51 protein-coding genes and 1 other RNA gene (1 of these 52 running past the window's edge) are annotated in these 57,671 nt (G+C 38.7%); 30 read left to right on the top strand and 22 right to left on the bottom strand.

The genetic code is table 11. The features are described 5' to 3' along the window. The first annotated feature begins 165 nt into the window (after positions 1 to 165). From K1X82_01310 to K1X82_01325, 4 genes are all read left to right on the top strand, one after another. Positions 166 to 1,572, top strand: a complete 1,407-nt coding sequence (locus K1X82_01310) for a CocE/NonD family hydrolase (GenBank protein MBX7180720.1) — start codon at positions 166 to 168, stop codon at positions 1,570 to 1,572. A 156-nt stretch (positions 1,573 to 1,728) separates the two neighbouring features. Further along, positions 1,729 to 2,967 carry a NupC/NupG family nucleoside CNT transporter gene (locus K1X82_01315; protein MBX7180721.1) on the top strand — a complete coding sequence of 413 codons (1,239 nt, stop codon included), beginning with the start codon at positions 1,729 to 1,731 and terminating at the stop codon, positions 2,965 to 2,967. Positions 2,968 to 2,974: 7 nt separating this feature from the next. Then, a complete protein-coding gene (locus K1X82_01320; protein MBX7180722.1) occupies positions 2,975 to 3,799 on the top strand; it encodes a T9SS type A sorting domain-containing protein in 825 nt (274 codons plus the stop codon). Beyond that, positions 3,796 to 4,638, top strand: coding sequence for a T9SS type A sorting domain-containing protein (locus K1X82_01325; protein ID MBX7180723.1), 843 nt, complete (start codon positions 3,796 to 3,798; stop codon positions 4,636 to 4,638). Before K1X82_01320 ends, K1X82_01325 begins: the two co-directional genes overlap by 4 nt. Before the next feature lie 37 nt (positions 4,639 to 4,675). Here K1X82_01325 and K1X82_01330 read toward each other — a convergent pair whose 3' ends face one another. From K1X82_01330 to K1X82_01340, 3 genes are all read right to left on the bottom strand, one after another. After that, on the bottom strand, positions 4,676 to 5,050 hold the full coding sequence (locus K1X82_01330; GenBank protein MBX7180724.1) for a holo-ACP synthase: 375 nt from the start codon (positions 5,048 to 5,050) through the stop codon (positions 4,676 to 4,678). 80 nt (positions 5,051 to 5,130) lie between these two features. Next, the gene (locus tag K1X82_01335) at positions 5,131 to 6,483 is read right to left on the bottom strand and encodes a hypothetical protein (GenBank protein MBX7180725.1); all 1,353 of its coding nucleotides are present in this window, start codon (positions 6,481 to 6,483) and stop codon (positions 5,131 to 5,133) included. A 72-nt stretch (positions 6,484 to 6,555) separates the two neighbouring features. Continuing rightward, positions 6,556 to 7,092, bottom strand: coding sequence for a lysozyme (locus tag K1X82_01340; protein MBX7180726.1), 537 nt, complete (start codon positions 7,090 to 7,092; stop codon positions 6,556 to 6,558). Between the two features lie 372 nt (positions 7,093 to 7,464). On the opposite strand from K1X82_01340, the gene K1X82_01345 reads away from it, so the two are divergent. Together K1X82_01345 and K1X82_01350 are read left to right on the top strand one after the other, a co-directional pair. Beyond that, a complete protein-coding gene (locus tag K1X82_01345) occupies positions 7,465 to 10,209 on the top strand; it encodes a S8 family peptidase (protein MBX7180727.1) in 2,745 nt (914 codons plus the stop codon). 350 nt (positions 10,210 to 10,559) lie between these two features. Continuing rightward, a complete protein-coding gene (locus tag K1X82_01350; protein ID MBX7180728.1) occupies positions 10,560 to 11,489 on the top strand; it encodes a hypothetical protein in 930 nt (309 codons plus the stop codon). Here the strand turns inward: K1X82_01350 and K1X82_01355 are convergent. The 3 genes from K1X82_01355 to K1X82_01365 all read right to left on the bottom strand — a co-directional run bounded on the left by K1X82_01355 (position 11,486) and on the right by K1X82_01365 (position 14,720). Next, entirely contained in the window at positions 11,486 to 11,713 is a 228-nt protein-coding gene (locus tag K1X82_01355; GenBank protein ID MBX7180729.1) for a hypothetical protein, read from the bottom strand. The two genes, K1X82_01350 and K1X82_01355, sit on opposite strands and share 4 nt — an antisense overlap. Positions 11,714 to 11,957: 244 nt before the next feature. Continuing rightward, positions 11,958 to 13,352 (bottom strand): class II fumarate hydratase, encoded by a 1,395-nt coding sequence (fumC, locus tag K1X82_01360; protein ID MBX7180730.1) that lies wholly within the window; start codon positions 13,350 to 13,352, stop codon positions 11,958 to 11,960. A gap of 117 nt (positions 13,353 to 13,469) precedes the next feature. Then, a complete protein-coding gene (locus tag K1X82_01365; GenBank protein ID MBX7180731.1) occupies positions 13,470 to 14,720 on the bottom strand; it encodes a carboxypeptidase-like regulatory domain-containing protein in 1,251 nt (416 codons plus the stop codon). 300 nt (positions 14,721 to 15,020) lie between these two features. Between K1X82_01365 and ffs the strand changes: the two genes are divergently transcribed. Further along, an RNA gene (gene ffs / locus K1X82_01370) (signal recognition particle sRNA small type) lies at positions 15,021 to 15,120 on the top strand. Between the two features lies 1 nt (position 15,121). Here ffs and K1X82_01375 read toward each other — a convergent pair. From K1X82_01375 to K1X82_01390, 4 genes are all read right to left on the bottom strand, one after another. Next, positions 15,122 to 16,066 (bottom strand): hypothetical protein, encoded by a 945-nt coding sequence (locus tag K1X82_01375; protein MBX7180732.1) that lies wholly within the window; start codon positions 16,064 to 16,066, stop codon positions 15,122 to 15,124. Next, complete coding sequence (locus K1X82_01380; protein ID MBX7180733.1) at positions 16,063 to 17,058, bottom strand: hypothetical protein; 996 nt, start codon at positions 17,056 to 17,058, stop codon at positions 16,063 to 16,065. The genes K1X82_01375 and K1X82_01380 overlap by 4 nt, the downstream gene beginning before the upstream one ends. A 92-nt stretch (positions 17,059 to 17,150) precedes the next feature. Next, complete coding sequence (locus K1X82_01385) at positions 17,151 to 18,260, bottom strand: SpoIID/LytB domain-containing protein (GenBank protein ID MBX7180734.1); 1,110 nt, start codon at positions 18,258 to 18,260, stop codon at positions 17,151 to 17,153. Next, positions 18,251 to 18,472, bottom strand: coding sequence for a DUF2905 domain-containing protein (locus K1X82_01390; GenBank protein ID MBX7180735.1), 222 nt, complete (start codon positions 18,470 to 18,472; stop codon positions 18,251 to 18,253). The genes K1X82_01385 and K1X82_01390 overlap by 10 nt, the downstream gene beginning before the upstream one ends. A 39-nt stretch (positions 18,473 to 18,511) precedes the next feature. Between K1X82_01390 and K1X82_01395 the strand changes: the two genes are divergently transcribed. Both K1X82_01395 and K1X82_01400 read left to right on the top strand, forming a co-directional pair. Further along, a complete protein-coding gene (locus K1X82_01395; protein MBX7180736.1) occupies positions 18,512 to 19,813 on the top strand; it encodes a vanadium-dependent haloperoxidase in 1,302 nt (433 codons plus the stop codon). After that, on the top strand, positions 19,810 to 23,043 hold the full coding sequence (locus K1X82_01400; protein ID MBX7180737.1) for a VCBS repeat-containing protein: 3,234 nt from the start codon (positions 19,810 to 19,812) through the stop codon (positions 23,041 to 23,043). Before K1X82_01395 ends, K1X82_01400 begins: the two co-directional genes overlap by 4 nt. 304 nt (positions 23,044 to 23,347) lie before the next feature. Here the strand turns inward: K1X82_01400 and K1X82_01405 are convergent, their stop codons facing one another. From K1X82_01405 to K1X82_01415, 3 genes are all read right to left on the bottom strand, one after another. Beyond that, the gene (locus tag K1X82_01405) at positions 23,348 to 24,688 is read right to left on the bottom strand and encodes a vanadium-dependent haloperoxidase (GenBank protein MBX7180738.1); all 1,341 of its coding nucleotides are present in this window, start codon (positions 24,686 to 24,688) and stop codon (positions 23,348 to 23,350) included. Continuing rightward, positions 24,660 to 28,073: a VCBS repeat-containing protein gene (locus K1X82_01410; protein ID MBX7180739.1), complete on the bottom strand. Its 3,414-nt coding sequence runs from the start codon at positions 28,071 to 28,073 to the stop codon at positions 24,660 to 24,662. Before K1X82_01410 ends, K1X82_01405 begins: the two co-directional genes overlap by 29 nt. A 212-nt stretch (positions 28,074 to 28,285) precedes the next feature. Continuing rightward, positions 28,286 to 30,760: a PKD domain-containing protein gene (locus K1X82_01415; GenBank protein MBX7180740.1), complete on the bottom strand. Its 2,475-nt coding sequence runs from the start codon at positions 30,758 to 30,760 to the stop codon at positions 28,286 to 28,288. A gap of 279 nt (positions 30,761 to 31,039) precedes the next feature. Here K1X82_01415 and K1X82_01420 point away from each other — a divergent pair, with 279 nt between their 5' ends. The 10 genes from K1X82_01420 to K1X82_01465 all read left to right on the top strand — a co-directional run bounded on the left by K1X82_01420 (position 31,040) and on the right by K1X82_01465 (position 40,565). Further along, positions 31,040 to 31,708 carry a DUF4412 domain-containing protein gene (locus K1X82_01420; protein MBX7180741.1) on the top strand — a complete coding sequence of 223 codons (669 nt, stop codon included), beginning with the start codon at positions 31,040 to 31,042 and terminating at the stop codon, positions 31,706 to 31,708. Between the two features lie 116 nt (positions 31,709 to 31,824). Continuing rightward, the gene (locus K1X82_01425; protein ID MBX7180742.1) at positions 31,825 to 33,066 is read left to right on the top strand and encodes an ABC transporter permease; all 1,242 of its coding nucleotides are present in this window, start codon (positions 31,825 to 31,827) and stop codon (positions 33,064 to 33,066) included. Further along, positions 33,066 to 33,950, top strand: a complete 885-nt coding sequence (locus tag K1X82_01430) for an NAD(P)-dependent oxidoreductase (protein MBX7180743.1) — start codon at positions 33,066 to 33,068, stop codon at positions 33,948 to 33,950. Before K1X82_01425 ends, K1X82_01430 begins: the two co-directional genes overlap by 1 nt. Next, positions 33,943 to 34,317 carry a hypothetical protein gene (locus K1X82_01435; GenBank protein MBX7180744.1) on the top strand — a complete coding sequence of 125 codons (375 nt, stop codon included), beginning with the start codon at positions 33,943 to 33,945 and terminating at the stop codon, positions 34,315 to 34,317. Before K1X82_01430 ends, K1X82_01435 begins: the two co-directional genes overlap by 8 nt. After that, entirely contained in the window at positions 34,304 to 34,711 is a 408-nt protein-coding gene (gene arfB, locus K1X82_01440) for an aminoacyl-tRNA hydrolase (protein MBX7180745.1), read from the top strand. The genes K1X82_01435 and arfB overlap by 14 nt, the downstream gene beginning before the upstream one ends. Positions 34,712 to 35,382: 671 nt before the next feature. After that, positions 35,383 to 36,807 carry an MBL fold metallo-hydrolase gene (locus K1X82_01445; GenBank protein MBX7180746.1) on the top strand — a complete coding sequence of 475 codons (1,425 nt, stop codon included), beginning with the start codon at positions 35,383 to 35,385 and terminating at the stop codon, positions 36,805 to 36,807. A gap of 3 nt (positions 36,808 to 36,810) precedes the next feature. After that, complete coding sequence (locus K1X82_01450) at positions 36,811 to 37,008, top strand: hypothetical protein (GenBank protein ID MBX7180747.1); 198 nt, start codon at positions 36,811 to 36,813, stop codon at positions 37,006 to 37,008. Positions 37,009 to 37,293: 285 nt separating this feature from the next. Next, positions 37,294 to 37,797, top strand: a complete 504-nt coding sequence (locus tag K1X82_01455) for a DUF4442 domain-containing protein (protein MBX7180748.1) — start codon at positions 37,294 to 37,296, stop codon at positions 37,795 to 37,797. Then, positions 37,797 to 39,503 (top strand): 1-acyl-sn-glycerol-3-phosphate acyltransferase, encoded by a 1,707-nt coding sequence (locus K1X82_01460; protein ID MBX7180749.1) that lies wholly within the window; start codon positions 37,797 to 37,799, stop codon positions 39,501 to 39,503. Before K1X82_01455 ends, K1X82_01460 begins: the two co-directional genes overlap by 1 nt. 9 nt (positions 39,504 to 39,512) lie before the next feature. After that, the gene (locus K1X82_01465; protein ID MBX7180750.1) at positions 39,513 to 40,565 is read left to right on the top strand and encodes an NAD(P)-dependent glycerol-3-phosphate dehydrogenase; all 1,053 of its coding nucleotides are present in this window, start codon (positions 39,513 to 39,515) and stop codon (positions 40,563 to 40,565) included. Between the two features lie 12 nt (positions 40,566 to 40,577). On the opposite strand, the gene K1X82_01470 is transcribed toward K1X82_01465, so the two are convergent. Next, positions 40,578 to 41,120 carry a C40 family peptidase gene (locus K1X82_01470; protein MBX7180751.1) on the bottom strand — a complete coding sequence of 181 codons (543 nt, stop codon included), beginning with the start codon at positions 41,118 to 41,120 and terminating at the stop codon, positions 40,578 to 40,580. Positions 41,121 to 41,285: 165 nt separating this feature from the next. Between K1X82_01470 and K1X82_01475 the strand changes: the two genes are divergently transcribed. Genes K1X82_01475 through K1X82_01490 form a run of 4 tightly spaced genes read left to right on the top strand, consistent with a single transcriptional unit; the run spans position 41,286 to position 43,873 of the window. Then, positions 41,286 to 41,666 carry a DUF4783 domain-containing protein gene (locus K1X82_01475; GenBank protein ID MBX7180752.1) on the top strand — a complete coding sequence of 127 codons (381 nt, stop codon included), beginning with the start codon at positions 41,286 to 41,288 and terminating at the stop codon, positions 41,664 to 41,666. 8 nt (positions 41,667 to 41,674) lie between these two features. Further along, complete coding sequence (nadC, locus tag K1X82_01480; protein ID MBX7180753.1) at positions 41,675 to 42,529, top strand: carboxylating nicotinate-nucleotide diphosphorylase; 855 nt, start codon at positions 41,675 to 41,677, stop codon at positions 42,527 to 42,529. A 45-nt stretch (positions 42,530 to 42,574) separates the two neighbouring features. Then, a complete protein-coding gene (locus K1X82_01485) occupies positions 42,575 to 42,967 on the top strand; it encodes a hypothetical protein (protein ID MBX7180754.1) in 393 nt (130 codons plus the stop codon). Positions 42,968 to 42,973: 6 nt separating this feature from the next. After that, a complete protein-coding gene (locus K1X82_01490) occupies positions 42,974 to 43,873 on the top strand; it encodes a hypothetical protein (GenBank protein MBX7180755.1) in 900 nt (299 codons plus the stop codon). Between the two features lie 2 nt (positions 43,874 to 43,875). Here K1X82_01490 and K1X82_01495 read toward each other — a convergent pair whose 3' ends face one another. Further along, positions 43,876 to 44,445 carry a hypothetical protein gene (locus K1X82_01495; GenBank protein ID MBX7180756.1) on the bottom strand — a complete coding sequence of 190 codons (570 nt, stop codon included), beginning with the start codon at positions 44,443 to 44,445 and terminating at the stop codon, positions 43,876 to 43,878. Positions 44,446 to 44,499: 54 nt separating this feature from the next. Continuing rightward, positions 44,500 to 45,060: a DUF922 domain-containing protein gene (locus tag K1X82_01500; GenBank protein ID MBX7180757.1), complete on the bottom strand. Its 561-nt coding sequence runs from the start codon at positions 45,058 to 45,060 to the stop codon at positions 44,500 to 44,502. Between the two features lie 75 nt (positions 45,061 to 45,135). On the opposite strand from K1X82_01500, the gene K1X82_01505 reads away from it, so the two are divergent. Both K1X82_01505 and K1X82_01510 read left to right on the top strand, forming a co-directional pair. Further along, entirely contained in the window at positions 45,136 to 45,618 is a 483-nt protein-coding gene (locus K1X82_01505) for a transcriptional repressor (GenBank protein MBX7180758.1), read from the top strand. Beyond that, positions 45,618 to 45,968, top strand: a complete 351-nt coding sequence (locus K1X82_01510) for an STAS domain-containing protein (GenBank protein MBX7180759.1) — start codon at positions 45,618 to 45,620, stop codon at positions 45,966 to 45,968. Before K1X82_01505 ends, K1X82_01510 begins: the two co-directional genes overlap by 1 nt. 690 nt (positions 45,969 to 46,658) lie before the next feature. Here K1X82_01510 and K1X82_01515 read toward each other — a convergent pair. Then, positions 46,659 to 47,078 carry a hypothetical protein gene (locus tag K1X82_01515; protein ID MBX7180760.1) on the bottom strand — a complete coding sequence of 140 codons (420 nt, stop codon included), beginning with the start codon at positions 47,076 to 47,078 and terminating at the stop codon, positions 46,659 to 46,661. A gap of 73 nt (positions 47,079 to 47,151) precedes the next feature. Further along, positions 47,152 to 49,464, bottom strand: coding sequence for a TonB-dependent receptor (locus K1X82_01520; GenBank protein ID MBX7180761.1), 2,313 nt, complete (start codon positions 49,462 to 49,464; stop codon positions 47,152 to 47,154). A gap of 112 nt (positions 49,465 to 49,576) precedes the next feature. On the opposite strand from K1X82_01520, the gene K1X82_01525 reads away from it, so the two are divergent. After that, complete coding sequence (locus K1X82_01525; protein MBX7180762.1) at positions 49,577 to 49,717, top strand: hypothetical protein; 141 nt, start codon at positions 49,577 to 49,579, stop codon at positions 49,715 to 49,717. 31 nt (positions 49,718 to 49,748) lie between these two features. On the opposite strand, the gene rsmA is transcribed toward K1X82_01525, so the two are convergent. The 3 genes from rsmA to K1X82_01540 all read right to left on the bottom strand — a co-directional run bounded on the left by rsmA (position 49,749) and on the right by K1X82_01540 (position 53,173). Then, positions 49,749 to 50,588, bottom strand: a complete 840-nt coding sequence (rsmA, locus tag K1X82_01530; GenBank protein ID MBX7180763.1) for a 16S rRNA (adenine(1518)-N(6)/adenine(1519)-N(6))-dimethyltransferase RsmA — start codon at positions 50,586 to 50,588, stop codon at positions 49,749 to 49,751. Next, positions 50,578 to 52,011 (bottom strand): glycosyltransferase family 39 protein, encoded by a 1,434-nt coding sequence (locus K1X82_01535; GenBank protein ID MBX7180764.1) that lies wholly within the window; start codon positions 52,009 to 52,011, stop codon positions 50,578 to 50,580. Before K1X82_01535 ends, rsmA begins: the two co-directional genes overlap by 11 nt. Before the next feature lie 115 nt (positions 52,012 to 52,126). Beyond that, complete coding sequence (locus K1X82_01540) at positions 52,127 to 53,173, bottom strand: T9SS type A sorting domain-containing protein (GenBank protein ID MBX7180765.1); 1,047 nt, start codon at positions 53,171 to 53,173, stop codon at positions 52,127 to 52,129. Positions 53,174 to 53,329: 156 nt separating this feature from the next. Here K1X82_01540 and K1X82_01545 point away from each other — a divergent pair, with 156 nt between their 5' ends. The 4 genes from K1X82_01545 to K1X82_01560 all read left to right on the top strand — a co-directional run bounded on the left by K1X82_01545 (position 53,330) and on the right by K1X82_01560 (position 57,287). Further along, entirely contained in the window at positions 53,330 to 55,291 is a 1,962-nt protein-coding gene (locus K1X82_01545; GenBank protein ID MBX7180766.1) for an HDIG domain-containing protein, read from the top strand. A 6-nt stretch (positions 55,292 to 55,297) separates the two neighbouring features. Then, a complete protein-coding gene (gene ribH / locus K1X82_01550; protein MBX7180767.1) occupies positions 55,298 to 55,795 on the top strand; it encodes a 6,7-dimethyl-8-ribityllumazine synthase in 498 nt (165 codons plus the stop codon). A 65-nt stretch (positions 55,796 to 55,860) separates the two neighbouring features. Then, the gene (locus tag K1X82_01555) at positions 55,861 to 56,730 is read left to right on the top strand and encodes an endonuclease/exonuclease/phosphatase family protein (GenBank protein MBX7180768.1); all 870 of its coding nucleotides are present in this window, start codon (positions 55,861 to 55,863) and stop codon (positions 56,728 to 56,730) included. Positions 56,731 to 56,771: 41 nt separating this feature from the next. Then, positions 56,772 to 57,287: a tetratricopeptide repeat protein gene (locus tag K1X82_01560; GenBank protein MBX7180769.1), complete on the top strand. Its 516-nt coding sequence runs from the start codon at positions 56,772 to 56,774 to the stop codon at positions 57,285 to 57,287. 159 nt (positions 57,288 to 57,446) lie between these two features. Here the strand turns inward: K1X82_01560 and K1X82_01565 are convergent, their stop codons facing one another. After that, a protein-coding gene (locus tag K1X82_01565) for an OmpA family protein (GenBank protein ID MBX7180770.1) crosses the window boundary here: on the bottom strand, positions 57,447 to 57,671 show its final stretch. It continues 999 nt past the right edge of the window; 225 of the gene's 1,224 nt are visible here — the last part of the coding sequence; its start codon lies off the right edge, out of view; it ends in the stop codon at positions 57,447 to 57,449.

The following is a 57,671-nucleotide window of genomic DNA, read 5'->3' on the forward strand; positions in this document are numbered from 1 at the left end:
ATTGTTTGTTATCGTTACAACTTAATTTACCTATATAAGTATTATTTGAGACAGACATAAGCTGTAATACCTCCTTCAAAAAGCTGGACCAATGTTACAGATAACATTGCCATAAAAACAGATATTCGAATTCCAGCCAATGAGGTTAAATTAACTTACAGACAATTGCTTGCTCTTTTAAATGGTACTGGAGGTGTTCCGGGGGTGTCGGTTGAAATTCGTAATATTATTCCTTTTACTAATGATACATCCTACAATTCTGTAACCTTTGATGTTCCGGCTTTTGGAACACCCTTGGTGAAAGGTTTAGATAATTTTGAAATTGATTCTATTCCTTTTCGTGACTTTTTGAATGAGTATGATATTCCTAATGTTAGGTTTTATGTAGTTGGTCCTAATGGAGATGGGGTTGCAGAAAACCAAGGAATGGGCAATTACTGGCTTGGTACCGATACTTTTCCATTGCAATCGCCTTGGGTAACTAATGTTAAGTGCTACTTGCATCCGGATGGTTCATTCGATTTACCTTCTCAAGTGAATCCACCTAGCAATGTTGAAGATCAGTTTAATATTTATGTACATGATCCGGATGATCCTTTGAGAACTTGTGGAGGCGGAAATATGATTGAGCAAACCCCGGATGGAACCAGGGATAGCCAAGGTCAAATGGATTTTACTTCCGATCAAAATAGACCTTTTTGTTTAGATCGTCCTGGAATTTTGGCGTATACTTCACCTGAAGTGCAAGATTCATTGTGTATTATAGGTTTTCCAACCGCGACTATTTATGCAAAATCCAACCCTGGAGGGGCAAATACCGGCGACCCAACTGATACCGATTTCTTCGTTCGAGTTTTGGATGTTTATCCGGATGGAAGAGAGTTTTTTGTTGCAGAAGGTGGCGTAAATGCCCGTGCCAGAGAATATGTAAGAGGATTGGTTGAACATCCTGAATGGGATCAAGAAATTCCTTACCCTATCGATACCATACCATTTTCTAATATTGAAACAGGAAAAATTTACGAATACAAATTCAAAATGCTTCCACTTGGTTATACCTGGGGAAAAGGGCATAAGATGAAAATACTTATCAGCAGTAGCAATTTTGACCGTTTCCAAGTTAATCCTAACATACCGATGAATGATGGAGAGTTTTTCCGTCGCAAACCGGGTGATGGACAAACTTATACTTACCAAGGGGTGGAATATTCGCCAAGAGTAGCTGTACAACGAATTGCATTTTCTGCAGAACATCCTTGTAACATCGAATTTCCGGTTTATACCCAACAATATGTTAATGTACCTGATCTTTCTAATAACCACAATACCGGATTGGATGCCTTGGTATATCCAAACCCTACTGCAGGTGATTTGAGTATTTTTCCTACAAAACCGGGAAAATATCAGGTAACTATTCTCTCCATTACAGGGACAGTAGTTGCTAAGCTCGATAATCAAACGGAAGAAACTATTCGTTTAGATGCATCTAAGCTTGGAGCAGGAATTTATTTGATTGAAATTGCCAATCAAGTAAATGGGGAAAGAATCGTTAAAAAGTTTACTAAAGAATAATGTAAATGAAAAACTAAGAAAGGGTCATCTTATGATGGCCTTTTCTTGTTTTATGAAGGTTGGGTCAGTAGAAATATAGTGGAAAATAAAATGAACTATTCCTTGTTCACCCATTAAATTTAGGTTATTTTGGCAGCCTAAACACCATCAATACTTATGGATAAATTTACAGGAATAATTGGAGTAGTTTTAATTCTTGGAATTGCATTTGCCCTTTCCAATAACAAAACAAAAATTAATTACCGATTGGTTCTTTCCGGTTTATTAATTCAAGTGGTTTTAGCCATTTTTATTTTAAAAGTGCCAATAGGAAAAGAGATTTTTGGATGGATAGGAAAGGCAGTTACTAAATTGTTAGCCTTTTCTGATAAAGGTGCCGATTTTGTTTTTGGGGCTTTGGTAAATCATGATTTTATGGAAAAGGCTTTTGGCCAGGGGAATAGTTTCATTTTCTTCTTTAAAATTATACCAACCATCATTTTTGTGGCTGTTTTGGTTAACATAGCCTATCATATAGGTTTAATGCAAAGAGTCGTAGCAGTTATGGCTAAAGGCGTGCATTTTCTTATGGGTGTGAGTGGTAGTGAAGCTTTGAGCAATGTAGCTTCAGCATTTGTAGGACAGGTGGAAGCCCAAATTATGATTAAGCCTTATTTGAAAGGCATGACCAAAAGTGAACTGTTAGCCAGCATGGCAGGTAGCATGGCCTGTATTGCAGGTGGAGTAATGGCCGTTTATATTTCACTGGGGGTTCCTGCCGAATATCTGCTGGCAGCCAGTTTAATGGCAGCACCCGGTTCTTTGGTAATTTCTAAGATTATTTTTCCTGAAACTGAACAAAGTGAAACCCAAGGTACGGTTCAACTGGAAGTTCAAAAAGCTCACTCCAATTTATTAGATGCTATTTCAGCCGGTGCAAGTGAAGGATTAAAAGTTGGATTGAATGTTATTGCTATGTTAATTGGATTTATTGCCCTAATTGCTTTGGTAGATTATATTTTAGGAATTACGGGTGGATGGATGAATTATCCAAATCTAAGTTTGAAAACAATTTTAGGATTTATTTTTTCCGGGTTTGCCTGGTGTATGGGTGTTCCATACAAAGATATTTTTGCTGCTGGGGAATTGATGGGTACTAAAATGGTAATCAATGAATTCGTAGCCTATATCGATCTTTCCAAAGTGAAAAGCTCCTTAGATTCTAAAACCTTGGTTATTACTAGTTTCGCTTTGTGCGGATTTGCAAATTTTAGTTCCATAGCCATTCAGGTGGGTGGAATTGGTGAATTAGCTCCTTCCAGAAGAAAAGACTTGGCTTCTTTGGGTGTTAAAGCCTTAATTGCCGGTACCTTAGCTTCTTACCTTTCTGCAACCTTGGCCGGTATGTTAATGTAATAATTCCATGCGATTTATTCCACTTGGACTTTGCTTTCTGGCAGTTGTGTTCATTTCATTTACACATCCGCAAGGGAAAAGTACTGGCGCACCGGCCTCTAGCACTGGTGCCCCGGATGAATTTACCTGCAACATCTCCGGTTGTCACGACGATGCCCTTACCAACCAAGGAGATGCTCAGCTGTATTTAACTTGTTCCGACTTTCAACAAGGTTTGATTCCAGGGAAAACCTATTCTATTATCTGTTCAATTTCAAAAAGAAATACACAACGTTTCGGTTTCCAATTAGTAGCTTTGGATGAAGCAGGAAATCAAGCCGGTAAATTTGATTTGCTTGAATCAAATAGAACCCAAATCCTTTACAATGATGCTTCGCTTAAAGACCGACAATATGTAACTTATACCTACCCCGGAACAAAAGCTGTGGCTGAAGATTTAGGTCAGTGGACGGTTTATTGGACCGCTCCTAAACACATTGCCGGGAAAGTAAGTTTTTACTTAGCAGGGGTTGCAGCCAATGACGATGCCAGTGATAAAGGTGATGAGGTTTACACATTTCAAAAACATGTACTTCCTGGTAATTCAATTGAACTGCTTGCTTTCCCAAACCCATTTCGTAATACCTTGACCATTCAGTGGCCCTTTACTCAAATCCAAGCTTCCCTAAAAATATGGAATAAGGAAGGTGTTTTGGTGTTTGAAAAGGAAATCCCAAATGCCTTAGGACAAAGCCAAACCTTGGAAGAAATGAATCAGTTGGCTTCGGGAATCTATTTTCTAGAGTTGAGTTCAGGTTCATTTCAGGCAAGTCAAAAATTGATTAAAGAATGAGAAAGAATTTAAGCTTAGTTTCGGTATGCCTGGTTTTGATTTCAATCGGACTAATGCTTTCTTCCTTTATTCCCAAAACGTCAGGATCTCATATTTCATGTACCGGTGCGCCCGGTGAATTAACTTGTAAACAAGCAGGATGCCATGCAGATGCAACTATTGAAGATGATACTTTAACCAATGAACTAGTCTTTGGAAATCATCAGAATTTCTACATTCCCGGGCAAACTTATTCCATCCAAATAAAGGTTAGGAAGCCCGGACATGATAAGTTTGGATTTCAAATTGTTGCGCTATCTGAACAAGATGAAACAAATGCAGGTACCATTCAGGTTACCGATCCTGTTAGAACTCAGTTGCAAGATAATGCAACTCCTCCCATCGAAGATCGCCGATATTTGACTCATACAGCAAATGGTACCATTGCTTCTCCTGCTGATTCCATTTCCTGGACCTTCGATTGGACGGCTCCAAGCGTTGATGTTGGACCTATTGTATTTTACTATGCCACTAACTGTACCAATCATAACAATCAAAATACGGGTGATGAATTACATCTTTCAACTTATAGAATTACAAGTCAGGGAAGCGGTTTAGATGACTATGCCAATTCCATCAGAACATACTATGACCCCATAAAGAAAATGCTTTTTACTTTCGGATTACCTCCGAGCAATGGTACTGCCACCATTTTTAATTCGGAAGGTCAAACCATAATTCAATTAAGTTTGAAAGGGAGTGCTGATGAAATCTTTCACTTACCTCTACTCAACGGAATTTACTTTATACATTTTAAATGGAATCAAAAGGAAGCGATTAAACGGGTCGTTTCCTTCTGAATTACACCATGGTAGTCTTAGAAAAATAGTTCAGAAACTATTTTTCCAAGACTACCATGGCAATGGCAGTTTCTTTGATATGACTTAAACTTACATGAGTTTTCTGAACTCCCATGGATTCGGCCTTTTTTAGTGTTTCCCCATGAAGGAACAGATGAGGTTTTCCTAATTCATCTAATCGGATTTCAATTTCATGCCAAGCCATTCCTTCTCTCCAACCGGTTCCCAAAGCTTTAAATAAGGCCTCCTTCGCTGCAAACCTGGCTGCAAAACTTTCTGCATAGTTCTTTTGGGAGTTGCAATAAGTAATTTCGCCTGAATGAAAAAAGCGTTGTTGAGTAATTTCGCCTTTGTCAACCAAAGATTTTACTCTTTCCACTTCAATCATGTCTATGCCTGTTCCGAGAATCATGAAAAATATTTCCACAAAGAAAGGAAATTTTAACCTTATACCATTCGGATTAGCATGATAAGCTTGGAGTGATTGGCTTGTTAAACTTTTTCAAGAACCAAATCTTCACCCACCAAATCTTCATCCACCAGGTTAAGTTGTTTTTCTGCTTGAAACCTACCGGAATCCATTAGGTCTATTTCGCTTACAACCTGATATGCCGCACTGGCGATGCCATCAAATTTATAATCTCCTTCAGAATTGGTGTAGGAGGTAAATAGAACCTCTTTGGATGGAAGTTTGACCAATTTTACAACCCCTTTAAGCAAGAAATCCTGTATTTGTCTTCTTTCCAATTCTAAATCCTCTTGAGCTTTGGCAATCAATTCAGGATTTGGTTCTGAAGCGGATTCCAGTTCTGCCAATTTGTTTTCGGCTTCAGTAACTTTAGTAAGGCACTCGTCAGGTAAACTAATTTTTCCGGAGATGCTATAAACCATTTCTTCCTTTTTATCGGTACCAAAAGGCAAGAGGATGTCTTTAATGCGATTTAATAAATCCATCATTCTTCCGCTGAAAAAGCCTAGTAGAAATGAAATAGCAACGGTTGATTCTGTTTTAGCCGTGCTGGCACCGGAGCTTGATTCCGTTAGCATATCATAGCAGAGATAAATTACTACTGCGCAAGGTGGTGAATACAATAACTTGCCCACATGAACATAAATTTCCTTTTTATTGAATTCAGCCTTTCTCAATCGCTCGCTGGTGTTATAAATCAAGTTGCAGAAAACCCCAATTAGACACCAAAAAAAGATTTCCATAAATACCCAATTGCCAAAAAGGTAAAAATTGGAAGTAGTTTTAACCTGGTATTTTGGTAGTAATTTCTTCAATTCAACCGGGTTTGCACTTGACAGGATTTTATTCAAATCCGAATGGAGAAATTCAGGATCAATGTTGGAAAATGTATTGGAATAATAGGCTTGAATGAAATTAATGAAGTCTTCTTTAGATTCTTGGGCATCATCCCTTTTTTCATTCCAATAGATTAGTTGTTTTGCCAAGGCAATGGTATCCTTTTTTACCTTTTCAACATTCCAAGCACGTAACTCGCTATCTAAGGAATCTATTTTATAGTTGGTAAGCCGGTAGGCATTTTCTCTTTCTTCTAACACATCGAGGTAGGAGTTTAATTCGGTAACTTGGCTAACATCCAACTGCACCAACTTTATTTTACCGGTTTCAATTAAAGGTAATACCTTGACACCTCCAATGGTTAAAGGCATTTCCAAGTGCAAAATGCCGTAACAAATTAAGGTTGCTAACAAGCTAAATCCCATATAAACCATCCATTTATAGCCTGCCCTTGCCTGATCTAAGGGTTCTAGTTTGTCAAATAAACTTGGAAATATTCTCTTGGTTTGAGTTTTTCCCGGGTCAGCACTTGTTGCCATAGTTTTATTAAAGGTATTGGTGTTTAGATGAAAGGTTAATTGTTTATTTCAAGAAAAAGGAATACCTGCTTATCACACATTGTAATATTTCAAGGTTCCGGATACCAACAAATCTCGTTCACTCATTCGTCTGTAGGTAAGTCCCTTTAATTCTACCTTAACACCATTTACAGTTCCTTTATTCCATAATAGAAGCTTATCTCCGGCTAATTTAATATCTCCTTTATTGATGGCAACCAAGGCGCTGGAAGATTTGAATGCAGCCACGCCAACATTGTAAGAAAATGCCACCAAGGCACCAATCTGGTCATCGTTTAATGTTCCCGGAACCAATTTCCGAACCTCAATTTCATAGGTTGATAAATCCCTTTTTAGTAAATCTTCTGCTTGCTGTAAGTTAAAATCAGGAAACAATTCCTCTGCTCTTTTTTTGTTTGCAGCTTCTTTCACAAACCTTCCGCTGATTGGGTCAAAAATGGCATGTCCCCAACCAATTGTCCAAATTCCTAATGGGTCCATTTTGGGTTGAATGCCAATTTTGCTGAGGTCTCCATCGTGTAAACTCTCATAATGTTTTATTAAATCGATTGATTTTTGAGAAATAGCCATTGGTTTGAATGTTTGGGTTTGATAGATGTTGAATGGTCAAATATAGTTTTTTACAGTATGTATTATTGTAACAGTATAAATTTTTATCATTAGAAGATTAAATTTTATCCAATTTTTAGTATTAATTGTCTTATAATATTGAAATAGATTAAAGCGAGTTATATTTTTTGAAACAAAAAAGTTGATTCCGGAAGTATTGAATTGAAATTTCAATTTGCATTTTTTCCTCCGCCTAATGAATCAGCAGGAGGATGCTTTATTTCTTGAACCTGGTAATTTCTATACCTTTATTTAACCAAATAAAAATACCCTGTCGTTTATCGAAACCTTATTGTGCTATTGGAGGTACAAGGTGGAAGTTTCCACCAATTTATGAAAAAAATCTACTTCTTGTTTTGCCTGCTTTTTTCATTTCAAATGAGCTTTGCAGGATCAACCGACTTTGTAGCTCAAACAGTAATTGTAAAGGTAAAGCCTTTCTACCGAAAACAATGTAAACCCAATTCGGTTGAGGTGATGCGGGTGAAAAAAGTGTTATCTGAATTGCAGGTTAATCATACCCAATTACTTTTCCCTCAATTAAAAAACGTCGGTAAAGTTGATTTGAGTTTAGTTTATGAACTTCATTATCAAAGTGAACTAGATGCTCAAAAAGCTGCTGAATTGCTCATGCAAACCGGTATTTTCGAGTATGCCGAGCCTCGTTATACTTCCATTCCTTTATATACCCCTAACGATGCCAATATTGCGAATCAAACTCATCATACCATCATTCATTCCTATGAAGGATGGGATTTGGAACAAGGCGATACCAACATTGTAATCGGTATTACCGATACCAGTTTCGATATTCTTCACCCCGATTTGAGTGGTAATATCAAGTACAATTATGCTGACCCTGCCGGAAATGGCGACAACGATGGCGATGGCTATACTGATAATTATTCAGGTTGGGATTTGGCCAACAACGATAATACCATGTACGTGAGTGGAAATTACCATGGAACCGGTGTAGCTACTTTTGCCGGTGCAACTACTAATAATGGAATCGGAGTTGCCGGTACCGGATTTAAATCGAAAGTAATGCTAATTAAAGTGGCTCCGGATGCTAATCAAAATTCCATTACTCATGGCTATGAAGGTATTGTTTATGCCGTAAATCATGGCTGTAAAGTGGTTAATTGCTCCTGGGGTAATACCACCTATAGCCAATTTGCTCAAGATGTAATTAACTATGCTACCTTCGATTTTGATGCCACCATCATCGCCTCTTCCGGTGATTCGGCGGGTGGAGTTACTAAATATTATCCTGCATCCTATGCTCATGTAATAAGTGTGGGTGGTACCGATAACAACGATTGTAATTTTTACCAAAACAACCATGCAGTTGATATCGTTGCTCCTTCGCTTAGCCTTTATGGAACCGCTTCAGTTGCGCCCGGTAATCCGGTTTATACCTCCAGCGGTGGAAACGGAACCTCTTTTTCTGCACCATTGGTTTCAGGTGCAGTAGCCTTGGTTCGTGCCCATTTCCCTGCCATGAATGCTCTTCAAGCCGCAGAACAAGTCATCGTGCATGCCGATAATATTTATGGATTAAGTTGCAACTCTGCTCTTACCGATCGCTTGGGGGTTGGTCGATTGAATATTTACCAAGCTCTCTTGGGTATGAATGAACCCTCGGTTCGTATGACAGATTTTCTTTTAGATGCCTCTAATAACCAGGTTGCCATCGCAGGCCAATCCACTTCAATGGTTTGCGGGTTCACCAATTACCTGGCCAATGCTACCAATGTGGTGGTTACCTTATCTACAACTGCCAGTTATATTTCTATTACACAAGGTGTTGCAGCTTTAGGCGATTTAAATACCTTACAAGCAACCACAAACGCGGCTACTCCGTTTTTGTTTACAGTCGCTGCCAACACTCCGCTCAACCAAAAAGTAGAATTTAAGCTCAGTTTTGTTGGCGATAATGGTTATACTGCTTACCAGTATTTTGAAGTAGATGTAAACCGCGACTACATGAACATAGAAGTCAATAATTTGGCTACAACTGTTTGTACTCGCGGTAAAATTGGTTACAACACCCCTTATCAGCAAAGTGGTTTAGGAATTGCCTATAAGCCTTTGAACGATTCTTCTCAGGTATTTTTGAGCACATTTATGATTGGCAGTGCTGCCGGCAATGTTTCCGATATGGGTTATAGTGCAACTCCACCTGCTCCTGAATTTGATTTTCAGCCTGTTTCAAGAATAGTACGCACTACTACCAATGCCAGTGATTTTGATACTGAGGCCACCTTCAACGACAATGGCGCAGGTGGAAATGCCTTGGGTGTTCAGGTGAAACAAATTAACCACGCCTGGGTAAGTGATCCCAACAAAGATTTTGTAATATGGGAATACCATATCAAAAACAATAGTGCAAATACCCTCAACGATGTTTATGCCGGAATTTTTGCCGACTGGGAAGTTATGGGAACCAACAACAAAGCCGATTTCGATATCAATCGCCAGTTGGCTTATGCTTATAATCCATCAACCCCGGATGTGTATATGGGTATAAAATTGCTGGAGCCTTCAGCCGGTAATTGCTACAATATTGACGCCATTGCGGGCGGTAGCGGAGGCGTGGATATTTCTGATGGTTTTACCGGTGCAGAAAAGTACACCTCGCTTTCTACTTCCAGAAACCAGGCAGGCGGAACTTCAGGAAATGATATTGCCCAGGTAATGAGCGCAGGTCCATTCGACTTAGCTCCCGGCGATTCGGTTAAAGTTTCCTTTGCTATTCTGGGCTCTTTAGATTTGAATTCCTTACAGGTATCGGCCGATCAGGCTCAAACTGCCTACAATGGTATCGGTGTTTCAGCTCCTGTTTCCAAATATTCCAATAGCCTGAAATTGTTTCCAAATCCTGCTCATCAGTATGTAAATGTGTATGGCGATTTATCCGGAAAGGATATTCAGATTTTAGATGCCCTTGGCCGTACTCAGCACCTTGATAAAACTACCATTGGCCCTCAGTTGGTTAAACTTTCTATTGCCGGCTTAACTCCCGGAGTTTATGTAGTTAAAGTCGGAAATGAAGTTCGCCGTTTAATAGTAGAATAAGGGTTTAACACAGGTTTTAAGAGAAATTTCAGTCTCTTTTATATTATTTATGCGGGCCGCTTTCGCCATCGGAGTGATTATTAGACTCAAACAGTTTCAATAGGCGAAATCGCCGGGCTATCCACTTCAAGTCCTCGTCGCCGAAGGCCCCGAAAGTGTTCGGGACCTTCGGCTCCTGTGGGCTTTCCGTTACTATCCCTGCCCGAAGGGCCTGTGCATCCTAGAAGCTTGGTACCTAATCTAAATCAGTCAACTCCTTGTATTTACAAAATTGGTTTTTAAGGCTATGGTAAACTTCGATTAGTTTACAATCCAAGGACTTTAATTGGAAGTAACTGCTATATTTGTGCATGCCCTATCTGAAAGCCATTTTGATGTTTTTTGTCCTATTGCATGGTTTAATACCTGCTAATGCACAAAAGGGGGCGAGCTTATTAGATAAAACTGAACTGGGTTTTCAATTGGTTTATCAAAATAAATTTCGTTCAGCAGATAGTTTGTTGCATCAAAATAAAATGCATCATCCACATCATTACCTCAACCATATTTTAGCCGCAAATATTTACTGGTGGAGGATTTTGTATGGTGAAAAATCCGATAAACTCGATCAATTATTTACTTCCGAAGTTGACAGCGGAATGGCCTTGTTGGAGAAAATCGGAGTAGATCGTATGAACCATGAGCAATTGTTTTTGTATCTGAATTTGTATGGATTTCGTTCCAGGATTTATTTTAGGGAAAGATCCTATTTTAAGGCCATACAAACTTTCAGTGGAATTATGGGTTTGCTTAAAACCACCTTTGGTAAGGAACCTGAATTTGAACGATTTTACTTTACATCCGGCTTGTTTAATTTTTATACCGGTTCAGGAAGAGAGTATTCCAATGTAATTAAAGCTGCATTGTTTGCTTTTCCGCCCAGTGATAAAATGAAAGGAATGGAGTACTTATATCGCCTTATTCATTCAAAGGATGTCATTATGAAGAATGAAAGTCGGTATTTTTTGCTTAAGATAAGTTTGGATCACATGAATAATTTCAAGGAATCGCTTCGGTTGTCTACTATGCTGGCAAAAGAATATCCAACCAATGCCTTGTATCAATATTATGTATTTAAGAACTTGGTAAAACTCAATCGGATGGAAGAAGCCAGAAAGGAATTGGCACATCTGGATTTGATTTTGATGGAGAATCCAAGTATTAAGCCTGATTATATTAAATTTTGGAAAGGGAAAGCACAGGAAACATTGAAAAGGCATTACGAAGCTAGTGCTGATTAGTAACAAGTTCGTTTTGGGATTAACATGGTTTCTTTAAGTGTCTCTAAAGAACCATTTTTCATTTTCATAATTTGGAAAGTATTATAGCCAAACACATTGGGAAAATTGGTCATTGCAAAGTTGTAGGAAGTGGCAGAAATAAAAGATGTTCCAGGTAGGAATGATGTAAATTGCAGGGTAGTATTCGATTTGGAAGTTGAAATACGGAAGGTGGATTGTAGCACATCACTTGGGACGGAGCACCCGGGCAACGATAGAGCGTGATACCCCACAGGACTGTGCAGCGGTAGCGGAGCAGGCCGAGGAGTATTAGCGATAGCGTGACCCGAACGCACCTTATCAATAGTTGGGGGTAAGCAACTAGCTTTGGAGGTGCGGAAGGGGGCCCGCCAACTTTAGAAAAATAGGAATAAAAAAGCCGGATTTATTCTTAGTTAAACCCGGCTTTGGAAGGAAAATGGTCTCCTATTATTTTGGGCCGATCATATCTTCAGGTCTTACCCATTGGGTGAATTGCTCGTCGGTGAGCAAACCCAAGTCGATGGCAGCCTGGCGAAGAGTTTTGTTTTGTTTATGCGCTGTTTTGGCAATTTTAGCGGCATTTTCGTATCCAATATGCGGGTTAAGAGCCGTAACCAACATCAGAGAATTTTCCAAGTGTTTCTTAATAACTTCGTTATTTGCCTCAATTCCAACGGCACATTTATCATTGAATGAAACGCATGCATCGCCTATCAAACGGGCGCTTTGCAGTACATTGGCGGCGATGAGAGGTTTGAAAACGTTTAGTTCAAAATGACCTGTGGCGCCACCTATAGAAACGGCTACATCATTTCCCATTACCTGGGCACAAACCATGGTCATGGCTTCGGGCTGTGTAGGATTTACTTTTCCGGGCATGATAGAGGATCCAGGCTCGTTGTCGGGGATAATAATTTCACCGATTCCGCTGCGTGGGCCTGAGCTTAACATACGGATATCGTTGGCGATTTTCATGAGGGAAACGGCAACTCTTTTCAATGCTCCGCTCAGTTCTACCATGGCATCGTGGGCGGCCAGGGCTTCGAATTTATTTGGGGCAGTAATGAACGGAAGGCCGGTGAATTCAGCGATTTTTTGGGCAACCAAAACATCGTAACCTTTGGGGGCGTTTAGTCCGGTACCTACGGCGGTTCCACCTAGGGCCAGTTCACGAACAGCTTCCAGGGCGTTTTTAAGAGCACGTATACCATTGTTGATTTGTTGTACATATCCTGAAAACTCTTGTCCAAGGGTAAGAGGAGTTGCATCCATAAAATGGGTACGTCCAACTTTTACAATAGGTGCAAAGGCTTTAGCTTTGGCATCGAGGGTGTCGCGCAACAATTCCAAGCCCGGAATAGTAATCTCTACTACTTGTTTGTATGCTGCAATATGCATAGCAGTAGGGTAGGTATCGTTGGAGCTTTGGGCTTTGTTTACATCATCGTTGGGGTGAAGTACTTTTTTATCGTCTAGTAAATTGCCACCTTGTACCACGTGGCCGCGGTTGGCGATTACTTCGTTGACATTCATATTGCTTTGTGTACCCGATCCGGTTTGCCAGATTACCAAAGGAAATTCGCCATCGAGGCTTCCGGTAAGGATTTCGTCGCAGACTTTAGAGATGAGGTCTCTTTTTTCGGCAGGGAGAATTCCAAGTTCGGTGTTTGCGTGGGCGGCCGCTTTTTTAAGGTAAGCAAAGGCGTAAATTACTTCCTTTGGCATGGAAGCTTCCGGACCAATTTTGAAGTTGTTTCGGCTACGTTCGGTTTGGGCTCCCCAGTATTTTTCGGCGGGTACTTTTACCTCGCCCATGGTATCGTGTTCGATTCTGAAACTCATTGATGAAAATTTTGCTCCAAAGGTAGGAGCAATAAATGAATTTCAAAACCTAGTTTAGGGAGATTTGGAAGGAAATTGGGTGATTTTTATCAAGGAAAGTCAATGAAATCTTGATTCTTATCTTTTCACAGTATTCACTTTTCCCCAATCCATACCCGGGTCTGTTTTTACCTGGCCTTCGAAAGGTTTATCCGGATTGTATTGCACGTTTTCAGGAATAGCGGCTGCGTTTTTGGTTTCGATTTGAGAAACTGAGAAAAGCTGTTCAACTTTAAAATTGGCTTCTTCATTGGCGTCGAAGAGGTGCTTTTTGGTTAGTTTGGCAGCTCCATCTACATGAAAATAATCGGGATACCACCGATCATTAATTTCCCTAAAAGAGTATTTTTTTCGGTAATGAGGGTTTTCAACTTCGTAACCAAGGGCAAATAGGATGGGTTTAGCGGTTAACGGAATTACGATGGAGGAATAGTAATCAATACTAACAATGGCGTAGGAATTGTTTTCGAGATAAATGCTGCCTTTTTGTTTTTCATGCTCCACTGTTCGTTTGGCTACAAAGTTTATAACCATAACCTCTTTGCCCTGAAAGGTGGTGGATGGGCCGAATTTGTATTCATATTTTTTAAAGTTATGGCTATCCAGAAACAATTCGGTTTCACGAATAAAATCCATTTGGAGGATGGTTTCCGGACCGCCGAGTTCAAGCATTTCGGCTAATTCTCTGGTATCTACTTCTTTTCCTTTTTTAAGGTCTTTTTTTCGTTGTTTAGCGATGCGTTTATCTATTTTTTTTCGGATAAAACGTAGTTCAGTGATTTTCCCTTTTCGAAAAAGTTCTAGTTGGTGTTGGTTTTTAGACTTCGAGGCATAATTAGGATAATAGCTTTTAAAAACAGCTTCGGCATTATCGATGGGTTCATTGTTTTCCCAGATTTTCTCGTGATAATAGCCTATGCTTTGAAAAGGTTTATTGGGGTAATTGTTTTTGATATTCCGCATTGCCAGCAAGATGTAATGCGTTGGTGGAAGGGGACGGACAACGACCTCCTGAAGGTTAACCGATTGAGCTTCGAGACGGATGATAGTACCTGACTTAAATTTGCCTACCTGTATTTTTTGACTCAGGTAACCCAGGTAATTGAATTGAATAGAATCATTTGCAGAACCTTCGGGCAGAAGGAGTTCAAATTCTCCTTTTTCGTTGGTGGTGGTTCCTATATTTGTTTTTTTAAGGCTAACTGATGCAAAGGCTAAGGAAGTGTTATTTTTTTTATCAACCACTTTGCCTGAAATTTTTATTTGGCCAATGCCTAGCAGGGGGAGCAGGCAGAGTAAAAATAAATAAGTATAGGATTTGGTATTCAAGGGTTGTTCGTATGAAAAGTGCTGATTCTACAAATGTTCACTTTTTTTTGGGAATTGCGATTAAAATTGTCATAAGAAATTTTAAATCTGTCTTTAATAAGTGGTTATAAGGTAGTAGAGCTAATTTTTGATAGCTAACTTTTCTAAAGAGAATCATCCAATTAATTGGTTGATATGATAAGCTTTTTTGAGGGAACTTAAGAATGAACCACAAAGAAGATTGTATTGATACTTAGGCAAATTAAAAAATATTAAGAAGCAGGAATTTGGAAATATGGAATCCACCATTACCTTTGCGCCGGGCAAGTCTTATACGACCAGCTCCTGGTGAACTCCCCCAGGTCAGGAATGAAGCAAGGGTATCCGGTTGTAGCGGTGCGATGTAAGTAGCTTGCCCTTTTTTATTTTATGTTTGGGTCCTTCATTTTCCTTTTACCAAACATATAACCAATTCCTAATTTAGGTTGGAAGTTAATAGTTGAACCTGTTTCGAAATTAGACGATTTTTCAAGAAAAAATTTTGTATAACCGAATTCTCCACCCAAGTATGTCATAATTCTTGGATGAACGTTAGTCCTGATATATAACATAATGCTTGGTCTAATCATAAATCCATTTTGATCTGTTAATGTATTTAGGTTTGAGAAATAGGCCAATGCTGGAGGTTGAAGTGTTGTATTTTTCTCTTGGATGTACTTCAGGTTAATACGATATTTAAAGATTCCGGCATCCAATCTAAATCCCAAACAAAAGGATAATACACTGTTTTTAGGAAAGTAATTTTGAATGCCAAATCCAAGGTATGCTGAATTTCCCAGAGCATTAAATCCAAGGAGAAAATGATCTAAGTCTCTAAAATGGAGTATGTTTTTGTTTAGATTGGAGCCTTGAAGAATGGTATTTTTATTTTTAACTGAAATAGAAACTGTGCCAATTAGACTTGATTTACCCGGAATGAAAAAATATTCATACTGAATACAAAAACGCTTGTAAATAAGTTCACCTAAATCAATACTTAAACTTTGTTTAGGGATAGGAAAGGAGTCGTTTTTACTGGAACTAACAAAAGTTTGGGGTTGAATTTTTATCTTTTTAGATGAAAATTTTGGAGGGACGGAATATTGTTTAGAGCGAATTTGCTGCAGGTCAGAGATTGGAAAAATAAAATCCGGTCCATCCGGTAATTCCTTTTTACGAAATTGGATTTCATTTTTTCGTTTTTCAATTATTTTACCTACCACCCAATTACCGGATTGGAATTGCAGACTGTCTTGGGCAATGACATCAAGATTTAAAATAAAGAGAAGCCCTACTACAACAGGTAAGAACAAATTCAAATACTTCATTCTTTCTCTTTGGATTGGCCAAAATTGTATCCTAAGCAAAAGCTTGGGTTAATTGAAATACCCATAAATCCATTAGCTAATTTTTTGGTATCTGTAAGAAGCATAGTGTATCCCATACTAGCCCCTAAACTCATGGAGAAATGAGGTGTTGGATTGTATCGGCCTCCGAGTTCAGCAAGAATGCGTACCATACCGCCAATTTTTCCGGTGGAGGAATACTGGAAATCATTATAACTAGTATAACCGTCATTATCCGGATGATAGGTGTAAATGTTTTTTTTATAGACAAACGTTCCAAAATCGACCAAAATACCATAATAAAAATTTTTGTCCTTTAATCCCTTGGGATAATTTCTGAAACCCAGGCCTGTATAGAAAGAATTTCCAAAATTATTGTAAACTGTTAGCTGGGAGAAGGAGTAAATCGGAGCAAAAATTTCTGTTGAATAATCATCAAAGATTGGTTTCAAAATGGGAACATAAGAGCCGGGAATCAAAGAGTTTTCTGAAAACCTAATTTGATCAGCCATAAAATAAACTTTCTCATCTCTCATAGAGGCAGAGAATGGAATTCGGAATGAAAATTGATTCTTTTTTCCGAAACTATGTTCGTATGTAAATCCGATACGAAATACATTTAAATCAACTGTATTAAACCATAAACTATTTCTTTTGATGGTAAAAATTGCATTAGTTTTTGAAGATTCTTCACCGGGCAAAACAAAATCTTCATCAGTAGGTTCTACCTCCATCAATTCCAAATGTCCATTGGAAAATTTTATTCGGGTTACTTTACCTTTTGCATAAATAAAGTCCGGGCCATTAGGTAAAGCTTGTTTTCTGAAATTGACCTCGCCTTTATTGATTAAAAGTACCTTCCCAATTTCTTTTTTACCATTTGAAAGCCATAAGGTATCCTGACTAAAACCAAACCCTGCGCTACCAATGAAAACCAATAGAAAAAAGAAAAATTGTTTTTCTAAAAAGGTCATTATATTTTGAAATTGATTTACTACAAAAATATTATAATTTTGTTATAATTAAATTAATTATTATGTAATTGAATCCTGATTTTGTTGAGGTGTTATCTGATTTTTCCAATTCTTACCCCTTTGTAATAATGAGCAATAATATCTCGATAGGAGTATCCTAATTCAGCCATACGGTTGGCTCCTTGTTGGCAAATTCCAACTCCATGGCCATAACCTTTTCCAGTAAAAATGACTTCTTTACCCTGGGTTTTGATATTAAAATAGGCTGAACTTAGTCCAAAGTCGGAACGAACTTTTCGGGTGGCAATTATTTGTCCTGCAAGGTCAATTTCTTTTTTTCTGGCGATTTGAGTTAGCTGAAAATCTTCCCCAACCAATCCATCCATGTGGTGTCGGGTTAACCATTTATCCCATTTTTCTCTGCTCACTTTCTTTTCCCAAACAGCTTTAGATTGTTTAAGGCAAAAGGTATCCTGAACCGGCTTGAGATGAATTTTCTCTCCACCCCAAACATTTTCACTACTTTCAGTGTAACCACCGCAATTGCTATGATATGGGACAAAAGCCAAAGCGCCATGTGCATCCCTAATTACCATACTTTCTGTTTTTGCAGTGGCTAAAGAAATCCTTTCATTTCGGATTTCCAGTCCTTTAAAAACCTGGCAATGTACCTGGTCACAAAGATTGAATCCTTCATCCAGATGTTTTTCCATGTTTTCATAGGCAAAGGTTCTTGCTATGATGGCTTGCACCTTATAAAATTCCATGGCAAATTTAGGACCCACCTCTGCATCAATTACACCTGACACATATTGTTCTATTCCGGTAATATTGACTACCCTAATTCTACCTCTCAACACCCTTATTTCCAGACTTCCTTTGTATAATCTTGCCTCTGAATTTCCCATTTTTAATCGAAATGATTGAAGAAGTGGTCCATAAAGTTCCAATTTCCTTCCCGACACACGGATACCTTTGAGTGAAATACCTTTTAAGCTATCACCCACCACATCAATTTTTATGACATCCCCTTTTTCCATGGGCAATCCGTTTAATGAATATCCAATACCTGAAACCGATAATACCATTTGTGAATAATCCTGTCCATCAAAAAGACCAATTCGAATGCTATCTCCTGCAAAACAAGAAAAGGATAAAAGAAGGAAGGCGCAAAAGAAGTTCCTAAACAAGGTTATTTCCATTTATTAATTAGCCAAAAGAAAAGAGACAACAAAATACTAAGTAGAATACTTGACATCATTGGAAAATAGATTTTAGTATGACCGGATTGAAAACTGAAATCACCGGGCAAGTTTCCAAAGCTTGGGGTTTTATCTTTAAGGATAAAAAAAAGTAAACCCAATAAGAAAACAATTCCACCAAGTAGCATCATAACTTTTCCCAAATTTGCCATTCCACAAAGAAAGCAGAAAAATAGTAAATTGCAAGCCACTTGAAAGCTTTTCATTCCATTTTTAAGACAACCTTAGGCGTTCTTCTGGTAGGATTATTTTATATTTCTTCAGCAAGTGGCCAATCCAATTATTTAAGTAGACTCAATCGATTGTTGGGAGATGGATTATTAAGGGACCAATTTTCTCCTCCTGTGGCATCCAGGGTTTATTTATACCCTAATCTGGCGGCTTATCAAGCTATCCATCAAGATAGTATTTGGAAGTTCCTGAATGGTTTTTCTGAAATTAGTTTTCCAGATTTTAAGGATTATGATGCGAATTATACAGCAGCATGGTGTTTTGTTTCGCTTGCCTCTAATTTGTTGTTTTCAGGGAAGGAGTTTCAAATGGAAGCTCAACCCCTATTGGATAGTCTGGCAATGACTTGTTCAGCTAAAATTTTGGAAAAGTCCAGGGCCTATGCAGATGAAATAGTAAAGCAGGTTATGCTAAGAGCTGGAAATGATGGATATAAACAGAGACTTACCTATCTTCGATATACTGTTTCAGAAGGGGATACATCTTATCAATTGACACCTCCTAATTTTTCTGAGCCGGTGGAACCACATTGGGGTACCATAAAAACCTTAGTAATTGATAACCATTGGGCTTATGAAAATGAAATTCCCAATGTTTTTAGTTTAGATCCTGAATCAAATTTTCAGAAAGAATTGAAAGAGGTTTATGTTTTGTCACAAAAAAATACAGATTCTACCTTAAATATTGCCAGACATTGGGATTGTAATCCCATTCAACTAGGAATGTCGGGTCATTTAATGCAATTTGGTTTTAGAATGACACCCAGTCAGCATTGGATGACTGTACTTTGTGATTTGGCAGATACCAAGCAGATTACTATTCAGGATTTATCAATGTTATTTGCCAAATTAGGTGTTGCTTGTTTTGATGCATTTATTGATTGCTGGTATTTAAAGTACCATTTTAATTCCATCCGGCCCGTTTCAGTAATTACAAAATATATTCAATCGGATTGGAAACCGGCAATTGAGACTCCGGCATTTCCGGAATATCCCAGCGGACATAGTTTGGTATCTGCTGCTGCCACGGTAATATTAAGTAATTACTTTGGAGATGATTTTTCATATACAGATCGCACCCAAACAGTTTTTTCTCTCCCGGAATCTAGTTTTTCCAGTTTTAAACAAGCCGCCATTCAAGCTGGAGAAAGCCGCATTCTGGGTGGAATACATTTCAGGAAGGCTGTAACCGATGGATTTAAACGCGGAGAACAGGTTGGAAAACAAGTTTTGAAAAATTGGAGTCATTTAAAAACACGATGAGATTAGTTGTTTTTTTATCCTTGATACTGATTTTTTGGGGCCAAGTCTTCTACTCTTGTGCACAATTCAAGCCCATCCCAGGAATTACCTCCGGTGTATTATTTGAAAATACATTGAAAGAAACCAATGAGTTTAATGTGTTTAATCAAAAATATCCCTACTTGAGTTTTAGTGGAGGTGGAATTGCGGTGGCCGACTTCGATAAGGATGGATTCGAAGATTTATTCCTTATTGGGAATCAGGTTAAGTCAATAATGTATAGGAATTTAGGAGGATTGAAATTTGAACAATTGCCTGATGGGTTTGGTATTAATACCAATTCATGGACAAATGGAGTTGCAGTGGCGGATGTAAATAACGATGGTTGGTTGGATGTATTTGTAACCAAGATGTGCTACCCGGATAGCAGTCATGGGGGAAATAGACTTTTCCTGAATAGGGGGAATTTCAAATTTGAAGAGCGTACCGAGCAATTTGGCCTTTCCTTCATTGGAAATTCTTATCATGCTTATTTCCTTGATTATGATAAGGATGGTTTTATGGATATTTATCTTCTGAATCAACCTTTAGAAAGTGTTGCTGAAAACACCTTTGATATTTTTAAAAATAGAAAAGAGAAAAATTATCTGTTTTCGGATATACTTTATCACAATGAAGGTGGAAAAAGGTTTAAGAATGTTTCTGAACAAGCAGGATTATTACAAGAAAATGCTTTTGGATTAAGCGCCGTGGTCGGGGACTTTAATCAGGATGATTTGGTCGATATTTATGTGTGTAACGATTTCCTATATCAGGATTTTTTATATATCAATCAGGGAAATGGCAAATTTAAAGAAAGCATAGACCAATACTTTGATCATGTCAGCCTATTTTCTATGGGTTCAACATTTAAAGACCTCAATAAAGATGGATTGTCTGACTTGATTACCTTGGATATGAATCCGCCGAATCTAAGTGAATACAAAGTTTCCACCTTTGAAGAACATATAGATAAGTTTAATATACGATCAAAGAATCATTTTAACCAAGAAGTAAGAAACATGGTTCACTTGAACAATGGCCAAGGACATTTTTCTGAAGTTGGACAGTTGCTTGGATTGGCATTTTCAGATTGGAGTTGGTCTGTATTGGCTGAAGATTTTAATGCAGACGGGTTAATGGATGTATTTATTACTAATGGTTTGTATTATAATGTCTTAGACCGTGACTTCGTACGATATACCGTCGATAGCATGTTTAAGGCAGGAAATCTATCTTCTTATAAATCCAGGCCTGAAGATAATTTCAGGTTAATAAAGATGAAACCCAGGAAAGTACCAAATCAATTACATCTACAAACCAATCCTTTACATTTTCCTGTTGATCATCATTTCGGAATTCACCAAAATTGGGTTACAACAGCAGCTATATCGGCAGACTTAGATCTGGATGGAGATTTGGATTTAGTTCTATCCAATATGGATACAACAGCTATTGTAATGGAAAACACCTTGGTTAATAAGAATTATCTTCAAGTAGCATTTGAAAAGCCAAACCAAGCCTTAAATGCAAAAATTTACGCATATCAGAATGGAGTTCTTTTTTTTCAAGAGTTGGGCAACAACGGAGGGATTCTATGTTCACAGAGAAACAACGCCTATTTTGCCTTTCCAACCAATTTGCATCTGGACAGTCTGGTTATTAAGTTTGGGGTAAACAGAAAAGTACTTTATTCCAATGTTAAGATTAATAGAAAAATAGAAATCAAGGAATCCGAATCCTTTATTGATAAGATTGGCAAGTCTTTAATTTCAACAGCCATGTCCGGTTTTCCTGAATTTTCTGAACTTGGAAAATTGACAGATTTCAATGATTTTAAGAAGGAACCATTGTTACCGCATCGCCTAAATGTTTATGGTCCTTATGGCAGTGCTGCCGATTTAAATGGGGATGGTTTAATGGACTTGGTCGTTGGTGGTGTGGCGAAGGATCCAACCCACCTGTTTTTACAGCAAAAGAATGGACATTTTATAGAACAAAAATCTTTTTTTCAATTGGATTCAGCCTGCATTGATACAGATATTGAGTTGGCAGATTTGGATAACGATTCCGATTTGGACATACTTGTTGTTGGTGGAGGTAATGAAGATAAGAAATTCAATAGTTATTCGGATCGTTTATACTGGAATGATGGAAACGGGAATTTCTCCAAATGCCTGGATTGTTTACCGGTAGATAGTTTTAGTGGAAGTGAAGTGGAAAGTTTGGATTATGATAAGGACGGTGACTTGGATCTATTTGTAGCTTCCAGAAATACGCCGGGGCGCTATCCCAAGGTTCCGGAATCTAGGTTGTTGCAAAATACAAAGGGTCATTTTGAAGATGTTACCCCTGCAAGTTTGAAAAAAGCGGGAATGGTAAATACATGCCTGAGTAAAGATTTTGATCAGGATGGATGGGTTGATTTGATGGTTGCAGGAGAATGGATGCCGGTATTGGTTTTCTGGAACCAAGGTGGTTACTTTGATAAGGCCGATACTATTTTACCAACCGGATTCTGGCAACATTTGAATTGGGTAGAAGGAAAGAAGGATGGATTTCTAATTGCTGGAAATTGGGGAGAAAATACGAGAGTAATTCCCGGTCCGAATCAGGAAGTTCGCTTATACACAACAGATATTGACGAGAATGGCAGCCTTGACCCTTTGATTTGTACTTTACAGGATGGAGTTTATAAACCTGTGTTATCCTATGAGAAAATATCCAAAGAACTGCCAATTTTTAGAAAGAAATTTCTGCGTTACACTAGTTACAAACAGGCGAGTATTCAGGATTGTTTAGGTTCAAAATTCCCGCTTGCCGACGTGAAATATTGCCAAGAATCCCAATCGAAAGTGTTAGTTTATTCCGGAAATAGGGAATTTAATAATTGTGAAACCCCATTGGAGTTGCAGTTTTCACCGGTTTTGACTTCTCTCCAGGTCGGAACTTCTACATCGGGAAATCCCTTAGTTTATTTTCATGGTAATTTTTTCGAAAATACACCAGAAGTTGGAAAAATGGATGCCGGTAAAGGGTTAGTAGTAGAGTTACTGCCGAAATTAAAGGCGCAATTGTTTCCTAATTTCTTTCCAAAAGTATCCGGAAATGTTAGAAAAATTATTCCTATTCAAACGAGTTTAGGTAGTTTTTGGTTGATTTTGAAAAATGGAGAGACTCCGGAACTGATACAGCAATTGAAATCAAAATGATGGTGGATAGGGGTTAAACCCCATAGGTTCTGCTGGAAAGTCAATTATATCGAATCAATTATTTTTTAAAATACGAGTTATGCGGGCCCCCTCCGCCCAACACTTGGTTGGCTAAACCCCAAGCAACTTGTCAGGGCGTTCGGGTCACGCTATCGGCTGTAGTCCAAGCCACTCCGCTAAACGCTGCGTTGGCTTGGAGCTACTTGCCTCTATCGTTGCCCGAGGCGCAACCTCTAAGTTTAAATGCTAAGCTAACTTGTAACGGTATCTATGAGCTTCCTGCAAAGGGAATCATTTTCAAACCTTATTTGGGTTGCAGCGGAATTCCAACTTTAGAAAGAATATTAATTCCAATAGATTTGCCTTGTTTATTGCCGGCTTGAATACCATTTTGGTAATGTATTCCACCATAAAGCCTGCTTAATCCTGCTTCATCTGCAGCTTGTAGAAAAGATGAAAAGGTTCTTGGTAAATAGGGGAGACCGATGATGGAAAAAGTGGAATCGGTAAAGGAATAAGTAGGACCTGCAAATGCCGTTAGAATTTGGGCTGCCGCCGCTGAAATTCCACTATGTCCGCTTGTAAACTCCGGGAAGGGTGGAGTAACTATTAGTGGCATCCAATCCGGATCTATCAACTCCCGGATATACGTGACCGGCCTTACCAATTCATATTTGTATTTGTCGTGCCAAACAGAAATAACAGCGTCTGCCATAGCCATGGAACATAATGCATAAACCAAACTTGTTTTTTCGAAGGAGTACTTTTCATGTTTGCAGAATTGGGCAATTATGCAAATCCAATGAGAAACCGGGTTAATATGTCTTCGTGGTTTAGGAATATGACCAACAAAATTGTTTAAATCAGGATTATCGTCCCAATACAAGGCTATGTTTCTTTGTTCAGGGGTAAGTTCATTGGAAGTTTGATAGATATTATGGACCATAGAATAGAAATCGCTATTCTTTTCGGTACTGTAAGGAATTTCAAAAGATTGAGAAAACTGGGAGGCCGAGTCAATCAGGAAAGTTTGAAGCGTTTCCCAATGTGGTTCCAATGCACTTCGAAACTCAGGTGGAGTTGGTTTCCATTTCCCCGGTTGATTGCTGAAAATGTAATTAGGAAGTGCTTTACTAGCAGCAAAACCATCTGCAGCAGCCCTGTTATTACAAGCTAACGCAATGGAATCTCCTAGTTCTAAAGAGTTTTTTATGGTAGATTCTCCTATACCTGTTTTACGAAAGTAGTTTAAATGCTTTTTAATTAATGAATCTGCAGCATATTCCCGATAAATATGTTTTATAGCCGTTTTATAAAATGCTTGGATGGCCGCAATTTCAAAATTAATATCGCCTGTTTTTGCCTTCTGGGGAAACTTAAAACCACGAACAACTTTCCCTAACTGTATAGTTTTACCGGAGGAAGTGCTGTATGCTTGGTACAAAGAAAGATTGCAATAGGCAAAAGTTCTGGAAGCCAATAATGGATTAAATCCATCCTTAATCATTTGTTCAGTTAATAACTGATTCCATTCATGGATTACGTGAGATGGTTGGGATTGGGAAATGGATGTAAATGAACCTCCTAGTAAAAGCATTAGGAAGAAGCTGGCAGCTTTATTCAAAAAGTTTGTATTCCAATACATAAGGAGGTAGTTTTAGTTTGTGAGAAATTTGAGATAAATATCCAGAGCCAAGATAAAATTCAATTCGTCTTGTTAGTCCATTCTTTAATTTAAATACTGCAAATTTGGTAGTCATGGAGGGATTAATCACTTGGCATGTATGACCAATAGAATAGGTTCGTAAATAGTCTTTATTTACACCTGCCAAAAGCAATGTTTTGTTCTTAGCCTCCAAGGATATCAATGATCTAGCATCACCTTCCACCAGAAAACCCGATGAATTTGTCGAAATACATTTAAATTCTCCTTTTCCATCACCTTTCAAAAATAAACCTTTGTGGGCAGTATACCTTCCCCTTTCCACTTCATTGGCATAGAAGTTTCCGGTTAATAGAATATCCGGGTTGCCGTCCAGATCGTAGTCGTCAACCAAAATGCCGGAAATTGGTCCAAATTGCGCTTTAACAGGTAAGGGTTTTAATTGAAAATGGCCATTTTCATTAAATAGTATGCAGGAGGAGGTTTCTTCTACCACCAAATGCATGGCACTATCCATTTTGTTTTTAGGGAATATATCAAACAAAGTGGCTTCAGCAAATTTTGAATGTCTGTAGTACTTTTTACTCAAACCACTGATGCGTGTTTTATAGGCATTCAGTTGTTTAATTGGGTAAATTTTGTCTTTCTCTCTATAGGTGGTTACCACATCAATAGATCCATTGTTGTCAAAATCGTTTGCATACAACTCCAATGGTTTTCCCTTTTCAGCTTTGTATCGGATATTCCAACCTAAATTCCCCAAGATATAATCCGTATCTCCATCATTGTCAAGGTCAGCACCCATCAAGCTGTTCCATAAACCATGCGTTTTTTGACCTATTATTTCTTCTCCCGGAATTCGTTGAAATTTCCTGCCCAGTTGATTTTGGAAGAATTGAATTTCCATGTATTCTCCAACAACAATCAGATCAAAAAAACCATCTTTGTTAAAATCTGTCCATAATGCGGAGGTAACCATTCCGACTTTTTTTAACCCGATAGCCAAAGAATCTGTTACATCTCTGAAATTGCCATTATCATTAATTAATAGGTAACTATTTGGAATTGTCGGGAATTTTTGACTTTCCACTCTACCACCAAGGAATAAATCAATGTCTCCATCTTGATCAAAGTCATTTCCAATTATGCAAGAAGCGCTTGATTGTATGGAAGGGCATAAATCGCTTCTATCGAATCGTCCATTTCCTTTATTGAAGTGAATGGTGTGTTTGCTTGCCGTTGGGCTGGTTTCAAATTCAAAACCTCCACTTGTAATTACTATATCATTTAATCCATCTTTGTCCGCATCAAAAACCAATATTCCGGCATCTTCTCTCGAACTATCAGACAGGATGGAAGCGATGGTAAATGAATGAAATGCGGTATCGTTTTGGTTGAATAAGATTTGGGCAGGGTGATTGGCAGCACCTCCCATAATTACATCTTCGAACCCATCTTGATTTAAATCACCGCAAGCTAGTGCAGGTCCTTGAACCGAATAAAAATGGGGTAGGAGAGGGTTGTAAATAAAATCATGAAACTCATTTTCATGATGTACAAATTTTGGAAATTTGGACCAAGGCTGGAATAGTGGTTTTTCTTTTTGAGTGTTTCTAACTTTGGCCTTGGAAGGTAGATCCATATAGTTTATTTCCAAAACCTGATTAGGTTTTGGTTGCCTTATGATCTGCACCTTGCCATTGGGCCACTTAATAGTCAAGGAATCAATTTTGTTTTGTTGCCCTAACCCAAAATGAAAGTAGGTTTCAGATGATGAAAATAAGCCACGGGAGCTTTGCATTTCCTGCATTTGTATAGTTCCATCAACATAAATCTCTACCCTTGAATGGAGCAAAGAACGATGCTTACTGTCCTTCAAATGGATCCTAATATAATTTTTTTCTTTGTAGGATTCGCTATTATTGCGGTATAGGTAAGATTTGTTTTTTGCATTATTGACTACTAAATCCAAATCACCATCTCCGTCAAAATCGGCATAGGCGGCTCCTCTGGAATCCATTTCGAAGCTTGAATCAGGAACCAATTTGGTAAATCCAAGATTGCCATTGTTTAGAAATAGAAAATTGAAAAACTTAAAATCTTTCAATTTAGTCATTAAGGAACAGTTGTAAGGGTCGGTAGAGTCGGAATAATTGACATAATCTTGCAGGAAATATTCCGGATGACTGAAGCCATTGGTGATAAAGATATCTTTATGGCCATCGTTGTTAAAGTCGGCAATCAGTGGGGACCAACTCCAATCTGTTGCATCTATTCCTGACAATTCACCAATTTCACTAAAGGAAGTGTTGCCGTTATTGAGGTTGAGTACGTTTCTTGAAACTTGTTTTGAAAGGAGGTCCGACTTGGATTGCATGAGGTAGTTCCAAGTATAAGGGGTTTCAAAAGCAAATACTTTCTGCCTGTAATTGTTGATAGGTCGCATATCTGCAACTACCACATCCAGCAGTCCATCATTATTAATGTCTGCAACATCTAAACCCATTGAAAAAAAACTGGTAGTTGTTACAAGTTCCGGGGTTTCGGTTAGTTTTTGTCCGTTGTTTGTAAAAATGTAATCAGGTTCGTCAAAATCGGAGCTAATGTAAAGGTCGGGGTAACCATCATTAGTGAGGTCAGCCGGGAAATTGGCATAACTGGTATGGGTTGGGGTATGAGAAAATAACCCGTAGGTTTGGGTTTGGTCTTCGAATGTTTTGCCATTCCCAATTAAAATCCTGTCACTGGTAAATTGTTTTTGGGCATTGTATTTTTCTATATTTATAAGTGCATTCGTAAAACCTGTGGTGTTGTTGCCGGTTGGATAAGCCCAATGAGAAACAACAATGTCTTCGAATTCATCCATGTTTAGGTTGGTAATGCTAATGGAACTGCATTCCTGCTTCACCTGTATTCCCCATTCTTCTGTAGCATCTCTAAAGATAAAGTTACCCTGATTAATATAAAGCCTTAAACTGGAAGTGGTATCCACTTTTTGGATTTTTCTAATTCCAATGAATAAGTCAGGATAATTGTCATGATTTATATCGGCAACTGCACAGCTTAAACTCCCCGGAATAAATGGAAAATTTGGGATTCTCTTTTCAAATTTCAACTTTCCAATATTTTGGTAGAATTGGTTTTCGGTGGCTCCAATAAAAAAAATATCGGATAAACCGTCTGCATCAAAATCACCTACACCAACTCCTCCACCCTCAAATGCACCATCTGCAATTTCATTGTATCGGAATGAAATTCCGGTTTCTGATTCCGGTAATACGGTAAATAGGGAGGTTTGAGCCAACAGACTCGTGGTGCCGTTAAATAAGAGCAGCGCAAGAAGAGTCCAATGGAGTCGATTAATCATTGATTTTAGTCCACCAAATAATTTGGAGAACACAATAATAAGGAATCGAAGTTGAAAAAGTTAAACTTAGTTCGTTTTTTGTTTTCAAAGAATTACACTTAGGATTCAACAATAACAAATTGGGGAGAAAAATTCTGAAAATTTAATCTAATGTATATTGGCCTTGAAAAAAATCTCAAGTAGTTTTTAGGAATTAAACATGTAAAACAAAATTACCTAAACAGATTTACTTTGCCCAGGTAGGTATGTTTTTTGTCTGTGAAATCCAAGGTTCGGATAACGTAGCTGTAAACATCTTGCTGGGCAAAATCTCCGGTAGATACAACTATTCCATCCCATCCATATTCTAAACTCTTGGATTTGAATACCTCTTCTCCCCAACGATTGAAGATTCTTATTTCATACTCTTTAACTCCTTCTCCTTTTGGCAAAAAAGTTGGGTTCCTTAAATCACCATCCGGAGTAAAGGTATTTGGAACATATAAGGAATAAAATGGGTACATACAAACGGTGCGTACAGCGGTATCTTCGCATCCATAGGTATTGGTAACGGTTTGCACAATATCATAACATTGGGTGTTGGAATATACATGAAATGGATTGGCTACGCTGGCACTTCCTCCGTCTCCAAATTGATAATTCCAAGAGTCGGCCCCACTGCTTTCGTCGGTAATAGTTACTGTATTATTTACAAAATCCAATTCGGTTGGAGCAGGCGTAAATGCTGCAATTGGACTTGGCAAAATGCTAATTAAGGAATCTTGGCTGAGTGTATCGGTGCAACCTTGATTGGTAGTAGCAATGAATAGGATTGAAAACTGTCCTTCTTCATTATAGGTATGAGGGACAATTTTTGCTGTATCTAAATTAGTTTGACCATCTCCAAAATCAAAGAAATAGTTGACAATTGTATTTTGTTGGGTACCTGGACTTGCAACCGAACTGGCAGTTGCATCAAAGGTGAAGATAGCCGGTAAACAAGAGTCGCCCCTTGAGTTTTGTGCAATAAACACGGCTATGGGGTTAGGATAAACCGAATAAATCAAGGTGTCGGCATTGATACAACCGGAGTCGCTAATAGCTTGCAATATTACCGTGTAATCATTACCAGTCAAATAGGTGTGAGATGTGTTTTGAGAAGAATCGATAGCAGAACCATCTCCGAAATCCCAAGCAAAACCTGCGATGTTTGAGCCAGAACCCGGACTCGAATTATTGATGAAAATACTCTGATTTCCTTCGCAAACAGGGTTGGCAGAAAAATTTGCTACCGGACTTGGATTGACATAAACATCTAAGGTATTGGAGGCGGTACAATTGGCTGCTGTGGCTACTGTCAAGGTAACGGAATGATTGCCGGGCGTGGCAAAAGTATGGGTAGGATTTTGAATGGTTTGGTTGGGTGTTCCATCTCCAAAATCCCAGTCCCAGGTGGAAATACTACCTGTTGATACCGAACTTGCATCGGTAAGTTGGGTAGCATTTCCTTCACAAGCAAATCCGGATGTAAAATCGGCAAATGGTATAGGATTAACAGAGACTTGTTTGGTAACTGTACCTGAACAACCATTCGTTGTAGTTACATTTAAAATTACATTAAAGGTATTCGCAGAATTGTAGGTAAAACTAGGGTTTTGTAAATTGGAATGAGTGCTTGGAATTCCCGGTAAACCTTGGTTTTGATTGAAATTGTAGTCCCAGGAATTGATTGCGCCTGCTGCAGCAGAAGAAGTGCTGGCATCAGTAAAACTGATAGGAGAACCAACACAGGCTGGGTCCGGGGTAAACGTAAAATCGACGGTGGGTCCGGGGGTGATGGTAATGGGTAGGGTGTAAGATGCACCACATCCTCCTACATCATTTACATTCAGGGTAACATTATAGGTTCCTGCTGTTGCAAAGGTATGGGTTGGGTTTGAAACTCCACTTACTACCGGAGTGCCATCGCCAAAGTCCCAATCCCAGGTAGTAATGCTGCCTAAGTTAGATTGGCTGGCATCGGTGAATTGTACCGGAACCCCCGCACAATTCGTTGCTGGCGAAAATGTGAAATTACTGGTGAGGGTAATACACATGGTTTGTTGGTTGTGATAATATCCTGTACCGCCTGTGAAGCCCCAATAAACATTGGGAGAGCCACCAAAAATGGAATTGATAATATCTCCGGTGTAAGACGCTCTTAAGCTACCATCAAAGTATACTTTAAAATTAGTGGTTGCTGGATCCCAAACAATTCTTAAATTATGGCTAGCGCAGTCTTCTGCATTTCCTGAGCTTGGACTAGCCTGAATTGGCCCGGCCAAGGTATTTCCGGTGCTATGATCAGGATCCCCGTTTTGAATAATTGCTATGTGATCATTTGCCGGATCGTAGGGGTTGTTTTGGTACGTATCCATTTCAACTACCAAAGAAGGACTTATACCCATATATCCCAAGCCATTCCCACCAACACCTTGATTGGTATTAATAGGTTGGAGAACGAAGGCCATACCGTCTGCACCTAAATCTGTACATCCCAAATTAACTGAAAAGGTAAAGTCAAATCCATTGTTCAGGCTAATCATGGTAGTATTCCAAACGGATCCAAATAAGGCAATACCATCCGGCGTAATTTCGTAGCAATTACAACTGGTTTGAGAAGAATTCCCATTGATGGAAAATTGAGCCTTTACAGCCTGAAAGCTCATTAGAAATATGAAAAAAAACCAAGCTTTTCGGATTCTAAAATTTAGCATTTCATTCATTTTCAGGCTGCAAAGATAAAATTAATGGCCCAATACAACTTTGGAATTTGCCAGTATTTTTTTAATCGATTTAATTTTTAAAAAAGGTAGTTTTCCTGGTATGGCTAAATCAGTTGAGCTATTAACAACAATTGGGACTAACTAACATAATTCCTAAAAAAATTGAAACTTCATTGTTGACCATAGTATATCTTCGCCCACTAATTCATCAAAAAAAATACAATGAAAAAATCAATCTTTTCGGTGCTTTTTTCTCTGATCGCCCTTGTTAGTTTCGGTCAATTCGAAGGTACCATTGTTTATGGAATTACCTTGCCTGATGCAGGAGGAGAAAATGCTAGTCTAATGGCCTCTATGATGCCATCCGAAGCCACTTTGCAGGTTGGTAAGACTAAATCTCGTGTCGAAATGAAAATGGGAATGGGGATAAAGAATGTTACTATAGTCGATAAAAAGTCAAAAGAGGTGGTTACCTTGATGGATATTATGGGACAAAAAATGGCAATGACAATTTCTCCCGATGACATTAAAAAAGGTAGCAAAGAGGCTCCAAAATTTAAGTTGGTGACTTTAGATAAAGGTGATCAGGTTGAAATTGCCGGATACAAATGTAAACACGCTATTTACGAAGATGAAAACGGTTCTCAGTTTGATGTGTATTATACAGAAGAATTTGGATCTGAAAATTACTCGGCTTCTACCGATAATCCATACAAAGATTTGAAAGGCCTTATGCTAAAGTATACCATTGCAGCTAAAGGTATGAAAATGACCATGACTGCTAAATCGGTTGTTAAAGAAAAAGTTGATGATTCGCGTTTTGTTATTCCTTCCGATTATAAACCGGTAACTCAGGAACAACTAATGAAAATGTACGGAGGTGGCCAATAATCCTTGTTGGAAGAATTTTCACTCCTTCTCTTAATTTAGTATAAAAAAATAACCGAACATTTTAGGTTCAACCTATTTTTGCGCCACCAAGTCTAATTCTTGGTGGCGCTTTTTTTATGAATCAACTGATAGCCGAAAATTTACGTATTGCCATTCAAAGCATCAAAGGCCAGTTGTTGCGCTCAATTCTTACTGTCCTTATTCTGGCCTTTGGAATTACTGCCCTGGTTGGCATTCGCACCGCTATTAACAGCATTGAAGGAAGCATTAGCTCCAACTTTACCAGCATGGGTGCCAATACCTTTACTATCCGGAACAGAGGAATGATGATCAGGATTGGTAAACAAGGGAAAAAAGCTAAAAAGTTCAGGGAAATCAGTTGGGATGAAGCCCGTCAGTTTGATGAACAATTTTCCTTCCCCGGGCAGGTAAGCATCTCTGCCCTGGCAAGTCAGGCTTCCTCTATTCGTTACAACTCCGCCAAAACAAACCCGAATATCACCATTTTTGGTTGCGACGATAATTATTTGGCTTCCAGTGGGTATGAATTGGAAAAAGGCAGGAATTTTTCACCAGCCGATTTGCAATATGGTACCAATGTGGTTTTGCTCGGTAAAGAAGTGGCTTCCAAATTATTCCCGCTGAAGCAAGAGCCTGTCGATAAAATTATTTCCATTGGTACCGGTAAGTATAAGGTAATTGGGGTGTTAAAGGAAAAGGGTACCAGTATGGGATTTGGAGGGGACAAGGTTTGCCTGATTCCACTCAACAATTGCCGCCAAAAGTTTGGTAGAGATGGTATGAGTTATGTTCTGAATGTTTTAGTCGAGAATCAACAATTACTTGATGTAGGAGTGGAAGAAGCCAGAGGGATTTTTAGAAAAATCAGAAGGGTGAAATTGGGTTCGGAAGATAATTTCGATATTGTAAAAAGTGATAACCTTGCTCAATTGCTGATTGGTAACTTGCAATATGTTAATTGGGCCGCAACTTTAATTGGTGTCATAACTTTGTTGGGTGCAGCCATTGGGTTAATGAATATTATGTTGGTTTCGGTTTCAGAACGAACCCGAGAAATTGGGGTAAGAAAAGCAATTGGAGCGAATAATGATGCCATTCGGAATCAATTCCTTTTTGAAACGATTTTCATTTGCCAATTGGGTGGAATAACCGGAATCATTTTAGGGATTTTAGTTGGTAATCTGACCTCCTTTGCCCTGGGTGGTGGATTTGTAATCCCTTGGAATTGGATTGGGGGCGGATTGCTGATTTGCTTTGTGGTAGGTCTTGTATCCGGAATTTATCCTGCACTTAAAGCATCCAAATTAGATCCCATAGAAGCATTACGTACCGAATAATGAGAAGTATTGCCATTACCGGAGCAAACGGCTTTATTGGAAAGGCAATGGTGAATCATTTCCTGAATAAAAACTGGAAAGTTTTTGGACTTTGCCGAAATCCTGATCAACTCCAGATTTTTCACCCAAATTTTGTTTCAATTCCCTATAACCTCGAACAAGGTTTTCGGCCTGAAACTATTTCTGAACCTATTGATGCTATTTTGCATTTGGCTTTTCAACCCTATTCCTCAGCCTTTCCAAATGCCTATGAAGTAAACCTGAATGAAGTTAGAAATCTGCTTCGTATTGCCTCGGGAACTACCTTAAAATTAATCTACTTCTCCAGTATGTCGGCTCACCTGCAAGCCGAATCCATGTATGGAAAGCATAAGTTGGAGGCAGAAAAATTACTAGAAAATTCCAATGCCTTAATCCTTAAACCGGGTTTGGTCCTCGGAAACGGTGGTATGTTATTGAAAATACATGCTATGATGCAGAAACTGCCTATGGTTCCTTTAATTGATGGTGGAAAGCAGCCCGTTCAAACCATCGATGTGAATGAATTGTGTGAAGCCTCCTACCGCTTGCTTGAGCAAAACAAGCAGGGTATTTGGTGCATGGCGGAAAGACATCCAACTACCATGCGAAATTTATACTTTGCCATAGCTCAGGCAATGAATAAAAAAGTAATCTTTTTGCCTCTCCCGTATGCCTTGGTTTGGTTTCCTGCCTGGTTGGCCGATCGCTTGAAAATTTCACTTCCAATTAACCTGGAAAATCTGTTGGGACTTAAAAAATTAACAAGCTTCGATACCTTTGTCACAGAAAACACAATAAAGTTTAACTTTGGCAGCATGAATGCCATCGTGGCAAAATACAAAGCCATTCTTCAACATGACTGAAAAACAAACCGTCCTAACTAAAATTGTTCTTATTGCAATGGTTACCAGTATTGTTCAATTGGTTTTGCCTTGGTGGAGTATTGCCATTGCTGCTTTTGGAGTTGAACAAATAGGTAAAAACCGTCCTGCTTATTCATTTTATGCCGGTTTTTATGGTATTTCCCTGGTTTGGATTCCTTATATGTTTTACATCGATCATAAAAATTCTCACATCTTAAGTCAACGAATTTGTAAATTGTTCTCCTTACCGGAATATCCAATTTTGCTCATGCTGGTGGCCGCCTTGTTGGGTGGTGGAATTGCCGGTTTGGCAGCCTTGTCGGGCAATTATTTCAAATCATTCTTTACCAAAAATGAAGTGGCTTGAGAGAGGCCTTGATTCGGAGTTCCATTTCCAAACTGCTCGTTCAGGAGGCAAAGGCGGTCAGCATGTTAACAAGGTAGAAACCAAGGTGGAGTTGTATTTCCACATCCAAAATTCACAACTTTTGGATGATACGGAAAAAACTATTTTGCTTCATAAACTTCAGAATAAGCTTAATCAGGAGGGGTTTGTCATTCTATCTTCCCAAAAATCGCGGAGTCAGCTGGCCAATAAAGAAGATGCGGTAAAGAAGTTTTTTGCCCTGCTGGAGAAGGCTTTTCAGAAGCCTAAGTTGCGTAAACCTACCCGGGTTCCGGCAGCAGTGGTTGCTAAACGGCTCGAAACTAAGAAGCATCGCAGCGAGGTAAAGAAAAATCGTCGACTTCCGGATTCTTAGTTGGATTTTTTAAACCAGATTCAGCAGCATCTTGTTGAGTGTGGTCAAGTTTATTTGGCGGGTCCCCGGCAACCCTCCCCGGCTTTTTTATTTTATTTCGAACGGATATTAACCGGGTTGCCGCGTCGGGCTATTCGTTCCTAGTCCTCGTCCCCCTAGGCTAACGCCGTCGGGGTCCTGTGGGCTATCCACTGCTATCCCTACCCGGAAGTGTCGTGCAAACCCTGACTTTCGGCCTTTTAATTGTATGTTACCTGCAATTATTCAGGAAATGCATAACTGTTTGGGTTTGGGTCGGGCAACGATAGAGCCAAATAACCCACAGGATACCGCAGCCTTAGCGGAGGTAGCCGAGGATTATGGGCGATAGCGTGACCTTTTCGCATGCACAATGTCTGTTGGTTGAGATAAATTTTATAGCGAAAAGGGGCCCGCATAAAAATTATCCTAGAAGCTAACTACCTACAAAGAATGATTTTGTTCATGAAAGCAAATCCAAAAAAGACGCTTACAGGTTTGAAAACCCTTGTCGGAACTAAACCATTGCAACTGAAAATAGTCGAAACACCATAAATTGGACAAGATGATTAAAGTCAGGATTGGTTGATATGTAACAATTGTAACCTTAATTTTGGTGGAGTAGACTCACTTTTGCTGAAAAATTATTTCAAATGAAAATCGAACAAATTTATACCGGCTGTTTGGCGCATGGAGCGTATTATCTCGAAAGCAATGGCGAAGCAGCAATTATTGATCCTTTGCGAGATGTTGAACCTTATATTGCCATGGCAAAGGAACGCGGGGCAACTATAAAATACATTTTCGAGACCCATTTTCATGCAGATTTTGTATCGGGTCATGTGGAATTATCGAAGAAAACCGGGGCAACTATTGTGTATGGACCAACCAAAATGGAAACTGGTTTTGATTGCTTAAAAGGAGCAGATAATCAATTGTTTAAGTTGGGAAATGCTACCATTAAGCTGATTCACACACCCGGACATACCATGGAAAGTTCATGCTTTTTGTTGATGGATGAAACCGGAAAGGAAACTGCTATTTTTACAGGAGATACAGTGTTTATTAATGATGTTGGTCGTCCGGATTTGGCACAACATGTTATTGCTGATTTAACTCAGGAAAAGCTTGCCTCGCACCTGTACGACAGCATTCACACTAAAATTTTACCATTGTCGGATGAGTTAATTGTTTATCCGGGACATGGAGCCGGAAGTGCCTGCGGTAAAAATTTGGGTAAAGAAACGTTTGACACACTTGGTCATCAGAAAAAAGTAAATTATGCCTTAAATCCGGAATTAAGCAGGGAAGAATTTATGACTGAATTGTTATCCGGATTGACGACTCCTCCGGGTTACTTTCCACAGAATGTTTTAAAAAACATAAGGGGATACGATGGCCTGGATGCCATAATGGAGCAGGGGATGAAAATGATAGGTGTTGAGGAGTTTGAAAAATTGGCTCAGGATAAGGAAGTGGTTTTGATTGATACCCGCAAGGCTATGGATTTTTCGAAAGGATATATTCCGGGGGCGATTAATATTGGTGTGGAAGGAAGTTTTGCGGTATGGGTTGGAACATTGGTTCCTGATTTGCACCAACGAATTTTGTTGGTGGCTGATGAAGGAAAAGAGCAGGAAGTTATTACGAGGTTGGCCAGGGTGGGATACGATAATCCGATAGGCTTTTTGGAAGGAGGAATGAAGGCTTGGGAAAAGGCAGGTAAACCTATGGAAACCGTTTCATCCATTACTGCCGATGAGTTTGCCGGTTTGCTGCAAAGTAATCCTGATTTGGACGTGCTGGATGTAAGGAAGAAAAGCGAATACGATTCAGAACATATCCTGCAGGCCATTAATGCACCATTGGACTATTTTGAAAAACAATTAGAAAAAATCGAACAAAATAAAACCTATTTCGTTCATTGTGCCGGCGGTTATCGTTCCATGGTTTTCATTTCATTGTTGCGTAAAAGAGGATACGATCAATTCGTTGATGTACAAGGTGGAATAACAGCAATAAAGAAAACGGGACGGGTAAGTTTAACCGATTATGTTTGTCCAACAACGATGTTATAATTTATGGAAAAATGGAAAATGTATGTTAGACCTATGATTGGAGCTTTTTTTGGTGCTGTTTTAGGATATGCTTATTATTATTTTATAGGATGTTCATCGGGTAGTTGTTCCATTTCTTCTAATCCAATCAATAGCACCTTGTATTTTGCATTATTAGGTATGATTTTGTTATGGGAAATTCCCAAAAAAGCAAATGAATAAGCGAAAGGGTCAATTTTAACTGAATTGGCCCTTTTTTTTGTTTAAGTCTTGAGATACAAGCCAAGAATTGAGTTGGTTTTTCAATATTCTTTCCAACATGGTTAAGTGTTTCAAGGCAGTTTGAGTGATGGGAACAGGTTGTGGGAGATGCCTAATAACCGGGCAATAATTAAAGAGGTTTTTGGTTTAGGAAGAGGACAAAGAATGTAGGGCTGAAAAATTCTGATGATTATTTTGGAATAAAGTTGGAAAATCCTTTTAGGTTTGCAGAGAGAAATCTTTGCTATGTCGGAAATTATACCTTTTAATGCAAAAACCCAGAAATTGGTGGGTAATTTACTCAACAAGAGTAAGTTTAAATTATGGCTTTTTTTAAAATTACCATTGGGTTGGTTCGCCGGAATGCGAATAGAGTATATTGATGGTAAAACATGTAGAGCGACCATTCCGATGGGGTGGAGGTCACAGAATCCATTTCAATCTATTTATTTTGCTGCCGAAGCGATGACGGCTGAGTTGACAGCAGGAGCCTTGGGTATGGTTCATATTGAAAACAGTGGTGAAAAAGTTTCGTTGCTGGTAACCGGTTTAGAAGCTACATTTTCAAAGAAGGCAGTTTCTTTAACTACATTTACCTGTGAGGATGGAGATAAGATTCAGGCTGCTATTCAGGAAACGATACGAACCGGCGAAGGCACTACGGCTGAGTGTTTATCGATTGGTCGCATGGCAGATGGGACCGAAGTAGCCCGATTTAAAATTTACTGGAGTTTTAAAAAGAAACGATAGTGGTAAATAAACATAAACCTACTTCATCGGGTTGGTTGTTTGACCCTATTTTTCCGAATGCGGAAGATTGGCCAATTATGCAGTTGGCTAAGGATAGACCGAATTTTCTGGAAGAGGTAGAAAACTATGTTTTTGAAAATGTCAAAGCCGGGTTTAAGTCCAGGCAGGACCTGAATGATGAACTCGCCAATGTATTATATCAAGAGAAAATTAGGTTAAAAACCAATCTTTGGAAGGCAGATCCAAAGGATGAAAAGCCCTTTTGGAAGGGAGTAGAGAAGAAGTTATTAGATATTCAAAGTCCGGTTAATCCGCAAGGAAGACAAAGTGAGGAGGAGATTTTAAGAGAAATTGTTCATCGGTATGTGCATGAGATTGCCGGAAATTTTGACTTGTTTACCTACAATATCACTAAAACCTTGGTTACCCAATGGATGTCGAGGTTGTTGAATGCCGGAGATGGCAAGGGAATAAGTGGCTTGTGGAATATACGAAGGCATTTACACGACCGCATACATTTGCTGGGCGAAGTGGAGCTGATACGTAAATTGGCCAAAACGGATACCATCATTATGGTTCCCACGCATTTTAGTAATTTGGATTCACCATTAATTGGATGGGCAATACAATCTTTGGGTTTACCTCCTTTTTTATATGGAGCCGGTTTGAATTTATTTGGAATCGGAATTTTTGGTTATTTTATGGAGAAATTGGGTGCTTACAAGGTTGATAGAAGGAAGAAGAATTCGATTTACCTGGAAGCATTAAAAGCCTATTCCACCCTAAGTATGCACAGGGGTTGCCATTCTTTGTTTTTTCCGGGAGGAACTCGAAGTAGGAGTGGAGCCATTGAATCAAAACTGAAGTTGGGATTGTTAGGTACAGCATTGGAAGCTCAACGACTCAATTTTGAAAAGGCCGAAAGTCCGGAAAAGGCCAAGCGGATATTTGTGGTACCAGTTGTGATTAATTACAACTTCGTATTGGAGGCGCCGGGTTTGATTGAAGAGCATTTAAAACGGTCGGGGCAACAGCGTTACTTCAGGGAAAATGATCATTATTCCACTTCCTACCAACTGGCCTGGTTTATTTTCAAATTGTTTTTTGCCTCTTCTGAAATGGCCTTGACCTTTGGCCGTCCAACGGATTTGTTCGGAAATGAAATTGATGACGAAGGAAATAGTTTGGATCAACATGGAAGGCGGATTGATATTGAAAAGTACTTTTTTTCCAATCAAACCAATACCCAAGACTTGCAGCGTGATGCCGAATACACCAAGTTGCTGGGTAAGGATATCGTTAAGAAATATAAGAAATACAACTACATCTATCCGAGTCATTTAGTTGCTTATGTGGCATTTGAAATGATGAGGAAGAAGTACAAAAAACTAGATTTATATTCCTTTTTGAGGTTGGAGGAAGAGAACGAAAGTTTACCCGGGAAGGAGTTTCAGGAAACAGTTGAATTGTTTATTGGGGTATTAAAGCAAATGCGAGACAATGGTAAATGCATGTTGGATGTGCGCTTTGATGCTTTGCCGATTGAACGGATAATTGAATTAGGTATCAGGCATTTGGGTTTGTATAATACCAAGCGGCCTTTGAAAATTAAGGAGAATGGAGAAATAGTAACAGAGGATTTTACCTTATTGTATTTTTACCATAACCGAATGGAAGGTTATGGATTAAGTAAGTTAATCCAATAAATTATTGTTGTGGGAAAATCGTATCAAAATACAACTGTAGGGGTTATAGGAGCCGGAAGTTTTGGTTCGGCAATTGCTAATTTACTTGCCGAGAACTGTGATGTAATAGTTTATTCGAGGAGAGAAGCTGTTGTAAATCAGATTAATTTGGAGGGAAGGAATGGAGCAATTTCGATGCATTCCAGGGTAAAGGCTACTAATTCGATGGAGGAAATTGCTTCGAAGTGTTTGCTTTTGTACCCGGTAATTCCTTCGGCAGACTTTAGAATGGTCATTCGAAGTTTTGCTCCTTACTTGCGTCCTGATCACATTATGATTCATGGAACCAAGGGCCTGGATATATATTCTTTAAAGGGAGAGGAGTTGACAGCTAAAACAGCCATTCCTAAGGAGAAGGTGAATACGATGAGCGAAATTATTCTTCAGGAAACGGTGGTAAAAAGGGTGGGTTGTTTAGCAGGTCCGAACTTATCGGCTGAATTGAATTTGATGCAGCCTGCTGCCACCGTTGTTGCAAGTCATTACGATGAGGTAATTCGAGCGGCACAGGAAACTTTGAGGAGTAAACGGTTTATGGTTTATCATTCTAAAGATATAACCGGAGTAGAACTGGCAGGTGTGCTAAAGAACATCATTGCTATGGCTTCCGGAGCATTAAATGGATTAGGCTACGGAGAAAATACCAGAGCCTTGTTGATTAGCAGAGGAATGGTAGAAATGATTCACATAGGACAGGCTTTGGGGGCTGATGCCAGAGCTTTTTTCGGATTAGCCGGGGTAGGAGATTTGATAGCAACCTGCAGCACCAAGCAAAGCCGAAATTACACGGTTGGATTTCGATTGAGTCAAGGAGAAACCATTGAGCAAATTATGGCTTCTATGGATGAGGTGGCCGAAGGTATAAATACACTAAAAATTACCAAGGGGCTAATTAATATGTATAAAATGCGTGCCCCGATTACAGAAACCATTTTTAAAATTATGAGTGGAGAAACTACCATGCAAAAGGCAATTGAATACCTGATGCTTTATCCATTTAGTGTAGATGTGGATTATATATAAATTTTGAAATTGTTAATGTATTAATGGCCAACGCCCGGCACTAAAAAAGTATTTGCTCCAATAAGGGTCATCAAGAGAGCTAACCATTACTCCCTGACTGGAGGAGGTATGAATAAACATTCTGTTTTGTAGAAAAACACCAACATGCGTAATAACAGAGGATTTTACTTTAAAGAACACCAAATCCCCTTCTTCCAATTCGGAAGGAGTAACCCGATTGGTTTTTGGATAAATATCTCTTGATCCACCTTGAAGTTTAACACCATAAGCTTTTTCATATAATTGTTTGGCAAAGCCTGAGCAATCAATTCCAAATTTAGAGGCCCCACCCATTTTGTGAGGAGTGGTAAGCCATTTAAAACTTTCCTGGTACAATTCAGGAGTTTTTATTTTGGTTAAATCGATACCATAAGAAGAAAAGTAGGAAGCAATGTAGGTAGTGTCTTGCTCGATAATAGAATTGATTTCGGAATATAGGCCTGAGTAGTCGGTAACGGTTTGGCCCAAGCTTACGAATGGTAAAAATACTGCTGTGAAAAGAAACGGTTTAAACACGGCACTAAAATAAAGTAGCGAGTAGTAAGTCCGAAATTCTTAACTATTTTTTTGTCTAAAAAAGAGCTGTTGGATAAGGTTAGCTCAACCATATTTACAAAGATTAGTAGGTGTTAAAATTTTGTCCTATCTTTGTCTGGCTTGATATTTGAAAGCTTCTTTGGTATGAAGACCATAATAATTTCTTTTTTATTTTTCCTTCCGTGGTTTGGACCCGGATTTGAGGTACATGATGAGATTGGAGCTGCCATAAAATCGGGCAGTGCAGAAAATGTGACCAAGTATTTTGCACCGATGGTTGATTTGACTATCATCGATAAGGAAGGGAATTATTCCAAACAGCAAGCAGGACAAATTTTAAAAGATTTTTTTGCCAAGCATCCGGTTAAAGATTTTAGGATATTGCATAGAGGGGAGGCTAAAGACGGATCTAAGTATGCTATTGGTACTTTAACGTCTAATGATGGAAGTTACCGGGTTTATTTTTTGATTAAGAAAAGCGGAGATAAAATGCTAATGCAGCAATTACGCTTCGAAAACGAATAAAATACCAGATGGTTTTGGAAGGGAAGGAACTGGCTGAAAAGTTAATTCAACTGGCCATTTTAGAAGACATTGGTGATGGAGATCATACCTCACTTGCTTGTGTTCCCGAGAATACTAGAGGTGAAGCCAGGCTGTTGGTAAAGCAAGATGGTATTTTGGCAGGAGTAGCTGTTGCTGAGCAGATTTGTAAATTGGTATCGCCTGATTTGTCCTTGGAAATTTACTTAAAGGATGGACAAATCATTCATTCGGGCGAAATTGTTTTTAGGGTTCAAGGGCCGGAGGTGAAAATTCTTCAGGCAGAGCGATTGATTTTGAATTTTATGCAACGAATGAGTGGAATTGCGACTCAAACCAATCGACTTGTGAGAATGGTAGCACATACAAGGGTTACCTTATTGGATACCCGAAAAACAACTCCGGGATTTCGTTGGTTTGAAAAGGAAGCAGTTAAAATTGGTGGAGGCCGGAATCATAGGTTTGGGCTGTACGATATGGTTATGATTAAGGATAACCATGTTGATTATGCCGGAGGAATTAAACCGGCATTGGAAAAAGTATTTTCCTATTTAAGTAGAACAAACCGGATGCTTCCAATCGAAATAGAAGTTCGTAATTTCGGGGAATTGGAAGAGGTTTTATCTATTGGAAAAGTTCAAAGAATCATGTTGGATAATTTCTCCATTACAGACTTAACTCAAGCAGTTAAACTTATCGGAAATCGCTTTGAAAGCGAGGCTTCCGGTGGAATTAATGAAGGAAATTTGGTTCAATATGCTGAAACAGATGTTCAATTCATTTCCATCGGAGCTCTCACACATCAGGTAAAATCATTGGATCTATCTCTTAAGGCAGTAATTTAATTGTGTTTCAAAAGGCAATTCCATTAAATTTGACCGCAATTTATCATGAAGAATACCAAACTTGCACTTTCCTTAGGTTCCTTATTAACCTTAGTTCTCCTTGTTAGTCAATCGTGTTACTACGATCATTACGAAGATTTACATCCCAAGGATACCACCCAAAATACCACATGCGATACCAGTAATGTTACGTATTCAGGTCAACTGAAAGCCATTGTTGATGCTAATTGCGCCAATGAATGTCACAATTCTGATTATGGTCAATTCCCATTGTTAACAACCTATGATGAGGTAAAGAATGGGGTAGATTTAAGTGGAGTTGTTGATCGAATAGAACGTCAAAACGGAGACCCGTTGTTAATGCCTCAGGCCGGTCGTTTAAGTGATTGCAATATTTCTCTTTTCAAAGTTTGGAAATCCCAAGGCTATAAACAATAAATCAGTATGATTAAACGAATTAGCCTTTTAGCCTTCTTGTTTTTATCAGTAAATCTCTTTGCTCAGGACGATGATTTATTGAAAGAATTGGAGGCAACCGATGCCAAACCTGTCAAGGAGTTTTCTTTGGCTACCTTTAAAACTACCCGGATTATCAACACCCATAGCATAGAATCCTTGGGTAAACGAGCTTGGGATTTAAGGTTGTCGCATCGTTTTGGTGATTTTAAAGGTGGTTTTAATCAGTTTTTTGGCCTAGATGGAAATGCTCCAATGAAAATTGCTGCCGAGTTTAGTATTGATGGTCGATTAACTTTTGGAGTTGGCAGAACTTTTTTCAATTCAAGTTATGGGAAGTTGTGGGAAGGATTTGCTAAGTATCGGATACTTCGTCAAACTACGGATAATAAAATGCCCTTATCCATGACTATTATCGCCGGCATTGGAATTACCCAGCGCAAACCAAGCACAACTTTGCCTTATGAGTTTGAATATTTTACCAGCAGGATGAGTTATTTTTATCAATTGGCTATCGGAAGAAAGTTCTCCAAAGCGCTTTCATTTCAGGTATCTCCTATGTTGGTTCATAAAAACCTGGTAGAGAAATCAACCGATAAGAACGATATCTGGGCTTTGTCCTTAGGTGGACGTTGGAAGTTTTCTCGCAGTGTTGCCCTTACTGCAGAATACACCTTTCGCTTAAATAAATATACCAGCAACTTTAGTGATTATCACAATTCTGCGGGTATTGGTGTAGATATTGAAACCGGTGGGCACGTATTTCAGGTGTTTATTATCAACTCGCATCCAATTAGTGAGCTTCAGTTTATTTCAGATACCCGTAGCAGTTGGACTAAAGGGGATATTAGACTCGGATTCAATATGAGCAGAGTGTTTGCTCTATAAAATTATTTGGAGCTAAAGCTTCGGTTTCTATCAACCGCAACCATAGTCTCAACTTCAATCTCTAATTTTAGAGCCCATAACTCCAATACTTCCGGTTCTTTGCCAAATTCCGACATTTGTTCTGCCTGTTCTTGCATTTGATGGCATTCCTTATTCATATCTAATACAATTGCTTCCACTTCTGCTTTTTTCATGTTGCATAAGCCATCCATATTGGATACTTTTTTTTGCAATTTGATGGCATGGAAATGGGCAATGTCAAATTTTAATTGTTCCAGGGCAACCAAGTTAGGATCTTCCTTATCTTTAATCCAGGATTGGGTGCAATCAAAATAGGCTGAAATACTAGGTTTGAAAAATCCGTTTTTACAAGAGTATTTCATCTCAACCCCGCAAGCTGAATGGCTTTGGGAAAAAGAGCTTGGATCCGGAATTGCCTGGAAATAGGCAGAGTTGAGGCGAGAACTTTCTGACCAAGGTACTTTTGGAGCAGCCGGTGGCGTGTCCGAATTGCCTGAGAAACTAATCCAGGCAATGAAGATTGGAAGTAAAGAATAGGATAGTGTAGTCATATTGGCTGGTTTTATACCAATATGATTGCAATAGGGTTGCAAAAAAAAAAATACCTAGTTTTTGTACCTTTTCAAAACAATTAATTCTTGTTCTACCCAATCAGCCCAATATTTTTGTCTTAGGGTGTCCAAACTATGATTGGTTTCTAGATCGTACTTTTTTTGTTTTAGCTTATGGTCGCTCACTACATCATTGAATATTTTTTGTAGCTCAGTTTTAGGAAGAAGGCAAGGGTGTTTTAGGTTTAGCAACTTTTTTCTAAGTTTTCTGGCATACAATTCTGAAATGTCAAAGTGCAATTGTTCATGATTAAGTATGCTGGGTTTGGCATCTTTTCTTTTCCAGCTTAGGTCCTGATCAAAATAAGCATACACATTATAGCTCATTTTATCACCTTCACATGTATAACTAAAATGAATTCCACTGTTTGTTTCTGCTGCTAACCTTGATTTTTCGGGTATTTTTCCTTTAAAATTTTCCCAGCTAATTGGCTGGTTTTCTTTCCATTTGATACGACTACCGGGCGAAGCATAAAGGTTGGACCATTCAATAGGATGGTATGACCAAACCAAACAAAGGGATAAAAAGAGTTTTTGTTTTGTGGAGAATGCCATCCGGTAATAATTCTAGAACAAAACTAATGCAATGGGTCGAATTTTCTAATAATTTCGTGCTTTAAAGTTGTGGATATGGTAAATGAAGAAACCCAGGAAAAAGTAAAATCTATTTTCCTTGAGTATTTGGAAAGAAACCAACATCGAAGAACCCCTGAACGTTTCGCTATTCTCAGAGAAATATACAATTACGAAGGGCATTTCGATATTGAGGCACTATATGGCCACATGAAAATAAAAAAGTACCGGGTAAGTAGGGCTACTTTATATAACACCATCGAGCTGTTGCAGAATTGCAATTTGGTTACCAGACATCAATTTGGTAAGAATTTGGCCCAGTTTGAAAAATCATTTAAGTTTAAGCAACACGACCACCTAATTTGCACCGATTGCGGTAAGGTATTTGAATTCTGTGATCCAAGAATTCAGCAAATTCAAGAAATGGCAGGTAAACTTCTTAATTTTTCAATTCGCAACCATGCCCTTAATTTATACGGTAATTGCAACCAACTTGCCCTTTCCGGAACTTGCCCAAATAAAGAAAAGGAACACGAATAATGGCTATTTTTACTTACGATATTGAACAGGTTGGACCTGTTTGGGTTGTTCACCTTTCCGGACGTTTAACAGATCCATTTATGTCTAAGAAGTTGATCCTAGAACTTCAGGATAATTACCAATCCATTGAGCCCTTTTATGTTATAATTGACCTTAAAAGCCTTGATTACTTAAATTCTTCCGGTTTGCAAGCCATGCTTCAAATTCTGAAGATGACTCGTGTTCAATCTGGCGAAACCTGGGTGTGCAATGTTCCGGATCGCATTCATAAATTGTTGGTTACCACGAAATTAGAGCATATTTTCAAGGTTGTATCCAATTACCAGGAAGCCATTGACAAGTTGGCTTAATTCCTAAAGAATTTGCATATTTAGGTAGTACTAAATGCAGTTTTTGATGATGATGCGGGTGCCTTCGCATTCACCTATTGCCTCTTTCTAAAATGTAGTAAGGCTCAGGCCCGGGCTATCGCTGTTACTCCTCGGTCCACTACGCTAAGGCTGCGTGGCCCTGTGGGGTAACTTGCTCTATCCCTACCCGGACCCAAGCCCGAACTTTTGGGAAATGGATATACAATTTTGCTCATCCAGGGTGTTGGTGTGTTGATTACCCGGTCATTGCTGCAACTGTTTGGTTTTGCAGCCCGGGCAACGATAGAGGCGAGTAGCTCCCGGCAGAAATGGCTTCAGTGCGTTGGCAGCCGGGACTACAGACGATAGCGTGACCCGAAGCCCATTCCCAAAACTTATATATTTAAATAAATTTCAGTTGGGCGAAGGGGGCCCGCCAAAAAACAAATGGAATAATTGGAAAGTTATACCGAATGTACATTATGTTTAGTCCAATTTTAGGTATTAATTTTTATTGAGAAAATTGGCCTAACATTCTGTATACTCGGCATTTACCAATCTAAATTTATAAAAGCCTTCGGACTATTTATAAATTAAAATTGGTATTAAATTTCTGTATTCCGGACCAACCGGTTCAAAAAAAAAGCCAAAACACGTAATGCCTTGGCTTTTTAAAGGTTAACAACCCGGTTAATGACCTTCTTTTTTATGGTCTTCGTCGTTTTTATTACAACGCTCAACAATCAAGTGAAAAGTATCGTGAAGATGGGCCAATGCCGCTGTAATTTCTGCATCGCTTCCTCCTTTTTCGATAAGGGCTTTTAATGCATTTGCTTCTTTTTCAATTGCCTCTGTTGCTTCTTTAACCGATGGCTTATTGAATTCATCCGGAATTTTTGCTGTGTTTAAGGCTTTGGCTTTATCGCAAAACTCAGCTATTCTTGTTTTGATGGGTTTTAAATCACCTTCTTCGGAAGGGTGGAAGGTTTGAGACATTACACCGTGAAAGGTTTTCAATTCTACCCATTTATCAAATTTTGATTGAGCAAATGAGGAAGATGATACCAAAAGAAGAGCGAATAAAAAGGTAGCTTGAATTATTTTTTTCATTTTATTGGGAAATTGTAGGCAAAAGTATCAACAGGACTGGTAAAAATGCTGTTGGAAATCAGTTTTTAAGAATTTAAAATTGAAGTTTATATTGTAAGGTGAAACTTCTTGGAGCTTCCAGCAAGCCTGGTCTAAGCGAATATTCCTGATTGGATATATTTTTTACAATCAATGAAATAGTTGATCTGTCGGATAGTTTGTAAGCGAATCGCATATCGAATACTAGAATGCCTTTTTTATGGCTTTCTCTGTATTTGCTAATTCCATTTAATTGATCAAAAATTAAATCGATACGTTCCATGAAGCTGTTGTAGGTGCAGGTTCCCCCAATGAGAATCTTTTTAAAAGGTTCAAATTCCAGATCGGCACGGGCCGTGTTTCGTAAGCGGTACTTCAAAATGCTGGAGGTAGCTAGCAAGCTATCGGGTTTTCCTATACTTTGGAATAAGTTTTGGATAAAAATATTGGCTTTTCGTTGAGCTGTATCTGATTCTAAATCAGCCGGGTAATTGAAGGTATATCCGGCAAATAGTCGGACAGGAATTCCAAGTATTTTCCCATCGGCAATGGTGGAAATTTCGGCCCCTGCTATTCTTGCTCTGCTGATGTTTTTAGCTTGGAAACCGAAGCCTTTTTCAGGGTCAATCAAGAATACATATTCAATCATATCCTTAAATTCATACCAGAAGAGTGCCATATCAAGGTAACCCATAAAGTTGCCGAATTTATAACCTTGTTTAACGGCTAATTCGGAGGTCCAACCTGATTCAGGTTTCAAACTTGGGTTGGGGAAAATTTTTATGGAGCTTAAGCTGGCATCAATGTAACGTTCACCCAAGCTAGGGAAACGGTAACCCTGACCCCAGTTAGTTCTAAGGAAAGTAGCCTTGCCAACTTTATAGTTGATACCGGCTCTAAAAACAGGTCTTCCCGGGTCGTTGGGTAAACCAAATACGTGATTACGTTCATACCGTGCACCTAACAATAGGGTAAGTTTCTCTTTAAATTCCTGTTCCAATTGCAGGTAACCAGCCATAAACAATTGTTTAAGTTTCATGCCTTCGTAGAGGCTGCTGTAGGAGTTAGAATAGCTGCCGATGGCACCGCTGGTCAGGCTTAATCCGAAATCGAATTGTTTTTGGAATTGGTAATCTCCCCAAAACAAATCGGTTGATGCAGTTGTTTTATTGTTACTTCCACTGTAGCGAGTTACTTTATAATAGCGACTTCTAATTTTATGAATGGCGCCGTTAGGTCCGCTGTAGCTAATTCTTGGGTCGATGGTGAAGTAAGAGTATTTATCTTCAGAGAGGGTACCTTCCCAAGGGGTGAGGGCACCTGCATCAGGGTCTTGCCAGAGAAAGAATCGTCCAAACTGCTGGTACATGGCATTTCCGGCCAATTCAAAGCTGAAATATTTTAATTTTTTAGGTCTCCAGCGGGTTTTGAAATTCACCCTTGCTTGTTGGTCGCTTCCATTTTTCAGGTAACCAGAACTCCAATTTAAGTTTCCACCAATAATCAGGTCAATATTTCCAAACTTTTGGCGGTGGGAGAGGAAGGCATTTGTAAAAAAAGGATTAAAAAAGTTATCCCACCAGCGTAATTCTTTTCTAGCAGGATTGCTGTACACGCCCTGAGCGATTGAAATTTTAGTTTGTGGTTTATCGTAAGCGTAACCGGTTCGAACGTGAATAACACCATTCATAGCACCGGAACCATACAAGGAAGAGGCAGCACCTTTAATAACTTCCACTTGTTCCATATTCTCGATTGGAACAAAATTCCAGCGCACTTCGGATAGGTCACCGGTTAACATGGGCATGTCATCTACCAAAACCTGAACTCTGGACCCTGTTCCATAGGCATAACCACTGCCGCCACGAATACTTGCCTGACCATCCACAATGGTAACTCCCGGAACTTTTTCAACGGCTTTGGCAAGGTCGGGAGCATTGGTATTTTCAACCAGGTATTTTTTAATTACGTCAATAGAAACAACTTCCTTTGCAGCATCTTTTTCATATTGAGAACCTGTTACGGTAACCAGCTTCAATTCTTTTTGTTCCGATTTCATTTGGATGTTTATCTCCTGACTTGTTCCGGCAACCGCATTTATTTCTCGTGTTTCTTGAGTAAAACCTAAGTAACTAAATCGGAGAATGTGTTTACCCGGTTCAACTTCCAGAATAAATTTTCCTAAAACATCCGTAACTGTTCCAACACCAGAACTATCTGCCATAATGGTAACACCAATAATGGTTTCATTGTTTCTCGAGTCGGTTATGGTACCGGTAATTTTTGCTTTTTGGGAATAAAGTACTTGACTTAAGGATAAAAAGACAAGCAATAAATAGCTTGTAATTAAGAGTGTTTTTTTTTGCATACGATACAATTTTGCGCAATTCCCCCCACCTAAAATAATAACCTCTTCAGTTTGCAAAGGTAAAAGACTATTTTTTGAGTTTCCTCTTATCTTAAATATTAGTTACCAACAGGTGAGTTTAAATTTTGATTTTGAGAAAGTTGGTATTGTGAATTTCTTAATGGATGAGGATTTAATGATGGATTTGGTTAATTTTATAGGGGTTTTAGCCTGGTTTTTAGCTTATAGGATAGTAAAAGGGTGGAGTTTGTAAAAAAAATGTTGAGGTTTCCAAGACTCAATTATTAACTAAGTTTAGTTTTCGATAGATTGGAATGTTGGATTATTTTTTTGCTTAATTCTATAAAATCAGCTACACTTAATTGTTCTGCGCGTTTGCTGAGTTCGGGCCATTGGGGTAGTGGTTGGGGTAATAGTGGTTTTAATGCATTACTCAACATTTTCCTACGTTGATTAAACCCCATTTTCACTACTTGTATAAATGATTTTTCATCGCAATCCAATTGTTTGACCTGATTTCTGGTAAGTCGTAATACGCCGGATTTTACTTTAGGTGGTGGATTAAAAACATGTTCATCTACAGTGAACAAATATTCAGCATTATAAAAGGCTTGAAGCAATACACTTATAATACCGTAGTCCTTATTTCCGGGTCCGGAAGCAACCCGTTGAGCTACTTCTTTTTGAAACATACCGGTAATTTCGGGTACCTGGTCTCGGTGTTCAAAGGCTTTAAAAAGGATTTGGGAAGAAATGTTATATGGGAAATTTCCTACGATAGCTAAAGGTTCATTCCCCCATTCTTTCCAATCCATTTGAAGGAAATCCCCTTGGATAAGGTGAAGTCCTTTGAATTTTTCTTTATTTAAAATAAGGTATTCGACGCTTTCGTTGTCAATTTCTGCTGCCATCAACTGGATGCCGGGTTTAGCAAGCAGGTAGCGGGTTAAAATTCCTGTTCCCGGACCAATTTCCAGAACTTTGGAATACCCGTTTAATGTAATGGAATCTGAAATTTTTTCTGCTATGGAATTGTCTTTAAGGAAATGTTGGCCTAAGTGTTTTTTTGCTCGAACCTGATCGGATGAATAGTCGGACTTTTTCTTTGGGTGTTTACCTTTCATGTTGCGTTAGGTTTTCCCAGGCCAAAGCGTAGTGATTGGTCAAGGAAATTTGGGTGTAAAGATCGTTGTATTTATCTTGTTCAGGAAGAAAATACAAGGAAACCCCTTTTTCTGACAACGACACCAATTCTGATTCAGTGAGATAGAATCGGAGGTGAGGAACCAATTTGGGGTTGTTGTTTAGGGCATAAACCATTAACTCGTTATACCACCATCCACAAATAATTATGCTTGTTGCATATTCAGGCTGGTCTAAAGTAGTTGCAACCTCTTTGCAAAAACTTTCTTTGTTGTGGCGTTTAGTAAAATCGGAATAAAGGGGGCCGGTTGCAGGATCGAAAAACAGTTCCTGATCACGGATTTTATAAACTTTAGCCCAGTTTGAATGCTTACTTCCCCGGTTGGCATCTGTTAAACCTAGTCCGAAAATAAAAGACGAAACCATGAGACATAAGAGAACAAATTTGTAAAGCATTTCCAATAAACCTACATTTAAGGCAAGGATGATAAAAGGGATTGCCGGAATCCAATATCCGGATTTTTGGGGCAATCGAAGGTATGAAAAAGTATACAAGAGCGTGATCAGGATAGCTAGGCCTACCATCACTTTGTTTTTTTTTGTTTGAATTTCTAATTTAGAAAATCCAATAAATAAGGTTTGCGAAATGCATGCTGATAGTATACCCAGCAAACCAATTACACCCCACACACCAAAAGTGGCTTTAAAGAGTACCTTTTCCCAGGAAGGGTAAGGGAATTGATCGTAGTATTGGAAAAATCGGTATCCATAGGATTGTAGAAGGGGTAAGTAACAGATAGTGCCAATAATCAAACTAAGCATGACCAAGTTAACTGTACTTTTTATTTCTGTTTTGTCACGGTTGATGGTCAAAATCCAGGACAAGAAAGGGAGAAGGAAAATACCGGACGTAATACGGGAGCCAATAGCCAGACCTAAAAATAGAGCAGCCCATAAAAAGGAGGATTCGATCAAAAAGTAAAAGGACCATAAAACGAATGCAAGGGTAAAACAATAGTCAATGGTATAGGTGCTACTAATAAATATTACCGGAACGAAGGCCAATGCTAATGCAGAGAGGTATGCAGCTTGTAAGTCTAGTTTATTGATTATTTTATAAAAAGCAACGGAAGCAAAGGCACAAGCTATTGCCGCGAGTAAGTTCCACCAAAAAGGTGAAGCATAAGGAAGGAGGAGGTAAAGGAATTCTGGAACCGGATGTCCGGGTAACCGTGAAGGTTCGTAGATGCCGGAATGGAGGGTTTGCCAGATAGCAAGAGGTGTTCCCCAACTATCTTCTTCGGCTCCGTAGCCACAAAACAAAAAAGGAATTCGGCTGATTAATACAAGCAGGAATAGGGATACCAGTGTCCAATCCGGTTTGTATTTAAGGTTTAAATTCAAGACTGCCAGCAACTTTGCAAAGTAAACGGATTTAGGAATTAATTGGTATTTGATAAGAAAACAAAAAAGGCGACCTTATGCAGATCGCCTTTTTTGTGAAAAGAAACTGGATGGATTAATGAGCCACAGTGAAGTTTTTGGTTAAACGGCTTCCATTGGTAACCAAATTGAAAATATAATTACCATTGGCCAGGTTTTGAGTATTGATGTTTAAGGAATGGTTACCTTTTACACGGATACCTGCTGGAACATTAGCAATCATTTTTCCGCTCATATCGATGATTTCGTAAGAAGTACTGGCAGTGTTGCGTAAAGTGAAATTAACTACCATGTGATCATTTGCAGGATTTGGGAATAATCCCATTCCTTTAGTTTCGTCAAAATCTTTGATACCTGCAGGGCCAATATAACCGTTACCTACCACAGCAATATCATCGATAGAGATTAAATTGTCGTCGTGGCTATTGTGCAAGAAAGCGATATAAACATCCATTCCTACGTAGGCATCCAAACTGATTTCGAAAGGTTTAAGAACACCGTGGAAACGAAGAGAATCATTGTCGTATTCGATGTAAGAACCATCCAAACCATGCACATAACCATCGGAAAATTCAAATTCGGAGTAGCTGCTATCCGGAATTAAATCGCCTTGGCTAATAAATTCTGCAGCTTTAAAAAGAGTATCGGTGAATTGGTCGGTGTGCTCATTGGTTCCGATGGAGGCAACAACAGCATATCCGTCGCAGTAACGAGGTGTTTGGAAAGGGGCTGATTTCCACAATAATTTAACAGAAGCGTCATTAACGTGGATGGATGGTAAAATAAGCATGTTTTGAACCGGTGTGGTAGCATCATTTGTCCAGGAGTTGGATGCAAATACTACGTTTGTGTCACCATCCGGAGTGATAGAATCGGCAACAGAAAATGCGTAAGTTAAAAACCATTGGTCTGAGCGGCTAGAACCACTGGCATCAGCCAAACCATCGCCGTCAATATCGTACCAAAAGGTATCGTACAAAGCATTGGATGCTACTGCATCGATAATAATATGGTCGAAGGTATCTCCTTGGAAATTTTCCCAAAGCAAAGTATCGGTTGAAGTTTGGGACATACCAACCAAGGATAAAAAAGCTAAAGAAAGAGTAGTAAACAGTTTTTTCATACGTTGATTTTTCTAAATATTTGGGCAAAGCTAAACATTTAGCGGTTTACCTTTCGTAATAATTTTGCAGATTTGCGCATTCGAACTTTTCTAAGAAATATAGCCTCCTTTTTATGGAACAGGCATGAGCTTGTTTTCAGGATATTTTTATTTGTATTGGCCATACTTATTACTGTATGGATTTTGCCAAAGGATGCCAAATTTGCCTTTGAGTATGAAATAGGTAAACCATGGTTACATGAGAATTTGATAGCTCCGTTTGATTTTCCAATCCGGAAACCAAAACCAGAATTGGAGGCAGAGAAACGGGAATTGATTAAAAATAAGCATTATTATTTTCGTATTGACACTACGATAGGACCAAAACAGATTAAGGAATTTAATGCCGAAGCCAATCGTTTATTCCCTAAGCAAAAAGCAATAGTTGTTCAGTTAAGCAAAAGGCTTCAAGAGGTTTATGGGAAAGGAATTATGTTGGTGAATGAACCTGCATACAACTTTGAATCGGATAAAGAAATTTACCTACTGAAAGGGAATGAAGCAAGTCCATTGTTGTTTGAACAATTGTTGACCCCGCAAAAGGCTTATGATTTGGTGATGGAATCCATTTCGGATTTGCCTGAAGGACTTCAGGATTTGATTCCTACTTACTTGGTTCACAATGTTTTTTTTGATGATTTAACTACGGAGAAGGTTTTAAATGAAGATTTGACAGAGATTTCTCCATACAAGGGCAAGGTTTCTGCCGGGATACGAATTGTTTCACGAGGGGATGTTGTAGATGAATATAAGTATCAGGTTTTGGAATCATTGAAGTCAGAATTTATCATTCAGCAAGGAAATAATCAAGGTAAGTTTTTGCCTATTATTGGTTTGGTAGTATTGGTTACCATGGCAACCCTGGTGCTTTACCTTTTTTTGGCATTGTTCAGGAAGGATATTTTGGAAGATAATACCAAGGTTGCCTTTATTTTATTGTTGTTATTGGTAACGTTAGGAATGACCAAAGTTGCCATTAAATTGGATGGTATCAGCATTTATGCCGTTCCGTTTTGTTTGCTGCCAATGATAGTTCGTACATTTTTTGATACCCGTTTGGCTTTGTTTGCTCATTTGGTCGCTTGTTTGATTATAGCATTTTTAGCCCCTAATGGTTTTGAGTTTGTGTTTTTGGAAGTTATAGCCGGTATTGTTGCCATTTTCAGCATTGCCAAATTGCAAAACAGATCGCAGTTTTTCTTTTCCTCCTTAATTATTTTCATTGCCTATTTTGCAATTTACATGGGTTTAACTCTGATTCGCCATGGGGGAATAAAGGAAATGGAATGGCATAATTTGTACTGGTTTGCATTAAGTGTAACCTTTACCTTGTTTGCTTATCCGTTGATATATCTGTTTGAAAAAATATTTGGCTTAATTTCAGATGTAAGTTTGTTGGAATTATCCGATATTAATGGCAAGTTATTGAGGGAATTAGCCACCAAGGCTCCCGGTACTTTTCAGCATTCTTTGCAGGTTGCCAATTTAGCGGAGACAGCCATTTCTCAAATTGGTGGAAATCCATTGTTGGTAAGAACCGGAGCTTTGTACCACGACATAGGCAAGATGGAAAATCCTTATTATTTTATTGAGAATCAGGTTTCGGGTTTTAATCCACATGATGAATTGAATTTTGAAGAAAGTGCGGCAATTATCATAGATCATGTTAGAAAGGGTGTAGAGATTGCGAAGAAGGAAAGATTACCCGATGAGATAACCGATTTTATTCGCACGCATCATGGTACCTCCCTGGTGCAGTATTTTTATCAAAATTATTTGAAGGATTTTCCAACAGGTAGCTTGGATAAAAACCATTTTTCTTATCCAGGACCTAAGCCATTTTCAAAAGAGACAGCAGTGCTTATGATGGCCGATAGTGTAGAAGCAGCTTCGCGCAGTTTAAGGGCCTATAATGCAGAAACTATTAGTCATTTGGTAGATAAGATAATTGATAGTCAAATTGAGCAGCAGCAATTTGCCAATGCTGATATTACTTTTAAAAACATCAATCAAATAAAACGAATTTTTAAACGCAAACTCCAGAACATTTACCATGTTCGAGTGGAATATCCTGAATAATAAACGATGTCATCAGCCTTAAAAAACCTATCTAGTTATGCCCCGGAGACCGTTCCGAATGGGAGAGAAATGAAAATTGCCGTTGTAGTATCGGAATGGAATCATGAAATTACCGGAGCCCTCAAAGAAGGGGCTATTTTGACTTTAAAAAAGCATGGGGTTCTGGAGGAAAATATCATGGTTTGTTATGTTCCAGGTAGTTTTGAACTTCCATCAGCAGCACATTTAGTATTAAGTGCCAGGACGGATATGGATGCTGTTATTTGCCTAGGTTGTGTGATTCAAGGCGAAACCCGGCATTTTGATTTTATTTGTGATGCTGCTGCTCAAGGCATTAAGGATGTTTCATTGAAATTTAATAAGCCTGTGATTTTTGGCGTATTAACACCCAATAACCAGCAACAGGCTGCCGATAGAGCCGGAGGTAAACATGGTAATAAAGGTGATGAAGCTGCTATTACAGCATTAAAAATGGTTGACTTGGCTCAACAATTGAATTCCTAAAAAATTAGTTTGAGTTAATTTTGGTAGCTTGGAATTAATTTCTATTTTTCCATGCTATTAATCCAATGAAAAATACCTTCATTCTGCTTCTGCTTTCCATGTTTATATTGGAAGGCTTTTCTCAAAACAACCCTTCTCCAAGTTCGAAAAAAGTAAAGGTTTTGTCTTGGAACATTTACATGTTGCCGCGTAATATCAAGCGGACCGGCAAGATGTATCGTGCGCCCAAAATTGCTGAGGAAATAAAAAAGGAAGGATATGATGTATTGGTTTTTCAGGAAGCATTTCATGGAACAGCCAGGCAGATTTTGTGGCGAAAGTTAAAAAAGGAATTTCCCTATAAGATTGGTCCCGGTAACCGCAAATGGTGGTGGGTTAAAGTTAATAGCGGGGTTTGGATATTAAGTAAAACTCCTTTGAAAAAGGTAGATGAAATACAATTTAGGGATTGTGATGGTTTTGTAGATTGTTTTGCCCGCAAGGGTGGACTTTTGGTAGAAACTACTGTACAAGGGCAAACCATTCAAATTATGGGGACTCACATGCAAGCAGGAGGAACCTACGATACAAAACGCAGCCAATTCAGGCAATTGGCAAAGGAGTTGCTGGAACCCAACAAAAAAGAGGGTGTTCCTCAGTTGTTGTGCGGCGATTTTAATATTCGGGAAGCTGATACCGTTTTGTATCCGGAATTGGTTTCTACATTGCAATGTGAAAATGGGCCGCTCTCAGGGCCTTACAAGTTTACAGCAGATGAAACGAACAACGACCTTAGGCCAAGCGGACAAAAGGTTATTGATTTTATTTTTTACAAGGGAAATGGAATGTTAGTAAATAGTGTAAAACGGTTTATACGGGTTTTTGAAAGTCCTTGGCATAAAGATCATAAAAGTTTGAGTGATCATCATGCTGTTGAAGCTATTTTTGAATTTTAGGGAATGGTTGAATTATTAAACTGCTTATTCAAATTTGAAAGATGAAACAATACTTAATCCAATTTTTACTCCTTTTAGTGGCCATTTCAGGGTATTCCCAAAGTGCAGAGAGTTTTTACAATCGTGGAAATGCCAAATATCAAAAAGAGGATTTTAGTGGGGCCATAGTGGAGTATAATGAAGCAATTCGCTTAAAACCTGAAAATGCCATGGCCTATTACAACCGCGCTAATGCTAAAGCAAGGTTAAATGATTTCCAGGGTGCATTAGACGATTTAAATGAATCTATTAAACTGGAACCGATGTATGGTAATGCCTATTATAGCAGAGGATTGGCAAAGAAAGCTTTAAAGGATTATGCTGGGGCCATTGCTGATTACGACCAGGCCTTTAAGTTGCAACCAAAAAATGCCCAGGTTTTATACAATCGGGCAATTGCTAAATTTCATTTAAACGATCAAATGGGAGCCTGCACCGATTGGATAGAAGCGCGTAACATGGGTTTCCCGAATGCAGATGAAGATATTAAAAAGCATTGTCCAAAAAAAATGCGATAGTGCAGAATTGGTTGGACAATAAACTTTAGCACGGGGAATGGTACAGGTAAGAGAAGAGCCAGCTAATACCGGTTGTAAATTTTGTACTATTCTGATTTTGATGCACCATGGTATGCCTATGTAGCTTTTGCATCGGCATATACCAATCCAAATGAAGGTTTATTGGATAATAAGTTCAATACGTTCATTGAAGCGCATAGCATCCAAATCCTGATTACCTTTCTCATCTGTTTCCGGGAGAAGGGGAGCGGCAGATCCCAAACCAACCGGTTTGATTCGGTTTGGATCCATACCTAATTTAATGAGCCAATTGCTAAGTTCGGTGGCACGACCAAAGGAAAGGTTTTTGCGTGTTTCTTCACTTCCGATAGAAGAGGTATGAGC

It is taken from the genome of Bacteroidia bacterium (assembly GCA_019695265.1).
Lineage (GTDB): Bacteria > Bacteroidota > Bacteroidia > JAIBAJ01 > JAIBAJ01 > JAIBAJ01.

Coding starts and splice junctions, on each gene's coding strand:
- K1X82_01390 (MBX7180735.1), bottom strand. CDS start 18,472: ATGGCAAATTTGGGAAAAGTTATGATGCTACTTGGTGGAATTGTTTTC.
- K1X82_01485 (MBX7180754.1), top strand. CDS start 42,575: ATGAAGAATACCAAACTTGCACTTTCCTTAGGTTCCTTATTAACCTTA.
- K1X82_01495 (MBX7180756.1), bottom strand. CDS start 44,445: ATGACTACACTATCCTATTCTTTACTTCCAATCTTCATTGCCTGGATT.
- arfB (MBX7180745.1), top strand. CDS start 34,304: ATGAAGTGGCTTGAGAGAGGCCTTGATTCGGAGTTCCATTTCCAAACT.
- K1X82_01510 (MBX7180759.1), top strand. CDS start 45,618: ATGGCTATTTTTACTTACGATATTGAACAGGTTGGACCTGTTTGGGTT.
- rsmA (MBX7180763.1), bottom strand. CDS start 50,588: ATGAAAGGTAAACACCCAAAGAAAAAGTCCGACTATTCATCCGATCAG.
- K1X82_01490 (MBX7180755.1), top strand. CDS start 42,974: ATGATTAAACGAATTAGCCTTTTAGCCTTCTTGTTTTTATCAGTAAAT.
- K1X82_01400 (MBX7180737.1), top strand. CDS start 19,810: ATGAGATTAGTTGTTTTTTTATCCTTGATACTGATTTTTTGGGGCCAA.
- K1X82_01345 (MBX7180727.1), top strand. CDS start 7,465: ATGAAAAAAATCTACTTCTTGTTTTGCCTGCTTTTTTCATTTCAAATG.
- K1X82_01555 (MBX7180768.1), top strand. CDS start 55,861: ATGAAAAATACCTTCATTCTGCTTCTGCTTTCCATGTTTATATTGGAA.
- K1X82_01540 (MBX7180765.1), bottom strand. CDS start 53,173: ATGAAAAAACTGTTTACTACTCTTTCTTTAGCTTTTTTATCCTTGGTT.
- K1X82_01445 (MBX7180746.1), top strand. CDS start 35,383: ATGAAAATCGAACAAATTTATACCGGCTGTTTGGCGCATGGAGCGTAT.
- K1X82_01560 (MBX7180769.1), top strand. CDS start 56,772: ATGAAACAATACTTAATCCAATTTTTACTCCTTTTAGTGGCCATTTCA.
- K1X82_01375 (MBX7180732.1), bottom strand. CDS start 16,066: ATGAAGTATTTGAATTTGTTCTTACCTGTTGTAGTAGGGCTTCTCTTT.
- nadC (MBX7180753.1), top strand. CDS start 41,675: ATGGTTTTGGAAGGGAAGGAACTGGCTGAAAAGTTAATTCAACTGGCC.
- K1X82_01405 (MBX7180738.1), bottom strand. CDS start 24,688: ATGTATTGGAATACAAACTTTTTGAATAAAGCTGCCAGCTTCTTCCTA.
- K1X82_01315 (MBX7180721.1), top strand. CDS start 1,729: ATGGATAAATTTACAGGAATAATTGGAGTAGTTTTAATTCTTGGAATT.
- K1X82_01450 (MBX7180747.1), top strand. CDS start 36,811: ATGGAAAAATGGAAAATGTATGTTAGACCTATGATTGGAGCTTTTTTT.
- K1X82_01475 (MBX7180752.1), top strand. CDS start 41,286: ATGAAGACCATAATAATTTCTTTTTTATTTTTCCTTCCGTGGTTTGGA.
- K1X82_01385 (MBX7180734.1), bottom strand. CDS start 18,260: ATGGAAATAACCTTGTTTAGGAACTTCTTTTGCGCCTTCCTTCTTTTA.
- K1X82_01430 (MBX7180743.1), top strand. CDS start 33,066: ATGAGAAGTATTGCCATTACCGGAGCAAACGGCTTTATTGGAAAGGCA.
- K1X82_01380 (MBX7180733.1), bottom strand. CDS start 17,058: ATGACCTTTTTAGAAAAACAATTTTTCTTTTTTCTATTGGTTTTCATT.
- K1X82_01425 (MBX7180742.1), top strand. CDS start 31,825: ATGAATCAACTGATAGCCGAAAATTTACGTATTGCCATTCAAAGCATC.
- K1X82_01335 (MBX7180725.1), bottom strand. CDS start 6,483: ATGGCAACAAGTGCTGACCCGGGAAAAACTCAAACCAAGAGAATATTT.
- K1X82_01505 (MBX7180758.1), top strand. CDS start 45,136: ATGGTAAATGAAGAAACCCAGGAAAAAGTAAAATCTATTTTCCTTGAG.
- K1X82_01515 (MBX7180760.1), bottom strand. CDS start 47,078: ATGAAAAAAATAATTCAAGCTACCTTTTTATTCGCTCTTCTTTTGGTA.
- K1X82_01500 (MBX7180757.1), bottom strand. CDS start 45,060: ATGGCATTCTCCACAAAACAAAAACTCTTTTTATCCCTTTGTTTGGTT.
- K1X82_01415 (MBX7180740.1), bottom strand. CDS start 30,760: ATGAGCTTTCAGGCTGTAAAGGCTCAATTTTCCATCAATGGGAATTCT.
- ribH (MBX7180767.1), top strand. CDS start 55,298: ATGTCATCAGCCTTAAAAAACCTATCTAGTTATGCCCCGGAGACCGTT.
- fumC (MBX7180730.1), bottom strand. CDS start 13,352: ATGAGTTTCAGAATCGAACACGATACCATGGGCGAGGTAAAAGTACCC.
- K1X82_01320 (MBX7180722.1), top strand. CDS start 2,975: ATGCGATTTATTCCACTTGGACTTTGCTTTCTGGCAGTTGTGTTCATT.
- K1X82_01325 (MBX7180723.1), top strand. CDS start 3,796: ATGAGAAAGAATTTAAGCTTAGTTTCGGTATGCCTGGTTTTGATTTCA.
- K1X82_01350 (MBX7180728.1), top strand. CDS start 10,560: ATGCCCTATCTGAAAGCCATTTTGATGTTTTTTGTCCTATTGCATGGT.
- K1X82_01520 (MBX7180761.1), bottom strand. CDS start 49,464: ATGCAAAAAAAAACACTCTTAATTACAAGCTATTTATTGCTTGTCTTT.
- K1X82_01330 (MBX7180724.1), bottom strand. CDS start 5,050: ATGATTCTCGGAACAGGCATAGACATGATTGAAGTGGAAAGAGTAAAA.
- K1X82_01340 (MBX7180726.1), bottom strand. CDS start 7,092: ATGGCTATTTCTCAAAAATCAATCGATTTAATAAAACATTATGAGAGT.
- K1X82_01420 (MBX7180741.1), top strand. CDS start 31,040: ATGAAAAAATCAATCTTTTCGGTGCTTTTTTCTCTGATCGCCCTTGTT.
- K1X82_01455 (MBX7180748.1), top strand. CDS start 37,294: ATGTCGGAAATTATACCTTTTAATGCAAAAACCCAGAAATTGGTGGGT.
- K1X82_01410 (MBX7180739.1), bottom strand. CDS start 28,073: ATGATTAATCGACTCCATTGGACTCTTCTTGCGCTGCTCTTATTTAAC.
- K1X82_01435 (MBX7180744.1), top strand. CDS start 33,943: ATGACTGAAAAACAAACCGTCCTAACTAAAATTGTTCTTATTGCAATG.